The organism is Luteimonas huabeiensis HB2 (assembly GCF_000559025.1).
GTDB lineage: Bacteria > Pseudomonadota > Gammaproteobacteria > Xanthomonadales > Xanthomonadaceae > Luteimonas > Luteimonas huabeiensis.
In genome coordinates this window covers 111,625-169,295 of the sequence record NZ_JAAN01000005.1, presented here as the reverse complement: position 1 = coordinate 169,295, position 57,671 = coordinate 111,625, and the positions used below count along the sequence as shown (strand labels likewise).

General features: G+C 72.6%; 46 protein-coding genes and 1 CRISPR repeat array (2 of these 47 only partly in view). Of the genes, 28 read left to right on the top strand and 18 right to left on the bottom strand.

Annotated elements, in window-relative coordinates:
* The 6 genes from Z164_RS0101400 to ppc form a co-directional block, all read right to left on the bottom strand.
* Nucleotides 1–264: the 5' portion of an FAD binding domain-containing protein gene (locus tag Z164_RS0101400; RefSeq protein ID WP_024888966.1), read on the bottom strand. It extends 564 nt beyond the left edge of the window; 264 of the gene's 828 nt are visible here — the first part of the coding sequence; it begins with the start codon at nt 262–264; the stop codon falls past the left edge of the window.
* On the bottom strand, nt 261–3,260 hold the full coding sequence (locus Z164_RS0101395) for a xanthine dehydrogenase family protein molybdopterin-binding subunit (RefSeq protein ID WP_024888965.1): 3,000 nt from the start codon (nt 3,258–3,260) through the stop codon (nt 261–263). The genes Z164_RS0101400 and Z164_RS0101395 overlap by 4 nt, the downstream gene beginning before the upstream one ends.
* Nucleotides 3,257–4,681: a sodium:solute symporter family protein gene (locus Z164_RS0101390; RefSeq protein ID WP_024888964.1), complete on the bottom strand. Its 1,425-nt coding sequence runs from the start codon at nt 4,679–4,681 to the stop codon at nt 3,257–3,259. The genes Z164_RS0101395 and Z164_RS0101390 overlap by 4 nt, the downstream gene beginning before the upstream one ends.
* A 134-nt stretch (nt 4,682–4,815) precedes the next feature.
* Nucleotides 4,816–6,036 (bottom strand): alpha-hydroxy acid oxidase, encoded by a 1,221-nt coding sequence (locus Z164_RS0101385; RefSeq protein WP_024888963.1) that lies wholly within the window; start codon nt 6,034–6,036, stop codon nt 4,816–4,818.
* Between the two features lie 7 nt (nt 6,037–6,043).
* Complete coding sequence (locus Z164_RS0101380; protein ID WP_024888962.1) at nt 6,044–7,759, bottom strand: thiamine pyrophosphate-requiring protein; 1,716 nt, start codon at nt 7,757–7,759, stop codon at nt 6,044–6,046.
* A gap of 457 nt (nt 7,760–8,216) precedes the next feature.
* Complete coding sequence (ppc, locus tag Z164_RS0101375; RefSeq protein ID WP_024888961.1) at nt 8,217–10,946, bottom strand: phosphoenolpyruvate carboxylase; 2,730 nt, start codon at nt 10,944–10,946, stop codon at nt 8,217–8,219.
* A gap of 165 nt (nt 10,947–11,111) precedes the next feature.
* Between ppc and Z164_RS0101370 the strand changes: the two genes are divergently transcribed.
* Nucleotides 11,112–11,591, top strand: coding sequence for a hypothetical protein (locus Z164_RS0101370; protein WP_024888960.1), 480 nt, complete (start codon nt 11,112–11,114; stop codon nt 11,589–11,591).
* Between the two features lie 48 nt (nt 11,592–11,639).
* Here Z164_RS0101370 and Z164_RS0101365 read toward each other — a convergent pair whose 3' ends face one another.
* A complete protein-coding gene (locus Z164_RS0101365) occupies nt 11,640–13,010 on the bottom strand; it encodes a glutamate--cysteine ligase (RefSeq protein ID WP_024888959.1) in 1,371 nt (456 codons plus the stop codon).
* 625 nt (nt 13,011–13,635) lie between these two features.
* Here Z164_RS0101365 and Z164_RS0101360 point away from each other — a divergent pair.
* The 3 genes from Z164_RS0101360 to Z164_RS0101350 all read left to right on the top strand — a co-directional run bounded on the left by Z164_RS0101360 (nt 13,636) and on the right by Z164_RS0101350 (nt 15,837).
* Nucleotides 13,636–14,628 (top strand): trypsin-like serine peptidase, encoded by a 993-nt coding sequence (locus tag Z164_RS0101360; protein WP_043688943.1) that lies wholly within the window; start codon nt 13,636–13,638, stop codon nt 14,626–14,628.
* Nucleotides 14,629–14,708: 80 nt separating this feature from the next.
* Entirely contained in the window at nt 14,709–14,987 is a 279-nt protein-coding gene (locus tag Z164_RS0101355) for a hypothetical protein (RefSeq protein WP_152540829.1), read from the top strand.
* Nucleotides 14,988–15,135: 148 nt separating this feature from the next.
* The gene (locus tag Z164_RS0101350; RefSeq protein ID WP_024888956.1) at nt 15,136–15,837 is read left to right on the top strand and encodes a VIT1/CCC1 transporter family protein; all 702 of its coding nucleotides are present in this window, start codon (nt 15,136–15,138) and stop codon (nt 15,835–15,837) included.
* Nucleotides 15,838–16,088: 251 nt separating this feature from the next.
* Here the strand turns inward: Z164_RS0101350 and Z164_RS0101345 are convergent, their stop codons facing one another.
* Entirely contained in the window at nt 16,089–16,754 is a 666-nt protein-coding gene (locus Z164_RS0101345) for a COG4648 family protein (protein WP_052338319.1), read from the bottom strand.
* Nucleotides 16,755–16,788: 34 nt separating this feature from the next.
* On the bottom strand, nt 16,789–17,058 hold the full coding sequence (locus tag Z164_RS0101340) for a phosphopantetheine-binding protein (protein WP_024888954.1): 270 nt from the start codon (nt 17,056–17,058) through the stop codon (nt 16,789–16,791).
* 101 nt (nt 17,059–17,159) lie between these two features.
* Between Z164_RS0101340 and Z164_RS0101335 the strand changes: the two genes are divergently transcribed.
* The 9 genes from Z164_RS0101335 (at nt 17,160) to Z164_RS0101290 (ending at nt 25,998) form a co-directional block, all read left to right on the top strand.
* Nucleotides 17,160–18,518: an NAD(P)/FAD-dependent oxidoreductase gene (locus Z164_RS0101335; protein ID WP_043688942.1), complete on the top strand. Its 1,359-nt coding sequence runs from the start codon at nt 17,160–17,162 to the stop codon at nt 18,516–18,518.
* Nucleotides 18,515–19,507 carry a chorismate transformation FkbO/Hyg5 family protein gene (locus tag Z164_RS0101330; protein ID WP_052338318.1) on the top strand — a complete coding sequence of 331 codons (993 nt, stop codon included), beginning with the start codon at nt 18,515–18,517 and terminating at the stop codon, nt 19,505–19,507. The genes Z164_RS0101335 and Z164_RS0101330 overlap by 4 nt, the downstream gene beginning before the upstream one ends.
* A gap of 286 nt (nt 19,508–19,793) precedes the next feature.
* Nucleotides 19,794–20,198 carry an MbcA/ParS/Xre antitoxin family protein gene (locus Z164_RS0101325; protein WP_024888951.1) on the top strand — a complete coding sequence of 135 codons (405 nt, stop codon included), beginning with the start codon at nt 19,794–19,796 and terminating at the stop codon, nt 20,196–20,198.
* Nucleotides 20,189–20,896 carry an RES family NAD+ phosphorylase gene (locus tag Z164_RS0101320; protein ID WP_024888950.1) on the top strand — a complete coding sequence of 236 codons (708 nt, stop codon included), beginning with the start codon at nt 20,189–20,191 and terminating at the stop codon, nt 20,894–20,896. Before Z164_RS0101325 ends, Z164_RS0101320 begins: the two co-directional genes overlap by 10 nt.
* 9 nt (nt 20,897–20,905) lie before the next feature.
* Nucleotides 20,906–21,895, top strand: a complete 990-nt coding sequence (gene hemB, locus Z164_RS0101315; protein ID WP_024888949.1) for a porphobilinogen synthase — start codon at nt 20,906–20,908, stop codon at nt 21,893–21,895.
* Nucleotides 21,896–22,165: 270 nt separating this feature from the next.
* Nucleotides 22,166–23,035, top strand: a complete 870-nt coding sequence (aroE, locus tag Z164_RS0101310) for a shikimate dehydrogenase (RefSeq protein ID WP_052338317.1) — start codon at nt 22,166–22,168, stop codon at nt 23,033–23,035.
* A gap of 5 nt (nt 23,036–23,040) precedes the next feature.
* Nucleotides 23,041–23,382, top strand: a complete 342-nt coding sequence (locus tag Z164_RS19720) for a YkgJ family cysteine cluster protein (protein WP_081770011.1) — start codon at nt 23,041–23,043, stop codon at nt 23,380–23,382.
* Nucleotides 23,379–24,680, top strand: a complete 1,302-nt coding sequence (locus Z164_RS0101295) for a nucleotide sugar dehydrogenase (RefSeq protein ID WP_024888946.1) — start codon at nt 23,379–23,381, stop codon at nt 24,678–24,680. Before Z164_RS19720 ends, Z164_RS0101295 begins: the two co-directional genes overlap by 4 nt.
* 283 nt (nt 24,681–24,963) lie before the next feature.
* The gene (locus Z164_RS0101290) at nt 24,964–25,998 is read left to right on the top strand and encodes an SDR family oxidoreductase (protein ID WP_024888945.1); all 1,035 of its coding nucleotides are present in this window, start codon (nt 24,964–24,966) and stop codon (nt 25,996–25,998) included.
* Nucleotides 25,999–26,017: 19 nt separating this feature from the next.
* Here the strand turns inward: Z164_RS0101290 and Z164_RS0101285 are convergent, their stop codons facing one another.
* Nucleotides 26,018–26,557: a gamma carbonic anhydrase family protein gene (locus tag Z164_RS0101285; protein WP_024888944.1), complete on the bottom strand. Its 540-nt coding sequence runs from the start codon at nt 26,555–26,557 to the stop codon at nt 26,018–26,020.
* Nucleotides 26,558–26,670: 113 nt separating this feature from the next.
* On the opposite strand from Z164_RS0101285, the gene Z164_RS0101280 reads away from it, so the two are divergent.
* The 9 genes from Z164_RS0101280 (at nt 26,671) to xth (ending at nt 40,141) form a co-directional block, all read left to right on the top strand.
* Nucleotides 26,671–28,089 (top strand): aldehyde dehydrogenase family protein, encoded by a 1,419-nt coding sequence (locus Z164_RS0101280; RefSeq protein WP_024888943.1) that lies wholly within the window; start codon nt 26,671–26,673, stop codon nt 28,087–28,089.
* A gap of 277 nt (nt 28,090–28,366) precedes the next feature.
* Nucleotides 28,367–30,604, top strand: a complete 2,238-nt coding sequence (locus Z164_RS0101275) for a CRISPR-associated endonuclease Cas3'' (protein WP_024888942.1) — start codon at nt 28,367–28,369, stop codon at nt 30,602–30,604.
* Between the two features lie 341 nt (nt 30,605–30,945).
* Nucleotides 30,946–31,620, top strand: coding sequence for a type I-C CRISPR-associated protein Cas5c (cas5c, locus tag Z164_RS0101270; RefSeq protein WP_024888941.1), 675 nt, complete (start codon nt 30,946–30,948; stop codon nt 31,618–31,620).
* Nucleotides 31,617–33,434 carry a type I-C CRISPR-associated protein Cas8c/Csd1 gene (gene cas8c / locus Z164_RS0101265; protein ID WP_024888940.1) on the top strand — a complete coding sequence of 606 codons (1,818 nt, stop codon included), beginning with the start codon at nt 31,617–31,619 and terminating at the stop codon, nt 33,432–33,434. Before cas5c ends, cas8c begins: the two co-directional genes overlap by 4 nt.
* Nucleotides 33,431–34,300, top strand: a complete 870-nt coding sequence (cas7c, locus tag Z164_RS0101260; RefSeq protein ID WP_024888939.1) for a type I-C CRISPR-associated protein Cas7/Csd2 — start codon at nt 33,431–33,433, stop codon at nt 34,298–34,300. Before cas8c ends, cas7c begins: the two co-directional genes overlap by 4 nt.
* 15 nt (nt 34,301–34,315) lie before the next feature.
* Nucleotides 34,316–34,939 carry a CRISPR-associated protein Cas4 gene (gene cas4 / locus Z164_RS0101255; protein WP_024888938.1) on the top strand — a complete coding sequence of 208 codons (624 nt, stop codon included), beginning with the start codon at nt 34,316–34,318 and terminating at the stop codon, nt 34,937–34,939.
* Nucleotides 34,939–35,973 (top strand): type I-C CRISPR-associated endonuclease Cas1c, encoded by a 1,035-nt coding sequence (gene cas1c, locus Z164_RS0101250; protein WP_024888937.1) that lies wholly within the window; start codon nt 34,939–34,941, stop codon nt 35,971–35,973. Before cas4 ends, cas1c begins: the two co-directional genes overlap by 1 nt.
* Before the next feature lie 11 nt (nt 35,974–35,984).
* On the top strand, nt 35,985–36,275 hold the full coding sequence (gene cas2 / locus Z164_RS0101245) for a CRISPR-associated endonuclease Cas2 (RefSeq protein WP_024888936.1): 291 nt from the start codon (nt 35,985–35,987) through the stop codon (nt 36,273–36,275).
* A 175-nt stretch (nt 36,276–36,450) separates the two neighbouring features.
* Nucleotides 36,451–39,183: direct repeats of the CRISPR family, unit length 31 nt; unit sequence GTCGCGCCCTCGCGGGCGCGTGGATTGCAAC.
* A 187-nt stretch (nt 39,184–39,370) separates the two neighbouring features.
* Nucleotides 39,371–40,141, top strand: coding sequence for an exodeoxyribonuclease III (xth, locus tag Z164_RS0101240; RefSeq protein WP_024888935.1), 771 nt, complete (start codon nt 39,371–39,373; stop codon nt 40,139–40,141).
* Between the two features lie 22 nt (nt 40,142–40,163).
* Here the strand turns inward: xth and Z164_RS0101235 are convergent, their stop codons facing one another.
* On the bottom strand, nt 40,164–41,549 hold the full coding sequence (locus tag Z164_RS0101235) for an FAD-binding oxidoreductase (RefSeq protein ID WP_024888934.1): 1,386 nt from the start codon (nt 41,547–41,549) through the stop codon (nt 40,164–40,166).
* 122 nt (nt 41,550–41,671) lie between these two features.
* Between Z164_RS0101235 and serA the strand changes: the two genes are divergently transcribed.
* A complete protein-coding gene (gene serA / locus Z164_RS0101230) occupies nt 41,672–42,913 on the top strand; it encodes a phosphoglycerate dehydrogenase (RefSeq protein WP_024888933.1) in 1,242 nt (413 codons plus the stop codon).
* Between the two features lie 269 nt (nt 42,914–43,182).
* Here serA and Z164_RS0101225 read toward each other — a convergent pair whose 3' ends face one another.
* Complete coding sequence (locus Z164_RS0101225) at nt 43,183–43,452, bottom strand: GlsB/YeaQ/YmgE family stress response membrane protein (RefSeq protein WP_024888932.1); 270 nt, start codon at nt 43,450–43,452, stop codon at nt 43,183–43,185.
* An 87-nt stretch (nt 43,453–43,539) separates the two neighbouring features.
* Entirely contained in the window at nt 43,540–44,919 is a 1,380-nt protein-coding gene (locus tag Z164_RS0101220) for an AMP-binding protein (RefSeq protein WP_081770010.1), read from the bottom strand.
* Nucleotides 44,920–45,050: 131 nt separating this feature from the next.
* On the opposite strand from Z164_RS0101220, the gene Z164_RS0101215 reads away from it, so the two are divergent.
* From Z164_RS0101215 to Z164_RS0101195, 5 genes are all read left to right on the top strand, one after another.
* Nucleotides 45,051–45,644, top strand: coding sequence for a 4'-phosphopantetheinyl transferase family protein (locus Z164_RS0101215; RefSeq protein WP_024888930.1), 594 nt, complete (start codon nt 45,051–45,053; stop codon nt 45,642–45,644).
* Nucleotides 45,645–45,673: 29 nt separating this feature from the next.
* A complete protein-coding gene (rsmG, locus tag Z164_RS0101210; RefSeq protein WP_024888929.1) occupies nt 45,674–46,321 on the top strand; it encodes a 16S rRNA (guanine(527)-N(7))-methyltransferase RsmG in 648 nt (215 codons plus the stop codon).
* A gap of 97 nt (nt 46,322–46,418) precedes the next feature.
* Complete coding sequence (locus Z164_RS0101205) at nt 46,419–47,243, top strand: ParA family protein (RefSeq protein ID WP_024888928.1); 825 nt, start codon at nt 46,419–46,421, stop codon at nt 47,241–47,243.
* Nucleotides 47,244–47,346: 103 nt separating this feature from the next.
* Nucleotides 47,347–48,264 carry a ParB/RepB/Spo0J family partition protein gene (locus Z164_RS0101200; protein WP_024888927.1) on the top strand — a complete coding sequence of 306 codons (918 nt, stop codon included), beginning with the start codon at nt 47,347–47,349 and terminating at the stop codon, nt 48,262–48,264.
* 573 nt (nt 48,265–48,837) lie between these two features.
* Nucleotides 48,838–50,619, top strand: a complete 1,782-nt coding sequence (locus tag Z164_RS0101195) for a DUF885 domain-containing protein (protein ID WP_024888926.1) — start codon at nt 48,838–48,840, stop codon at nt 50,617–50,619.
* A gap of 72 nt (nt 50,620–50,691) precedes the next feature.
* Here Z164_RS0101195 and Z164_RS0101190 read toward each other — a convergent pair whose 3' ends face one another.
* The 5 genes from Z164_RS0101190 to Z164_RS19715 form a co-directional block, all read right to left on the bottom strand.
* Nucleotides 50,692–52,839: a prolyl oligopeptidase family serine peptidase gene (locus Z164_RS0101190; RefSeq protein ID WP_024888925.1), complete on the bottom strand. Its 2,148-nt coding sequence runs from the start codon at nt 52,837–52,839 to the stop codon at nt 50,692–50,694.
* Nucleotides 52,840–52,898: 59 nt separating this feature from the next.
* Nucleotides 52,899–55,019 (bottom strand): TonB-dependent receptor, encoded by a 2,121-nt coding sequence (locus Z164_RS0101185; RefSeq protein ID WP_024888924.1) that lies wholly within the window; start codon nt 55,017–55,019, stop codon nt 52,899–52,901.
* Nucleotides 55,020–55,250: 231 nt separating this feature from the next.
* Entirely contained in the window at nt 55,251–57,137 is a 1,887-nt protein-coding gene (locus tag Z164_RS0101180) for a TonB-dependent receptor (RefSeq protein WP_024888923.1), read from the bottom strand.
* Nucleotides 57,122–57,517, bottom strand: a complete 396-nt coding sequence (locus Z164_RS22725; RefSeq protein ID WP_024888922.1) for an STN domain-containing protein — start codon at nt 57,515–57,517, stop codon at nt 57,122–57,124. The genes Z164_RS0101180 and Z164_RS22725 overlap by 16 nt, the downstream gene beginning before the upstream one ends.
* A 6-nt stretch (nt 57,518–57,523) precedes the next feature.
* On the bottom strand, nt 57,524–57,671 hold the end of the coding sequence (locus tag Z164_RS19715; RefSeq protein WP_081770008.1) for a FecR family protein. 911 nt of this gene lie beyond the right edge of the window; only the last 148 of its 1,059 coding nucleotides appear in the window; the start codon falls outside the window, past its right edge; the stop codon is at nt 57,524–57,526.

The window sequence follows — 57,671 nt, the reverse complement described above, 5'->3', positions numbered from 1 at the left end:
ATCGCGCGTGGCCCAGTCGAGCAGTTGCGCCTGGCGCACGCCGGCGCCCACGCGGATGCCGTCGGCGGTCGCCTCGATGCGCGCCAGCGCCTCGACGTGCATCACGTCGATCAGCAGCGCCGGCTTGGCCAGGCGCATGTTGAGCATCGGCACCAGCGACTGGCCGCCGGCGAGGATGCGCGCCTGGTCGCCGGCCTCGTGCAGGTGCTCGAGCACCTCGTCGCGGTCGGTCGCGCGCACGTAGTCGAACGGTGCCGGCTTCATGCGCCCACCCCGAACCGGCGCAGCAGCCGCTTGAACCACGCCCCGAACCCGCCGCCGCCGCCGGCCTTGGCGGCCAGGCCGTCGAACAACTGGCCGATCACCACCTTGGCCGCGCCGTCGAGCAGGCGGCCGCCGATCGAGGCGACCTTGCCGCCGATGGCGACCTGGTAGCGGTAGTGGATCTCGGTGCGGCCCGGCGCCGTCTCCACCAGGGTCACCGCGCCCTCGCCGTTGCCGAAGCCGAGCGCGCCGGTGGTGCTGCCCTTGAGGGTCAGCGACTCGGGCTCGTTCAGATCGTGCAGGCCCACGCGCGCCTTGTAGCGGCCCTTGACCGGGCCGATGCCCAGGGTGACGTCGGCGGCGAACTCGGTCGGCGACGGCTTCTCGATGCCGTGCGCGCCGGGGATCACCGAGGCCAGGGTGTCCGGGTCGAGCAGCATGTCCCACACCTGCTGGCGCGGCGCGGCCACCACCGCCACGCCCTCGCCGGTCAGCAGGCGCTCGCCGGGCCGGGCCGCGGCGGCCTTCTTCTCCGGCGCCTTCAGCGGTGCCGGCTCCTCGCCGTGCAGGTGCCGCGCCAGCCGCGCCGGCACCAGCGGCAGTTCGACCTCGGCCAGGCTCAGCGCATCGGCCACCGCGTTGGCCAGGCACACCGGCGTGGACATGCAGTTGCCCTCGCCCACGCCCTTGGCGCCGAGCGGGGTGAACGGCGACGGGGTCTCGTGGTGCAGGATCAGCGGCGGCACCACTTCCACCGCGGTGGGCACCAGGTAGTCGGCGAAGGTGCCCGACAGGAAGCTGCCGTCGGCGCCGTAGCTGTGTTCCTCGTACAGCGCCGCGCCCACCGCGTGGGCGTAGCCGCCGTTGACCTGGCCCTCGACCATGCCCGGGTGCAGGATCCGGCCGCAGTCGTGCATGGTCACGTACTTGTCGATCCGCACCTCGGCGGTGACCGGGTCGATCTCCACCCCGCAGAAATCGAAGATGAAGCCGTGGCAGAGCGAGCTGTTGACCCCGTCCTCGGCGGTGGGCGCGGTCAGCTGCGGCGGCGACCAGAACGCGGTCTCGCGGATGGCGTGGTCCACGCCGTCGGGCAGGGTGCCCGGCGCCCAGTGGCTGCTGGAGGCGACCCGCGCGAACGGCAGCGGCTTGCCGTCGCGCCCCCGGGCGCGCACGGTGGCGTCGACGAATTCGATCTCGTCCTCGCCGCAGCCCAGTTGCGCGGCGGCGATCCTGGCCAGCTTCGCGCGCAGGCGCATGGCGGCGATGTGCGCGGCGCCGGCCACGGCGGCGGCGAAGCGGCTGGAATAGTTGCCCGAGGCGATCGACCAGGCATCGCGCGCGGTGTCCATCTCGGCGACCACGCGGATGTCGGCGGGCCTCAGCCCGAACGCGTCGGCCACGACCTGGGCGATCACCGTGCGGTGGCCCTGCCCCTGCGGCACCGAGGCGATGTGCACGCTGATCGAACCCACCGCGTCGATCTGGATCGTGGCGGTGGCCTGGGCGCCGTTCTTCGGCCCGGCCTTCGCGCGCTGCTCGGGGGTGAGCACCGCAGTGATGTAGCCCATGTTGGACACGCTGGGCTCGACCGCGGCGGTGAAGCCGATGCCGTAGTGGCGGCCTTCGGCGCGCGCGGCGTCGCGGCGCGCGACCAGCTCGGCCAGGCCGCCCTCGGCGACCGCGCGGTCCACCGCGGTGAGGTAGTCGCCGGAATCGAGCAGCGCGCCGGTGGCGGTGCGGTAGGGAAAGGCCTCGGCCGGCACCAGGTTGCGGCGGATGACGTCCAGCGGATCGAGGCCGAGTTCGACGGCGATGCGCTGCATCAGCCGCTCCAGCGCGAAATAGACCTGCGGGCCGCCGAAACCGCGGTTGAGGCCAGTCGGCATCTTGTTGGTCAGCACGACCCGGTTGCGGATCGACACGTGCTCGATCGCGTAGGCGCCGGTCATGTTGCCGTGCATGCGGTAGAGCGTGGCCGGCTCCGGCGCGCGCAGGTGGGCGCCGCAGTCCTCCAGCTGGTCCCAGGCCAGCGCGCGCACGCGGCCGTCGGCGTCCACCGCGGCCTCCAGGCGGGTGTCGCGGTTGGTCGCGCAGACCGAGGCCGACAGGTGCTCCAGCCGGTCCTCCACCCACTTCACCGGCGCGCCGGCCACCCGCGCGGCCACGGCCACCAGCACGATGTAGGGAAAGATGCCCTGCTTGATCCCGAAGCTGCCGCCCGAATCCGGCGGCGTGCGCAGGCGCAGGCGGTTGCCCGGCACCTTCAGCGCGCGCGAGATCACCGCGTGGATGCTGAAGGGGCCCTGGAAGTTGGCCAGCACGTCGTAGCCGTCCAGCCCCGGGTCGTATTCGGCCAGCACGCCGTAGCACTCGATCGGCGTGCAGCTGTTGCGCGGGTAGCGCACGTCGACCGCGACGCGGTGCGCGGCGCTGGCGAACGCGGCCTCCGGGTCGCCGTAGCGGAAGCTGCGCTCGCTGGCGATGTTGCCGCCCAGGCCCTCGTGCAGCACCGGCGCGCCGTCGGCGGCGGCGGCCTGCGGATCGACCACCGCCGGCAGCGCCTCGTACTCGATCTCGATCAGTTCCAGCGCGTCCTCGGCCAGGTAGCGGTCGCGCGCGACCACCACCGCCACCGGCTCGCCGACGTAGCGCACGCGATCGATGGCGATCGGCCAGCACTCGATCGGCGCCTTCACCCCGACCACCAGGCTGGCGGTCAGCGCGCGCACGTCCTCGCCGGTGAGCACCGCCGCCACCCCGGGCAGCGCGCGCGCGCGGCTCGCGTCGATGCGCACGATCCGCGCGTGGCCGTGCGGCGAGCGCGCGATGGCCGCGTGCAGCGTGCCCGGCGGCGTGCCGATGTCGTCGAAGTAGCGCCCGCGGCCGGACAGCAGCGCGGCGTCCTCCACGCGCGGCAGCGCGCGTCCGGTCCAGGCGCCGCCCTTCGGCGGTGCGTCGGCCTCGGCAGCGGCGTGGGCGAGGATCGGGCTCATCGCGCGCCTTGGGTCCCGGCGGCCGGGCGCGCATCGCCCTGCGCGCCGCGCAGCAGGTGGCTGAGCGTCATCACCACCAGCGGGATGCACAGCGCCACGTAGGCGTTGTCGATGCCCCACGGGTTGCCGGCCAGGAACCAGCCGATGGTCCCCACCAGGGCCAGGGCGATGCTGGCGATCGCGCCGGTGCGGGTGCCGAAGCGCGGCGAGTAGAACGCCATGAACACCAGCACCGCCAGCGCCGCGCGCAGCGCCTTGGCGAGGAAGGTCACCTTCACCACGTCCGCCGCGACCAGCGCCAGCAGCAGCGGGATCAGGCCCACGGCCACCGTCATCACCCGCACGAAGCGCAGCGACCTGGGATCGCTCACCTTGCGGCCGGTGATCGGCATGTAGAAATCCTTGAGCATCAGCGTCGCGGTGCCGATGTTGAGCGCGGCGATGGTGCCGAACGCGGCGGCCGCGAGGCCGGCGACCACCAGCGAGGCCAGCAACGTGTCCATCTCGCCGATCAGGGTCGGAAACGCCTGCAGCGATTCGATCCCCGGATACAGCACGTAGGCGCAGACGCCGATCATCGCCGCGGCGAACCCCAGCGGGATCAGCAGCACCGCCGACCAGATGGTGGCCGTGCGCGCCTTGCGGCCGTCCTCGACGGTGGCGATGGCCTGGATGACGTACTGGGTGGCGAAGGTCGCGCCGGCGCCGGCCACCAGCCAGGCGACGATCTGCGACCAGCCGACGTTGTCGAGCGACCAGAACTCCGGCGGCACCGACGCCTGCAGCTCCGACAGGCCGCCGACGCGGATCAGGCCGAACGCCATCGCCAGGAACACGCCGCCGACGATCACCACGCCGTGGACCACGTTGGTGTAGATCACCGAGCGCATGCCGCCCACGCCCACGTACAGCGAGGCCAGCACGCCGACCACGACGATGGCCAGCTGGCGGTCGACCCCGAGCAACGGCGCGAGCACCGCGCCGGCGCTGGCCATGGTGGAGACCGCCACGATCTGCAGGGCGAAGATCATGATCACCGAGGTGGCGACCTTGACCCGCGGCCCGTACACGCTGGCCAGCACCCCGGAGATGGTGTTCTCGCCCAGTTCCTTGTACTTGCGCGCCAGCAGGAACGAGAACACCAGGAAGCCGATGCCCAGCACCGCGACGTTCCAGCCGGCCGAGATGCCGTACCGGTAGGCGTACTGCGCGGTGCCGACGCTGGCGGTGGTGCCGATGAATTCCGACATCAGCAGCAGGCCGATCAGGAACGCGGGAATCGCCCTGCCGCCGTGGCCGGTGCCGGAGGTGTAGGACGAGGCGTTGCGCGAGAAGCGCAGGGCGTACACGCTGATCAGGCTGAGCCCGACCATGTAGGCCACGGTCGCGGCCAGGACGATGACGTTGTTGGGCTCAGTCACGGCGGCGGCCTCGCGGATGCGGCGGGTCGTGCGGCAGTCCTGGCGCGATCTTGCGATGTTTCATGTTCGACCCCTCCCGAGGGTGGCGGGCTCTGCGGCCCGTTGGCTGTGTGCGGCGACCACCCATGCGGCGGCTAAACCGGAAGCGTGCGGCCGTCGGCGCGCAGCGCGCCGACATCGGCGGCGCCGGCCTGGGCCAGCGCGATGCGGAACTCCTCGGCGAACAGGTCCGCGACGTGGGCGGCGCCCTCGTGGCCGGCGGCACCGTAGCCCCAGAGGAAGGCGCGCCCGGCGAGCGCGGCGTCGGCGCCCGCGCGCAGCGCGCGGACCAGGTCGATGCCGTGGCGGATGCCGCCGTCCATGAGCACGGTGGCGCGAGCACCGACGCGCGCGGCGATGGCCGGCAGCGCCTCGAGGGCGGCCGGCGCCGCGTCGAGCTGGCGGCCGCCGTGGTTGGACACCAGCACGCCGTCGGCGCCGAGCGCGACCGCGCGCTCGGCGTCGTCGGCATGCAGCAGGCCCTTGACCACCAGCGCCCGCGGCCAGGCGTCGCGGATGCGCGCCAGCGCCTCCCAGGTCATCGGCCCGACCATGCGCTGGTAGACGTAGCTGGCCAGCGTGCGGGCATCGCTGCGCCCGTCCACGTAGGGCAGGAAGTTGCCGAACCGCGGCTGCCCGTGGCGGACCAGATCCAGCGCCCAGGCCGGCGCGCGCAGCACGTCCAGGACCGTGCGCGGCCGCGGCCGGAACGGCACCGACAGCCCGTTGCGCACGTCGCCGCTGCGCTTGGCGCGCACCGGCACGTCCAGCGTCACCAGCAGCGCGTGGGCACCGGCGGCCTCGGCGCGGCGCACCAGGTCCAGCGAGACCCGGTGGCCGTCGGCCGGCACCCCATAGAGCTGGAACCAGAACACGTCCGGGGCGATCGCGCCGATGCGCTCGATGGTGCTGTTGCCGACCGAGGAATAGGTGTAGGGGATGCGCGCGGCCTGGGCCGCGGCGGCCAGCGCCTCGTCCGCGCCCGCGCGCAGCAGCCCGGCCAGGCCCATCGGCGCCACCCCGACCGGCAGCGCGTACTCGCGCCCGAACAGGCGCACCCGCGGATCGACCGCGCGCACGTCGCGGCCCCAGCGCGGCACGATCGTCGCCGCGTCCAGCGCGCGGCGGTTGCGGCGCAGGCAGAGGTCGTCGCCGACGCCGCCGGCGACGAAATCGTAGGCGAACCGCGGCGCCCGCCGGCGCGCGGCGCGCTGCAGGTCGTCGACGGTGGGGTAGCGGCGGCGCAGCGCGGCCGCGCGACCGTTCGCGCCTGCCGCGCCCCAGCCGCCGCCGGCCGTGGCCGGGGTGGCCGTCATGGCGCGCTCAGTACTCACAGACCACGTTCACCAGCGCCTGGCGGCCGCCGCGCACGGCCTCGACCGCGCGCGCCAGCGCGGCCGGCAGCTCGCGCGCCGATTCGACCCGGATGCCCAGCCCGCCGCTGGCCTCGACCGCGTGCTCGAAGCGCGGCGACGGCGACAGCTCGGCCAGCATCCGGTGCGCGTCCTGCGCGGCGTGGCCGTCGTGGTACATCGCCCGGGTGGAATTGCGCACCGCGCCGTAGAGCGCGTTGTTGAACACCACCGTGAGCACCGGCAGCCCGTGCGCCTCGGCCACCCAGTGGCAGGCGGTGGGGTTGGCGAACATGTAGGCGCCGTCGCCCAGGGTGGCCACGACCAGGCGCTCGGGCGCGGCCAGCTTGGCGCCCAGCGCCGCGCCCAGGCCCCAGCCGAGGCCGCCGGCGGGACTGAGCCCGAAATAGGTGCCCGGCCGCGTCTGCGGGCACTGCGGCTGGCGCAGCGGATACTCGTTGACGATGATCGCCTCGTCGCCCACCGCCGCGTGCACGCAGGCGCTGATCCATTCCGGGGTGATCGCGCCGTCGGGGCATCGCGCGGCGGCGGCGGCCTCGTCGCGCAGGCGCTGCCCGCGCGCGGCCGCGGCGCCCCGGCGGTACTCGACCCGCCCGTCGTCGATGCCGCCGGCCGCGGCGATGCGCGCGTCCAGGGCGTCGAGCAGGGCGGCGACGGTGCCGCTGAGCGCGAGGTCGGTGCGGAAGCTGCGCATCGGGTAGCGCGCGTACACCGGGTCCTCGCCCAGGTGCACCACCCGGCAATCGGCCGGCGGCGCCTGCACCGCGGGCACCCACGGCACGTCGCATTCCAGGGCGACGATCAGGTCGGCCTCGGCGATCAGCGGCGCCGGGTCGTAGCCGGCGAACATCGGATGCTCGGCGGAGATGTTCTGGAACCGCGGGTGGAACACCGCCACCGGCACCGCGTGCGCCTGCGCGAACCGCGACAGCGCCTCGAAGCCGGCCACGGTGCGGCCGGCGCTGGCGGTGACGATCACCGGCCGCCGCGCCTCTCGCAGCCAGCCGGCCAGGGTGTCGAGATCGGCGGGGTCCGGGCACGGCGCGGCGGGCGCGCGCAGCGGGACCAGTGCGGTGGCGTGCGCGCCTACGGGCTCGGCCAGCACGTCGCGCGGCAGGGTCACGTAGGTCGGGCCGCGCGGCGAGGTCATCGCCACCTGCAGCGCGCGGCGGACGATGTCGCCGGCCTGCTCGGGCAGGTGCAGCTCGTAGTCCCACTTCACCGCCTCGCGCAGCATCCCGGCCTGATCGAACATCTCCTGCGCCCAGTGGATGTAGCGGGTGCGGGTGCCGTGGCGGCCGCGCTCGCTGTAGGGCGAGCGGCCGGCGAACAGCAGCACCGGGGTCTGGTCGCGGCTGGCGTCGAGCACCGCGTTGACCGTGTTGGCGGTGCCGACGTTGACGTGCACCATCACTGCCTGCGGCTGGCCGTCGATCATGTAGCTGCCGTGGGCCATCGCCACGGCGACGTTCTCGTGCGGGATCACCATCGGCCGCGGCGTCGGCGCGCCCTCGATCGCGGCGCGGGCGAAGGCCTCGGCGATCGGCGGGAAGTCGGTGCCGCCGTTTGCGAAGAAATAGCGCACGCCCGCCTCGGCGAGGCTGCGGACGAACAGGTCGGCCGCGCTGGCGTCGGACGGCACCGCCGCAGCGGTCTCGATGTTCATGGCACCCCTCCCGGCGTGAACTGGATCGCCGCGCCGGTCTTCTGCGGACCGTTTCTGCGGCAACGATGTCGAGCCGACTCTAACGAGGGGATTTCGATCAGAACAAGTAATGAATAATTATTCTTTGGATCAACATCAATGATCCAAAAATGCTGCGATGCCGCATCGTGGCGCGGTCTTGCCTGCCCGCGCCCGCGCCGGACGGGGCCCCGGGGGCGGTGCGGGCGCGCCAGCCCGACGGGCGCCGGGAGCCCGCCGCCCTCCTGCCTCGCCCTGCTTCCGCGAGCGGGCGAGAGAGGCGCCCGGCGCGACGCGCAAGGCGATCTCCGGCTGCGGGAGATCGCAAGACGCCCCCCCCCCCGTCGCGGGAGCCCGGGTGGGCACCGGAGCGTGCGCGACCGGGCCGCGCGGCCCCCGGGGAAGCGCGCGCGGACGGGCCGCCTTCGGGCGCCTTCGCTCAGCCGGTGTTCTGGATCCCGGCGCTGATGCCGTTGACGGTGGCGATCAGGGCCCGCAGCTGCGCGCCGTCCGGGCTGCCGTCGGCGCGCCAGCGGCGCAGCAGCTCCACCTGCAGCAGGCTGATCGGATCGACGTAGGGATTGCGCAGGCGGATCGACAGGCGCAGGCGATAGTCGTCGGCCAGGATCGCATCGCGCGCCTTGACCGCCAGGATGGCGTCGCGCGTGCGCGCGAATTCGCCGGCAATGTCGTCGAACAACGGCGCGTGCAGGTCGCCGGCCAGCCGCGAGTAGCGCTCGAAGATGTCGAGGTCGGACTTGGCCAGCAACATCTCCAGGTCGTCAAGGGTGGCGGCGAAGAACGGCCAGTCGCGCGCCATCGCCTGCAGCGCGTCCAGGCCCCAGGTCTCGATGCCACGCGCCAGCGCGCTGCCCACGCCGTACCAGCCGGTGAGGCCGGAGCGGTTCTGCGACCAGGCGAACACCCACGGGATCGCGCGCAGGTTGGCCACGCCGCCGTCGCGCCGGCGCGAGGGGCGCGAGCCGATCCGCAGGCGCTCGATCACGTCGATCGGGGTGGCCAGGCGGAAGTAGGCGACGAAGTCCGGGTGCTCGTGCACCAGCGCGCGGTAGCGCGCGCGCGACCACTGCGCCAGCGCGCCCATGCGCGCGCGCCAGTCGTCCTCGCGCGCGTCCGCCGGGCGCGGGCGCAGCGTGGCGCGCAGCACCGCGCCGGTGGTCTGCTCGAGATTGCGCAGCGCCAGCGCGCGGATGCCGTACTTGCGGTGGATCACCTCGCCCTGCTCGGTGACCCGCAGGCTGCCGTCCACCGAGCCGCGCGGGGCGGCGATGATCGCGCGCTCGGTCTTGCCGCCGCCGCGGCTGACCGAGCCGCCGCGGCCGTGGAAGAACACGATGCGCACGCCCGCGGCCCTGGCCAGCGCGGTCAGCTCCACCTGGGTGCGCTGCAGCGCCCAGCGCGAGGCCAGCACGCCGCCGTCCTTGGTGCTGTCGGAATAGCCCAACATCACCGTCTGCCGGTCGCCGCGCGCGGACAGGTGCGCGCGATAGACCGGGTCGTCGAGCAGCGCGCGCATCACCGCCGGCGCCGCCTGCAGGTCGTCCACGGTCTCGAACAGCGGCGCCACGTCCAGCGGCACCGCGCCGTCCTCCACGCAGCCGGCCGCGCGCGCCAGCGCCAGCACCGCCAGCGCATCGGCCGCGCTGCGGCTCATGCTGACGATGTAGGGACCGAAGGCGCGCTCGCCGTAGCGCGCGCGCGCCTCGCGCACCGCCCGGAACACCGCCAGGCTGCGCTCGGTGTCCTCGTCGGGCGCCGTGCCGGGCAGCGCGCCGCCGAGCCAGCGGTGCAGGTCGGCCAGCCGCGTCTCGGGCGCGCGCTCGGCCCATGCCGGGTCGCCGAGCAGTTGCCCGATCGCGGCGTCGTGCACGGCCGAATCCTGGCGCAGGTCGAGCTTGGCCAGGTGGAAGCCGAAGGTGCGCACCCGGATGCGCACGCGCTCGAGCGCATGCAGGCCGGCATGTTCGCCGCGATGGGCGCGCAGGCTGGCGGCGATCAGGTCGAGGTCGGCCAGCAGCTCGCCGGCCTCGGCATAGCCCGCCGCGTCGCCGTCGGCGGTGGCCTGCAGGCGCGCGCGCATCAGGTCGAGCAGTTGCCGGTAGACCATGTCGGCCTGGCGCGGCTTCAGCCGCGCGGCGGCGCCCGGCAAGCGCTCGCGGTAGTCCTGCAGGCGCACGGACACCGCCGGTTCGATGCCGGCGCGGTCGGCGGTCTGGGTCAGCACGGTCATCAGCGTGCCCAGGTCCCGCCGGTACAGATCCACCACCTGCGCGCGCTGCGCCGCCAGCGTGGCCAGGATCGTCTCCGCGCCGACGTTGGGGTTGCCGTCCATGTCGCCGCCGACCCAGGTGCCGAACTGCAGCAGCACGGACAGTTCGCCGGGCCGCGCGGCCGGGGCGCCGTACACCGCCGCCAGCGCGTCGGCGAACACCCGGTAGTAGGTCGGCAGCACCCGGTAGAGCACGTCGCCCAGGTAGAAGCCGACGTGCTCCATCTCGTCGATCACCGTCGGCCGCGTGGGCGGCGCCTCGGAGGTCTGCCAGGCGGCGGTCAGCGCCTGGCGCATGCGCGCCACGTCCACCGCGCGCTCCTCGGGCGTGCGGCTGCGGTCGATGTCGGCCACCAGCCGGGCGACGATGTCGCGCTCCTTCTCCAGCAGCGCCCGGCGCATGGCCTCGGTGGGATGGGCGGTGAACACCGGCTCGATCCGCAGCCGCGGCAGCAGCGCGACGACCTCGTCGAGGCCGACGCCGTCGGCCTTCAACGCCGCCAGCACCGCATGCACGCCGCCCGGCTGCGGCGCCTGCCCCTCGCGCTGGTAATCGCGGCGGCGGCGGATCCGGTGCACCCGCTCAGCCAGGTTGATCGCGCCGAAATAGGCCGCGAACGCGCGCACCAGCGCCTCGGCGTCGTCGAGCGGGATGCGCGAGAGCTGGTCGGCCAGCTCGTCCACCGGCAGGCCCGCCTCGCGGCGGGCGATGGCGGCGCGGCGGACCGCCTCCACCTCCTCCAGCAGCGCGGGCGAGCCCTGTTCGGCCAGCATCTCGCCGACCAGCGCGCCGAGCCTGCGCACGTCGTCGCGCAGCAGCGCATCGGCTTCGGCGAATTCGAGGCGTTCGCGCAGCGGCGCGTCGGGAGCGTCGTTCATCGTGCCGAGGGTAGCGCAGCGCGGCGCCGCTGCGGCGCAACGCCGCGCGGGCCCGGCTTGCCGCCTCCGGCAGCATGCCTCATCCTTCGCGCCGCCGGCCGCGCGTCGCGCGGAGACCCGACCGGGCCCTCCGGCCCCCCCCCCCCAACACGAGGTCAAGCAGACATGGCGATCCCACAGGACGTCTCACCGATCACGCGCGCGCTGGCGGCCTGCGCCCTGGCGCTGGCCCTGGCGGCCTGCTCGGGCGGCGGCAACGGCGGCGGCGGCAACGAGGCGGGCGCCTCGGCGAGCGGCGGCAGCGAGGCGACGGCCAGCGCCGCGGATTTGGACCCGGTCCTGGCCGAGCCCCAGGTCGGCGACCTCTACGCCGCCGAGCTGACCCATTTCTCCGGCGTGGACTTCGGCGGCGCGGAGAACGGCGAGCCCGCCTACGGGCTGATGAAGGTCGTCGCCGTGACCGACGAACGCGTCACCCTCAACACCGAAATGGGCGCCTGGCCGAAGCCGCGCGGCGCGGTCAACGAACTGCGCGGCGACCTCTCCAACATCCAGTGGGACGAACAGGAAAAGATCGAGATCTATCGCAACGAGCTGCCGAAGCTGGTGGCCGAGGAGAAGATCCTCGAAGCGCGCCGCATGTGACCGGCGCCGCCCGCCGCCGCGGCGCCGCCGCGGCGCGCCGGGCCCTCGTCAATAGGCGAACTCGCGGAACACCCGGTCGATGTCGCCGCCCCACTCGTTCGCGAACAGCGCCAGCTTGCGCTCGGCCGGGGTCTCGCCGGCCTCGGCGAACTCGATCAGCGGTTCCAGGAAGCGGGTCTCGTCCACGCCGTGGGCGTTGCGCACGCCGCGCCGGCGCAGGCCGGCGACGCTGATCTTCAGCGCCTCGATCGCCAGCTCGCGCACGCTCGCCCCGCGGAACGGCAGCTTCAGCGCGTGGCGGGGCACGCCGTCGCGCAGGGCGTGCCGCTCCTCGAGGCTGAAGTCGCGCACCAGGTCCCAGGCGGCGTCGAGCGCGGCGTCGTCGTAGAGCAGGCCGACCCAGAACGCCGGCAGCGCGCAGATCCGGCTCCACGGCCCGCCGTCGGCGCCGCGCATCTCCAGGTACTTCTTCAGCCGCACCTCCGGGAACGCGGTGGTCATGTGGTCGGACCAGTCGCGCAGCGTGGGCCGTTCGCCCGGCAGCGCCGGCAGCGCGCCGCGCAGGAAGTCGCGGAAGCTCTGCCCGCTGGCGTCGACGTAGGTGCCGTCGCGGTAGGCGAAGTACATCGGCACGTCGAGCAGGTAATCGACGTAGCGCTCGTAGCCGAAGCCATCCTCGAACACGAAGTCGAGCATGCCGGTGCGGTCGGGATCGGTGTCGGTCCAGATGTGCGAGCGGTAGCTGAGGTAGCCGTTGGGCCGCCCCTCGGTGAAGGGCGAGTCCGCGAACAGCGCGGTGGCGATCGGCTGCAGCGCCAGCGAGACGCGGAACTTCTTCACCATGTCGGCTTCGCTGGCGTAGTCCAGGTTGACCTGCACCGTGCAGGTGCGCGTCATCATGTCCAGCCCCAGGCCGCCGACCTTGGGCATGTAGTCGCGCATGATCCGGTAGCGGCCCTTGGGCATCCACGGCATCTCGTCGCGCTTCCACTTGGGCTGGAAGCCCATCCCCAGGAAGCCCAGGCGCAGTTCGTCGGCGACGGTCTTGACCTCCAGCAGGTGGGCGCTGACCTCCTCGCAGGTCTGGTGGATGTCCTCCAGCGGCGCGCCCGACAGCTCCAGCTGCCCGGCCGGTTCGAGCGTCACCGAGGCGCCGGCGCGCAGCAGGGCGACCGTGCGCCCGGCCTCGCGCACCTCATCCCAGCCGAAGCGCGCCAGGCCCTGCAGCAGCGCCTCGATGCCGCGCTCGCCGTCGAACGCCGGCGGGCGCAGGTCGTCGAGGCGGAAGCCGAACTTCTCGTGCTCGGTGCCGATGCGCCAGTCCGCGCGCGGCTTCTCGCCGGAGGCGATCGCCGCCACCAGCTCGGCGCGGTCGGAGATCGGGGCGTCGCTGGCGGGGCTGGGACTGGGGCTGGACAAGGCGGTGGGCTCGCGGCCGTGGGTGGGCGATGCGGGCGGCCCCGCGGTCGCAAGCGCGCACTATAGCGGCTGGGCCGCCGGGTCCGCGCCCGCGGCGCGCGCACCGCTCTGTTCCGCGCGCCACCGGGGCCCCCACCCGCGCGCGGTACCGCTGAATGGGTCGATCCGAATGCGGCACGGGACCGAAGGCGCGGCGGCGCGGTCGAATGGGACTGCGATCACGGCGCGGGCGCAGCCGAAGGCGTAGTAGATACCGCCTTGGCCGGGCGCTTCTCGCATCGGCCGCCACACGGATCCGCCGGCCGGCGCCTCGCCGCCCGGCCGAGGCGAGCACGGATGACGCCCATGCACTCCCGGACAGCGAACGCCCGGCACGCGCCGGCCACCGGCCGCCGCACCGCGCGGCCGTGCCCCGGGAACGCCCTCGCCGGGCAGCCCCCTACCCGCCAGGCGCCGGACGCGCGCCTGGCGAGCGCGGCCAGGGAGGGCCGCATCGCCGGGACGGCAGGCGCCGCCGCCGTCCCGGCCACCGGACCGGCGCCGTGCCGGCCGGATGTGCCGGGACGCGCCGGACGCGCGCACCCGGCTTGAGCCGATGGAGTATCCGACCAACAAGGAGTTCGTGATGAAACGTCTGACTGTTCTGGGGCTTGCGGTGCTGATCGCGGCCCCGATCGCGCATGCGGCGGATGCGGGGGATTCGTCCTTCGTGAAATCCGCCCGGAAGGCGCGCTTCATCCACGGCGAGAACCTGGTGACGGGCGTGGTCCCGGACCGGGGCATCGTCACCCACGCCCGCCGACAGACCCCGCAGGAGCGCGCCGCGGGCCTGAGCGCGGTCATGGTGACCCCCGACGGCGACGTGTACGAGTCCGGCATCGACCCGGAGGACGTCGCGCTGCTCGAGGAGGCGATCCGCGCCCTGGAGGTCCTGGGCCGCACGCCGTCCGTCGCCGGCACGCCGCCCCTGCGCCCGACCGTGGACGGCCGCGACGTCCTGACGCCCAAGGCGATCATCGGTACCGACGACCGGGTGCAGGTGACCGACACCACGGTCGCGCCGTACTACAACATCGGCCGCATCGCCTCCGGCTGCACCGGCACGCTGATCGGCCCGAAGCACGTCCTCACCGCCGGGCACTGCATCTCCAACGGCGCGGGCAGCTTCTATTCCGCGCTGAACTTCACCGCGGCCCAGAACGGCAGCTACCAGCCCTGGGGAACCTCCAGCTGGACCAATGCGATCACCACCTCGGGCTGGCACAACAGCGGCGACTTCAACTACGACTACGCGCTGATCGTGCTCGCCGCGCCCCCCCACGGCGGGCACGCGGGCTGGGGCGTCTACTCGGGCGGCACCCACAGCATCACCGGCTATCCGGGCGACAAGCCGTTCGGCACCATGTGGACGCACTCCGGGCCGGTATGGACCAGCGGTTCCTACCGGCTGTGCTACACCATCGACACCGCGGGCGGGCAGAGCGGCAGCGGCATCGCCGATGCGAGCCATTACGTCCGCGGCGTCCATACGACGGGCTCCGCCACGCAGAACTGCGGGACGCGGCTGACCAGCGCGGTGTACAACACGCTGCAGAACTGGATCGCCACCTACCCGTGACCGGCGGGCGACGATCCGCAACCGGCGGGGGCGCGCGCCGTCGCGCTCCCGCCACCTTCCGAAACGCACGAGGCGAACGCATGATGAGGATGGCTTTGATCGCGACGTTGCTGCTGGCAGGCTGCGGACTCGACAACCGACAGCCGACCGCCCAGCACGGGCCGCTGGAACGCGCGACCATCGTCGGCAGCGCCGAGACCCCGGACCCGGTGCTGGCGCGGGTGAGGGAACTGGAGAAGCAGGGCGTGGTGCAGGACGTGGTGGTGCTGGAGTCGTTCCCGGTCCAGATCCGCCTGCTTGCGCCGAAAGCCGTCATCGACGAGCTGAACCGGATGCCGCGCGAAGGCGCGCTGCGCTGACCCCGCCACCGCCGGCCGGCGCGACGGCACCGACCTCGCCCGCCTGACTGCCCCTGCGCGGCCGCACCGATCCGGATCCGCCAACGCGCCCATACCGCGCCCGGGCCGGTGGCGTCACACTGCGCTTTTCGCCCAGCGCAAGCCCGCGATGAACAGCCGCCATCCCGAACGCCACCGCAGCGGCCGCGCCGGCTGGCTGCGCGCCGCGGTGCTGGGCGCCAACGACGGCATCGTCTCCGTCGCCGGGCTGCTGGTGGGGATCGCGGCCACCGGCGCCAGCCACGAGGGCGTGCTGGCCGCGGGCGTGGCCGGCACCGTGGCGGGCGCGATGTCGATGGCCGCCGGCGAGTACGTGTCGGTGCAATCGCAGGCCGACGCCGAGCGCGCCGATCTCGCCCTGGAGCGCCGCGAACTGCGCCAGGCGCCCGAGGACGAACTGGACGAACTGGCGGCGATCTACCGCGCCCGCGGGCTGGACCCCGCCCTGGCGCGTCGCGTGGCCGAACAGCTCAGCCGCCACGACGCGCTCGCCGCGCATGCGCGCGACGAGCTGGGCATCACCGACACCCTGCGCGCGCGCCCGCTGCAGGCCGCGGGCGCCTCGGCGGCAGCGTTCTGCGTGGGCGCCGCGCTGCCGATGGCCGCGGCCCTGCTCGCCCCCGCCGGCCGCGTGGAGGCGGCGACGATCGCCGCCACCCTGACCGGCCTGCTGCTGTCGGGCAGCCTGGCCGCCTGGGCCGGCGGCGCCCCGATCGCGCGCGGCGCGATCCGGGTGGCGTTCTGGGGCGCGCTGGCGATGGCCGCCGCCAGCGCGGTCGGCCGCCTGTTCGGCGTGTCCGTGGGCCTCTAGCCGCATCGACATTCGACCTGCAGCGCCAAAGCCGTCCTCCCGCCGCAAGCGGGTTCATCTCGTCCCATCTCCCGCAAGCGGGACCACATTGTCCCTTCTCCCGCCCCCCGCTTGCGGGGGAAGGTAAAAACAAGATGCCCCCCGCTTGCAGGGGAAGGGAAAAACGGCCTACCCCCGCCTGCCGGGGCAGGCGAAGGGCTGCCTTTTCGGCGCCGGGAATGTCGATCCCCCAAGGGGACCGCAAAGGCCGCTCAGCGCAGCAGGTCGCGCCAGAACGCCGGGCCCAGCCCGCCCATGCGGCGCAGGAAGTCGCCGAAGCCGGCGTAGCGGCCGGGGAAGCGGCGCGCGCGGTAGGCGTACTCGCCGGCGAACATGCCGGCCACCACGCCGTAGTTGAGCAGGTTGGCGCACCACGACCACTGGGTGCGGGTGATCGACACCGGCGGCGCCACGCCCAGCGAGGCCAGCAGGCCGTCCGGGACCGCGATCGCCGCCAGCACCAGGTTGAACAGCGCCAGCAGGCCGAGCAGCCAGGCCCAGGCGGCGGTCAGCGCGCGGGTGTAGGCGGCCAGCTCCGGCGCCAGCGCTTCGCCCGGCCGGCCTTCGAGCGCGCCCACGATACGGGCGATCAGCGGCTGCCGCCCCGCGCGCAGGGTGCGGGCGAAGACCCAGGCGATCAGCCCGATGAACGCCACCGGCACCAGCAACAGCGGGATGCCGGCGTGCCCGACGGCATACAGCCAGTACGCGGCCGCCGCCAGCGGCGCCAGCGACAGCCAGGCCCACGCGCGCCGCGCGGCCAGCGGCGCGGCCAGCAGCAGCGCGGCCAGCGACAGCGCGTCGCTGCGCCAGGCCGCGGCCAGATGGGCCAGCACGCCGTAGGCGAGCGCCAGCAGCAGTTCGGCGATCAGGACCACGGGCGGGGCCGCGCGCGCGCCGCGGCGGGCGGCCTCACGCCGCGCGGTGCTGTTCGACGTGCGCCGACAGCGCCCGCAGCGAGGCGAAGATGCGGCGGTTCTCGTCGCTGTCCGAGCGCAGCTGGAAGCCGTAGCGCTTGCTGATCGCCAGCGCCAGCTCCAGCGCGTCGATCGAGTCCAGGCCGAGGCCGGCGTTGAACAGCGGCGCCTCCGGGTCGATGTCGGCGGCGGCGACGTCCTCGAGGTTCAGGGTCTCGACCAGGAGTTCGGCGAGTTCGCGTTCGGCGGGGGTCTGGCTGGACATGCGGGATTCCGGGATGAACGGGTGCGGGAGCGCGGCGCGTTCCGGGCGCCGCGCTATGATGCGCGCCCGGAATGATGGCACGGGGCGCAGGCCACCGCGAGATGAGCGATTCCAGCGAGACCGACAGCGGGCAGGCCGTGCCCGTCGACACCGACGTGCTCGTGATCGGCGGCGGGCCGGCCGGGACCACCGCGGCCACCCTGCTCGCCCGCCGCGGCTGGCGCGTGACCCTGCTGGAGAAGGACGCGCACCCGCGCTTCCACATCGGCGAGTCGCTGCTGCCGATGAACCTGCCGATCCTGGAGCGGCTCGGCGTGCTGGAGCAGGTGCGCGCGATCGGCGTGCGCAAGGCCGGCGCCGACTTCCCCGTCGGCGGCGAGGGCGATCGCACCAACGTATTCCGCTTCGACCGCGCGCTGGATCCGAAATTCGGCTACGCCTTCCAGGTCCGGCGTTCGGAGTTCGACCAGTTGCTGTTCGAGCATGCGCGCGCCAACGGCGTCGATGCGCGCGAGCGCACGCGCGCCGAGCGCATCGAGGCCGATGCCGACGGGCGCCCGCGCATCGTGCGCGCGCGCGACGGCGACGGCCGCGCGCTGGCCTTCCGCATCCGCTACCTGATCGACGCCAGCGGCCGCGACACCTTCCTGGGCGCCAGGCTGAAGCTCAAGCGCAAGAGCCGCGAACACCAGTCGGCGGCGATCTTCAGCCATTTCCGCGGCGTCGAGCGGCGCCCCGGCGAGGACGCCGGCAACATCACCGTCGATCGCTTCGAGCATGGCTGGTACTGGCTGATCCCGCTGCCGGACGACGTGATGAGCGTGGGCGCGGTGTGCGCGCCCGCCTACCTCAAGCAGCGCCGCGGCGACAACGAGGGCTTCCTGATGCAGACCCTCGCCGCGCGGCCCTCGGTGCGGTCGCGCATGCAGGGCGCCGAGCGCGTGGCGCCCGTGCACGCCACCGGCAACTACTCCTACCGCTGCACGCGCATGGCCGGCCCGGGCTGGGTGATGGCCGGCGACGCCTACGCCTTCATCGACCCGGTGTTCTCCTCCGGCGTGTACCTGGCGATGAACAGCGCCGAGCACGCCGTCGAGGTGGTCGATGGCGCACTGCGCGAGCCGGCGCGCGAGGCCGCGCTGCAGCGGGCGATGACGCGACGGCTGCAACGCGGGCTGAAGCACTTCTCGTGGTTCATCCATCGCTTCACCACCCCGGTGATGCAGCGCCTGTTCGTGTCCCCGCGCAACGACTTCCAGCTCGAGCAGGCGGTGATTTCCATGCTCGCCGGCGACGTGTTCGACAACCGCGCGGTGCTGCGCCGGCTGTACCTGTTCCGGCTGGTGTACCTGTGCAACGCCTTGGCCATCGCGCCGCAGGCGCTGCGCGGCTGGTGGCGCCGCCGGCGCCGGGTCGGCGAATCGTTCAGCGGCGACACCCTGCACGAGGGCAACCCGTGAGCCGGCCGCTGCCCGCGATCGACGACGTCGCGCGGCTGGACGTGGACTACGTCGAGGCCGCGCCGGACGCGGTGCTCGGCGACGCCACGCTGGCGGTGTTCGCGTTCGGCCCCGACGCCCCCGCCCACGACGATCCGCGGGTGCTGCGGGTGCCGCTGGCCCCGTTCGGCGCCGCGCCGCTGGAAGTCTGGCGCGCGACCGGGCCGGTACGCCGGGGCCGCGACGGCGATATCCGCTGGGCCAGCGACGGCCGCCTGAGCTTCGGCGCGATCGAGGTGCCCGAGACCGGCGGCGACATCCGCGAGGCCGCGCGCCGCGCCTACGCCGGGCTGATCCGCCACGTCGGCGCCGGCCCCACCCCGCACCTGCTGCGGATCTGGAACTACCTCGATGCGATCACCCTGGGCGAGGGCGACGCCGAGCGCTACCGGCAGTTCTGCGTCGGCCGCGCCGAGGGCCTGGGCACGGTGGACCTGGGCCGCCTGCCGGCCGCCACCGCGATCGGCCGTTGCGACGGCGAGCGCGTGCTGCAGGTCTACTGGCTGAGCGCCCGCGAGCCCGGCACGCCGGTCGAGAACCCGCGCCAGGTCAGCGCCTACCGCTACCCGCGCCGCTACGGACCGCAGGCGCCGACCTTCGCCCGCGCGATGCTGGCCGCCGACGGCCACGCCATGCCGCTGCTGCTGTCGGGCACCGCCGCGGTGGTCGGCCACGCCTCGCAGCACGCCGGCGAGCTGCTGGCGCAACTGGAGGAGACCTTCGCCAACTTCGACAGCCTGCTCGCCGCCGCCCGCCAGCACCGGCCCGACCTGCCGCCGCAGTTCGGCGCCGGCACCCGGCTCAAGGTCTACGTGCGCGACCGCGCCGACCTGCCGGTGGTGGCCGACGCCTTGCAGGCGCGGTTCGGCGAGCGCATCCCGCGGGTCATCCTGCACGCAGCGGTCTGCCGCCAGGAGCTGGCGGTCGAGATCGACGGCGTCCACGGCTGACCCGAACTGCGCCCTCTGTTTTTCCTTCCCCCGCGAGCGGGAAACATGCTGTTTTTCCCTTCCCCCGCAAGCGGGGAGCATGCTCTCTTTTCCTTCCCCCGCCTGCGGGGGAAGGTGCCGAAGGCGGATGGGGGCACGCGGGAGAAGGGACGACATGGCCGCGCCTGCGGAAGCAGGGACGGCTCGACGTCCTCGCTCCGGCCGCCCGCTGTACGGATCGGGACGATATCTTGCAATAAGTCCCAATCGGGACTAGCTTGGCGATGAGCCCCTCCCGGAGACGGCCATGTCCCCCGCTCTCGCCCATCGCCCCCCGGAGCCCGCGCCGCGCGACCCGGCCGGCGCCGCCCTGCGCACCTTCTTCCGCCTGAGCGCGGCCTGGGGCCTGGACACCCGGCAGGAAATGATCCTGCTCGGCCAGCCCGGTCGCTCGACCTTCTTCCGCTGGAAACGCGGCGACGTCCGCCTGGTGCCCGGCGACGTGCTGGAGCGGATCAGCTACCTGCTGGGCATCTACAAGGCGCTGCACATCCTGTTCCCGGACCCGGCACAGGCCGATGGCTGGATCCGGCGGCCCAACGCCGCACCGCCGTTCGGCGGCGCCAGCGCGCTGGAACGCATGCTGGGCGGGCAGGTCGCGGACCTGTTCGTGGTGCGGCAGTACCTGGACGCGCAGCGCGGATGGGACTGACGCCGCCGGTCCGGCGCATCGCGTGGGACCCGACCTACCGCATCGTGCCCAGCCGCTTCCCGCCGACCGGCCTGTTCGACGCCATCGCCGACCCGGCGGACCTGGACGCAGTGATCGCGCTGGAAGGCATGACCAACCCGCGCCTGCGGCAGGAGGCCGGAAGGATCGACCTGGTACCGCGGCAGCGACGCATCTCCGGCCCCGGCACCACCCCGGTCATGGCCGCCTTCACCCATCTCAATCCCGAGGGCTCGCGCTTTTCCGACGGCCGCTACGGCGTCTACTACGCCGCCCGCGACCGCGATACCGCGATCGCCGAGACCATGCACCACAAGGCCCGCTTCCTGCGCGCCACCGCGGAGCCGGCGTGCGTGCTGGAGATGCGCGCCTACTGCGCGCGCGTGGCCGGCGCCTTCCACGACCTGCGCGGCGGCTGGCCGGAATTGCACGATCCCGACGGCTACGCGCGCAGCCGCGCCGCCGCCCGCGCGCTGCGCGAGGCCGGCAGCGACGGCCTGCTGTTCGACAGCGTGCGCCGGCCCGGCGGCGAATGCGTGGCCGCCTTCCATCCCGACCTCGTCTCGCCGGTACGGCAGCAGGCGCACCTCTACTACCACTGGGACGGCCGCGCCTTCACCCACGCGGTCGTCGCCGGCGAGGTGATCGCCGCACCGATCGGCGCGCGGGAGCGGGCGTAGAATGCGCGCATGAGCCGACTGCCGATCCGCCCGCGACGCATGCGCCGCGACGACTTCTCGCGCCGCCTGATGCGCGAGCACGTACTCACCCCCGACGATCTGATCTGGCCGGTGTTCGTCCACGAGCCGGACGGCCGCGCCGCGGTGCCGTCGATGCCGGGCGTGGAGCGGGTGTCGGTGGACGAGCTGCTGCGCCTGGGCGAGGAAGCCTGCGCCCTGCGCATCCCGGCGCTGGCGCTGTTTCCGGTGACCGCACCGGAGGCGAAGTCGCTCGACGCCGCCGCGGCCTGGGACCCGGACGGCCTGCTGCAGCGCGCGGTTCGGGCGCTGAAGGCGCGTTTCCCCGAGCTGGGCGTGATCACCGACGTCGCCCTCGACCCGTACACCGTGCACGGCCAGGACGGCCTGCTCGACGCCCACGGCTACGTGCTCAACGACGAGACCGTCGCCGCGCTGGTCCGGCAGGCGCTGTCGCATGCCGAGGCCGGCGCCGACGTGGTCGCGCCCAGCGACATGATGGACGGGCGCATCGGCGCGATCCGCGAGGCCTTCGAGGAGGCCGGCCACGTCCACGCCCGCATCCTCGCCTACGCCGCCAAGTACGCCTCGGCGTTCTACGGCCCGTTCCGCGACGCGGTCGGCTCCGCCGCGGCGCTGGGCAAGGCCGACAAGGCCACCTACCAGATGGACCCGGCCAACGGCGACGAGGCGCTGCGCGAGGTCGCGCTCGACCTCGAAGAGGGCGCGGACATGGTGATGGTCAAGCCCGGCCTGCCCTACCTCGACGTGGTGCGGCGGGTGAAGGACGCCTTCGGCGTGCCGACCTTCGCCTACCAGGTCAGCGGCGAGTACGCGATGCTGCAGGCCGCGATCGACCACGGCTGGCTCGACGAGCGCCGCTGCGTGCTCGAAGCGCTGATCGCCTTCAAGCGCGCCGGCGCCGACGGCGTGCTGACCTACTTCGCCCCGCGCGCCGCGCGCTGGCTGCGCGAAGGCTGACGACGACCGGCGATCCGGCCGTCGCCGCGCGGCTGCGCCGGCGCCTCGACGATCCCGGTTACGCGATCCGGGTGGCGGCACCGGCCGGCGACGACATCCCGGTCGGGCCAGCACGTCGATACCCTGGCCCCGCGCCCGCCGCCCGAGGCGCCCCGAGCGCTGCCGGAGCGCATCGAAAACCCGGCCGCGGGAGTAGACTCGGGCGCTCCGCGACCGGCCGCGCCCCGCACCGCAAGCGGTCGCGCACACCCGCAGGCCAGAGGATCCCGAATGAGCCCCGCCGACGCCGACGCCTTCCCCGCACCCCGCTACGCCGTGTTCGGCCAGCCGGTGTCGCATTCGCTCTCCCCCGCCATCCACGCCGCCTTCGCCCGCCAGCAGGCGATCGCACTGCGCTACGAGGCCATCGAGGCCGCGCCCGAAGCGTTCGCCGACGCGCTGGCGCGCTTCGCCGAGGGCGGCGGCCGCGGCGCCAACGTGACCCTGCCGCTGAAGCAGGCCGCGGTGGACCTGTGCGCGACGCTCGGCGACAGCGCGCGCCGCGCCGGCGCGGTCAACACGCTGGTCCGCGACGGCGCGGGCTGGCGCGGCGAGAACACCGACGGACGCGGGCTGGTGCGCGACCTGACCGAGCGCGCCGGACTCGACCTGCGCGCCCGCCGCACCCTGCTGATCGGCGCCGGCGGCGCCGCGCGCGGCGTCGCGCCCGCGCTGCTGGATGCCGGCATCGGCGACCTGTACATCGTCAATCGTACCGGCGCGCGCGCCGATGCGCTGGCCGACGCGCTGGGCGAACCCGGCCGCGTGCATTCGCGCTACCTCGACGACATCGGCGCGCTGGGCGAGTTCGAGCTGATCGTCCACGCCACCTCGGCCGGCCGCGGCGCGCCGCCGCCGGCGCTGCCGCGCGCGCTGCTGGCCCCGCGCGCGGCCGTGGTGGACCTCAACTACGGCGAGGCCGCGGTGCCGTTCCTGGCCTGGGCGCGCGCATCCGGCGCGCACGACGCCATCGACGGCCTGGGCATGCTGGTCGAGCAGGCCGCCGAGAGCTTCGCCCTGTGGCACGGCGTGCGCCCGGAGACCGACACCGTCTACGCCGAGCTGCGCGCGCGCCAGAACCTGCTGGTCACCGCCGACTGAACGACGTGTCCGGCACCCCCACCTGCCGCGACGGCTGCGGCGCCTGCTGCATCGCCCCGTCGATCAGCTCGCCGATCCCGGGCATGCCGCAGGGCAAGCCGGCCGGCGTGTCCTGCGTGCAGCTCGACGAGCGCCTGCGCTGCCGACTGTTCGGCCGCCCGGAACGACCGGCGGTCTGCGCCTCGCTGCGGCCCTCGCCGGCGATGTGCAACACCGACCGCGACCAGGCGCTGCGCGGCCTGGCGGCGCTGGAGCGCGCGACCGCGCCGGCCCGCGCGGCGACCGCGGCCGAAGCGGTCATAATCGCTCCGGCCTGCCCGCGTCCGGGCGCCAGGATCCGCGCATGACCCCACCGCCCCCGCCGGCCCACACCCGGATCGCCGTGATCGGCCTCGGCTACGTCGGCCTGCCGCTCGCGGTGGAGTTCGGCAAGCGCTACGACACGGTGGGCTTCGACATCGCACCCGCCCGCGTGGCCGAGCTGCGCCAAGGCCGCGACAGCACCCGCGAGGTGGAGCCCGCCGAGCTGGCGGCGGCCGGCCTGGCCTTCAGCGACCAGCTGGAGGACATCCGCGCCTGCAACGTCTACGTCGTCACCGTGCCCACGCCGATCGACGACGCGCGCCGCCCCGACCTGGGCCCGCTGATCCGCGCCAGCCGCGAGATCGGCAGCCTGCTCGCGCCCGGCGACACCGTGATCTACGAGTCCACCGTGTATCCCGGCTGCACCGAGGAAGTCTGCGTGCCGATCCTCGAAGCCGCCTCCGGGCTGGTCTGCGACGCGCGCGCCGCCGACGGCGCGGCCAGTTTCCGCTGCGGCTACAGCCCCGAGCGCGTGAACCCCGGCGACCGCCAGCACCGGGTGGCCGACATCCGCAAGGTCACCTCCGGCTCCACGCCCGAGGCGGCCGACTTCATCGATGCGCTGTACGCCGGCATCATCCGCGCCGGCACCCACCGCGCCTCGAGCATCCGCGTGGCCGAGGCCGCCAAGGTCATCGAGAACACCCAGCGCGATCTCAACATCGCCCTGATCAACGACCTCGCCATGCTGTTCAACAAGCTCGGCATCGACACCCAGGAGGTGCTGGAGGCCGCGGGCACCAAGTGGAACTTCCTGCCGTTCCGGCCCGGCCTGGTCGGCGGCCACTGCATCAGCGTGGACCCCTACTACCTGACCCACAAGGCGCAGCAGGTCGGCCACCACCCGGACGTGATCCTGGCCGGGCGCCGCACCAACGACGGCATGGGCGCCTACGTCGCCCACGAGGTGATCCGCCTGATGCTGCGCAAGCGCATCAACCCGGTCGAGGCGCGCATTCTGGTGCTGGGACTGTCGTTCAAGGAGAACTGCCCGGACCTGCGCAACACCCGCGTGGTCGACATCGTCGAATGCCTGCGCGGCTACAACGCGCGCGTGGAGGTGCACGACCCGCTGGCCGACGCGGCCGAGGCGCGGCGCGAATACGGCCTCGACCTGGTCGCTCCGGCGGCCGGCGAGTACGACGCGATCGTGCTGGCCGTGGCCCATGACGCCTACCGCACGCTCGGCGCCGCGGGCATCCGCGCCTACGGCAAGCCCGGCGCGGTGCTCTACGACGTCAAGTCCCTGCTGCCGCGCGACGCGGTGGACGGGCGGCTCTAGGTGGAATCGACATTCAGCGTGCGCAAGACGCCTTCCCCGCAAGCGGGGGGCATCCTGTTTTTCCTTCCCCCGCAAGCGGGGGGGACATCCTGTTTTTCCTTCCCCCGCAAGCGGGGGAAGGTGCCGAAGGCGGATGGGGGGCACGCCGCAGGCGTGCGAAAGCCGCCCTTGCGGGAGAAGGGACGATACGCACCCGCTTGCCGGAGAAGGGACGAGACGCACCCGCTTGCGGGAGAAAGGACAGCCCGGCGCTGCAGGCCGAATGTCGATACGCTCTAGCCCCATGACCGCCTACTCGCAACTGCTCCGGCAACTTCCCTCGACGCCGCGCACCTGGCTGGTCACCGGCGCCGCCGGCTTCATCGGCTCCAACCTGCTCGAGACCCTGCTGCGCCTGGACCAGCGCGTGATCGGCCTGGACAACTTCGCCACCGGTCACCGGCGCAACCTCGACCAGGTGCGCGAACGCGTCGCCCCGGCGCAATGGGCGCGGTTCGCCTTCGTCGAGGGCGACATCCGCGATCCCGCCTGCTGCCGCGACGCCTGCGCCGGCGTGGATCACGTGCTACACCAGGCGGCGCTCGGCAGCGTGCCGCGCAGCCTCGATGACCCGCTCGCCACCCATTCGGTCAACGTCACCGGCTTCCTCAACATGCTCATCGCCGCGCGCGATGCCGGCGTGCGCAGCTTCACCTACGCCGCCAGCAGCAGCACCTACGGCGACCACCCGGCCCTGCCCAAGGTGGAGCACGCGATCGGCCGGCCGCTGAGCCCCTACGCCGTCACCAAGTACGCCAACGAGCTGTACGCCGAGGTCTTCGCGCGCTGCTACGGCTTCGCCTCCATCGGGCTGCGCTACTTCAACGTGTTCGGCCCCCGCCAGGACCCGGACGGCCCGTATGCCGCGGCGATCCCGCGCTGGATCGCGGCGCTGCTCGAAGGCGCGCCGGTGTGGATCAACGGCGACGGCGAAACCAGCCGCGACTTCTGCTACATCGCCAATGCCGTACAGGCCAACCTGCTGGCCGCCACCGCGTCGGACCCGGACGCGCTGAACCAGGTCTACAACGTCGCCGTCGGCGAACGCACCACGCTGAACGCCCTGTTCGCGCAACTGCGCGAAGCGCTCGCGCCGCACGGCGCCGCGCCCGACGCGCAGCCGCACTACCGCGACTTCCGCCCCGGCGACGTCCGCCACAGCCAGGCCGACATCGGCAAGGCGCAACGGCTGCTGGGCTACGCCCCCACCCACCGGCTCGCCGACGGCATCGCCGAAGCCGCGCCCTGGTACGCGGCGGCAACGCGGCTGACCGCATAAGGCACCGCCGGGCGCGCGGTCAGCCCTGCGCGGCCCGGTACTCGTCCTTCAAGCGCACGTAGTGCGCGGCGCTGTAGTACAGGCCCTCGATCTGCGCCTCGGTGAGCATGCGCACCTTGCGCGCCGGATTGCCCACCCACAGCTCGCCCTCGCCCACCACCTTGCCCGGCGGCACCAGCGCGCCGGCGCCGATCATCGCGCGGGCGCCGATGCGCGCGCCGTCGAGCACGATCGCGCCCATGCCGATCAGCGCCGCGTCGCCGACCGTGCACGCGTGCAAGATCGCCTTGTGGCCGATGGTCACGTCCTCGCCGACCACGGTGGCGAAACCGCCCAGCTTCGCGTGCGGGCCGTCGTGGCTGACGTGGATCACGGCGCCGTCCTGCACGCTGGTGCGCGCGCCGATGCGCACGAAGTTGACGTCGCCGCGCACGACCGCGCCCGGCCATACGGAGACGTCGTCGCCGAGCGCTACGTCGCCGATGACGGTGGCGGCGGGATCGAGATAGACGCGCGCGCCCAGTTGGGGCAGGCGGTCGCGGTAGGGGCGCAGGGACATCGCAGCACGCGGAGATGGACGGAGCCGCAGCTTAGCGCGTGCGCGGGCGCGCACAAGCGCACTGCCCGCCCAGGCGGCGGCGCCGGACGCGCAGGCGCGGCTACACTCGCCGCATGGACGCCACGCCCCATCCCGCCGCGCCCGCCGCCACGCCCGTCGATGCGCTGCCGGCCACGCTGGCGCGCCTGCGCGAGGCCTGGCGCGCGCGCAAGCCCGGCCTCGACCAGCGCGAGGACGACCTGGGGCGCCTGCACGAGGCGCTGAAACCGCGCCTGGACGAGATGGCGGCCGCGATCGCCGCGGACTTCGGCCACCGCTGCATGCACGAATCGCTGCTGGCCGATGGCATGACCGCGCTGGGCGAACTCGACCACGCGCGGCGCCGCCTGCGCCGCTGGGCAGCGCCGCAGCGGGTCTTCCCCGGCTGGCGGCTGTGGCCCGCGCGCGCCGAGCTGCGCCGCGAGCCGCTCGGCGTGGTCGGGGTGATCTCGCCGTGGAACTACCCGGTCGTGCTCGCCCTCGGCCCGCTCGCGTCCGCCATCGCCGCCGGCAACCACGTCTTCCTCAAGCCGTCCGAACACACGCCGCGCACCTCGGCCTTCCTCGCCGATCTGCTCGCGCAGGTCTTTCCGCCCGAGCGCGTGGCGGTGGCGCTGGGCGGCCCCGAGATCGGGCGCGCGTTCTCCGCGCTGCCGTTCGACCACCTGGTGTTCACCGGCTCCACCCGCGTCGGCCGCGAGGTCATGCGCGCCGCAGCCGAACACCTCGTTCCGGTGACGCTGGAACTCGGCGGCAAGTCGCCGGCGATCGTCGCACCGGACTACCCGCTCGCGCGCGCCGCCAGGCGGCTGGCCACCGGCAAGTGGTTCAACGCCGGGCAGACCTGCATCGCGCCCGACTACGTGCTCATCGACGCCGCGCGCCGCGACGCGCTGGCCGATGCCCTGCGCGACGAGGTCGAACGCCGCTATCGCCGCGACGCCGATGCCGACTACACCCGTATCGTCAACGAGCGCGAGTCCGCGCGACTGCGCGGCTGGATCGAGGAAGCGCGCCCGCGCAGCGCCGGCGTCATCACCCTCGCCGCGCCGGAGGGCGAACGCATCGTGCCACCGACCCTGGTGCTCGACCCGCACGACGACACCGCGCTCATGCGCGAGGAGATCTTCGGCCCGGTGCTGCCGATCAAGAGCTATCGCACGCTCGAGGAAGCCATCGCCTTCGTCGCCGCGCGCCCGCGCCCGCTGGCGCTGTATCCCTTCAGCGACGACCGCGCGACGGTGGAACAGATGCTCGCCGCGGTGCTGGCCGGCGGCGTCACCGTCAACGACACCCTGCTGCATTTCGCCGCCAGCGCCCTGCCCTTCGGCGGCGTCGGCGCCAGCGGCATGGGCCAGCTCCACGGCCGCGCCGGCTTCGACGCGCTGAGCAAGCCACTGCCGGTGCTGTGGCAACGCCGCTGGGCCGCCACCGACCTGCTGAAGCCGCCGTACCGTCGCCTGGACCGGCTGATCCGGCGGCTGGTTCGGTAGCTGCGGTCCGCATCGGCTCGGCGCGACCGACGCCCGGCGAGATGCCAGATCGAACGGTCGCGGCGGTCCGGCAGCCTGCAAAGCGACGCGGTCCGCCTCGCCTCCTCCCAGCAACGGCACGCCCCGTGTCGGATTTTCCCTACTCGACGACAAGCCGTTTTCCGACCTGCAGGCGAACCGGAAACAGCCGACACTGGAATGAGCGACACATGCCGTCCAGGCAAGCGAACACCACAGGCTCGGCGCCGGTCACGGCACGGATGCAGCAGGGGGCTGCATGGATTTCTTCGCACATTCGACGCAGGACCCCGCCCGCACGGACTGGCAGGCGCTCCGCACGCATCTGCAGGATGTCGCCGATCTGGCCGCGGCCAATGCGGCGCCATTCGGCGGGCAGGCGCTGGCCCGGCCCGCCGGACTGCTGCACGACATCGGCAAGTACACCCGCGAATTCCAGGACCAGCGGCTGCGGGGCCTGGGTCCGCGCATCGATCACGCCACGCACGGGGCCCTGCTGGCGCACGAGCGGTATCCGTGGCTCGGAACGCTCATCGCCTATGCGGTCGCCGGCCACCACGCCGGCCTCGCCAACGGCGGTGTGGGAACGCAGCGCAGCGCGCTGAAGGACCGGCTGTCGAAGGACTACCAGCGCAGCCTGGCCGCCCTGCTCCCACAATGGGAAGACGAGATCCGGTTGCCCGCGGGCGTCGCCCTGCCGGAAGGCTTCCAGCCACGCAGCGAGCGCGGGGCGTTCCAACTGATGCTGCTGACCCGGATGGTCTTCTCCTGCCTGGTCGATGCCGACTTCGTCGACACCGACGATTTCTACCGTCGCATCGAGCACCGCGAGCCGCGCCCGCGCGGCGGACATCCGACGCTGCAGGCGCTGCGCGAAAGGCTGGACACCCACCTGGCCGCGCTCCCCGGCGATGGCGCGGTCAACCGGCTGCGCGGGGACATCCTCCGCCACGTCCGCGCGCAGGCGGGCCAGGCGCCGGGCCTGTTTTCCCTGACCGTCCCCACCGGCGGCGGCAAGACCCTCGCCTCGCTGGCGTTCGCGCTCGACCACGCCATCGCCCACGGCCTGCGCCGGGTGATCTACGTCATCCCCTTCACCAGCATCGTCGAGCAGAACGCCCAGGTGTTCCGCAGGGCGTTCGGCGACCTGGGCGATGCCGTACTGGAACACCACAGCGCCCTGCCCGATGACCCGCACTCGGCGCTCGAGGGCGACGCGAAGCGCCGGCTGGCGATGGAGAACTGGGACGCGCTCGTCGTGGTCACCACCGCCGTCCAGTTCTTCGAGAGCCTGTTCGCCGACCGGCCGTCGCGTTGCCGGAAGCTGCACAACATCGCCGCCAGCGTGGTGATCCTGGACGAGGCGCAGACCATGCCGCTGGACTTCCTGCGGCCCTGCGTGGCCCTGCTGGACGAACTCGCACTCAACTACCGCGTCAGCCCGGTGCTGTGCACGGCGACGCAGCCGGCCCTGCGCGCGGATCAGGGCTTCAAAGGTGGCCTGGCCCATGTCCGCGAACTGGCGCCCGATCCGCCGGCGCTGTACGCGCAACTGCGCCGCACCACGGTCCGCCACCTCGGCGAACTGGACGACGCCGCGCTCGAGGACCGGCTGCGTCGCAGCGAACAGGTGCTGTGCATCCTCAACAACCGCCGGCACGCGCGCCACACCTTCGAGGCCATCGCCCAGGCACCCGGCGCCCGCCACCTGACCACGCTGATGTACGCGCATCATCGCCGCCAGGTGCTCGACGAGGTGCGCCAGCGATTACGCGAAGGCGAGCCATGCAGGCTGATATCGACCTCGCTGATCGAGGCCGGCGTGGACGTGGACTTCCCGACCGTGCTGCGCGCCGAGGCCGGGCTCGACTCGATCGCCCAGGCCGCCGGACGCTGCAACCGGGAAGGGCGCAGGCCGCGCGAGACCAGCGAGGTGCTGGTGTTCCGTCCGCTCAATCCCGACTGGAGGCCGCCTCGCGAACTGAGGCAGTTCGCCGAGGTTTTCCGCCAGATCGAACGCCAGCACCGGCACGACCTGCTGGCGCTCGATGCCCTCTCGGCCTATTTCCGCCACCTGTACTGGCGCCGCGAGCCGGACCTGGACCGCAAGGACCTGCTCGGCCTGCTGCGCAACGCTTCGCCGGACACCCTGCCGTTCGAGACTGTGGCCACCGCATTCCGCATGATCGAAACCGCGATGAAGCCGGTGATCGTGCCGTTCGAGCCGGGCACGGCGCACGTGCTTCCCGACGTGGCTCGCGCCCTGGACGACCTGGCCTACGCCCCGGCCGCCGCGCGTCGATTGCAGCCCTACCTGGTGCAGGTCCCACAAGGCGCCTACGACGCGCTCTGGCGCGCGCATGCGCTGGAGCCCATCGCACCGGATCGCTACGGCCAGCAGTTCGTCCGCCTCGTCAACCCGAGGCTCTACGACGCCCGCTTCGGCCTGCATTGGGACGACCCGAACTTCCTGTCCGCGGAAGGCCTGGTTTGGTGATTCTACTAGTTGCTACTCACGAGAACATCAACTAATCTAGCCGAGCCCGACAGGACCTGCAGGGGCTCAACCGATGACAGCGCCAAAAGATGACGACGACGAGACTAACTACTCGGTGCGGTTACGCCTGGACATCAGAAGCAAGCAGAGACCTCCTGTATGGCTGTGGGCACTTGTCGCCTTTGCCACATTGGCAACGTTGCTTGGCCCGCTATTGAGTTGGCTGATCCGAGTAATTCGCTAGGCGTGGATTGAAACTCGTGGAGTGCTACTAGGAGGAACCCGCCCCCTTCTTCACGGAAGGGGGCCATTCCACAAAATTCGCCCAAAGAGGGGGACTCATGGGATACGGCATCAAGCTCCACGTCTGGGGCGAGCGGGCGCTGTTCACACGTCCGGAAATGAAAGCCGAACGCGTGTCCTACGACACGATCACGCCGTCTGCGGCGCGCGGCATCCTGGAAGCGATCCACTGGAAGCCGGCGATCCGCTGGGTGGTGGACACGCTGCTGGTCCTCAAGCCCATCCGCTTCGAGTCGATCCGCCGCAACGAGGTCGGCAACAAGCTCTCGGCCGACAGCGTCCGCAAGGCGATGCGGTCCGGCCGGCCCGGCGACGTGGCGAGCTTCGTCGAAGACGATCGCCAGCAGCGCGCCACTACGCTGCTGCGCGACGTGGGCTACGTGATCACGGCGCATTTCGAGCTGACCGACAAGGCCGGCCCGGACGACAGCGTCGGCAAACACCTGGACATCTTCAACCGACGTGCCCGCCGAGGGCAGTGCTTCCAGGCGCCCTGCCTGGGCACCCGCGAATTTCCCGCCAGCTTCGCCCTGATCGAACACGACGATCCTCTGCCGGCGCCCGACCCGGCGATGGCCGGCGAACGCGACCTGGGCTGGATGCTGCACGATCTCGATTTCGCCAACGGCGCGGTGCCGCACTTCTTCAGGGCGCGCATGGTCGACGGTCTCATTGAGGTGCCGCCCTTCGGCGGACAGGAGCGCCGCGCATGATCCTGGCCGCGCTCGACGCCTACTACGCCCGGCTGCGCGACGACCCCGAGTCCGGCATCGCCGCCCCCGGCTACAGCCCGCAGAAGATCGGCTATGCGCTCGTCCTCGGCGCCGGCGGCGAACTCATCGACGTGGAGGACCTGCACGAACAGGCCGGCAAGCGGCGCATCCCCAGGCTGCTCAGCGTGCCGCAGCCCGAGAAGCGCACCGTGGCGATCAAACCCAATTTTCTCTGGGACAAGACCAGCTACGCGCTCGGCGTGAGCGCGACCAGCAAGCGCAGCGAGCAGGAGCATGCAGCATTCAAAGCCCTGCATCGCGACGCGCTGGCGGGTGCGGACGATCCCGGCCTGCGCGCGCTGCTGGCGTTTCTCGAGGCGTGGTCGCCCGCGAGATTCCACGATCACCCTCGCATTGCCCCCCACGGCGACAACCTGCTGGACGCCAACCTGGTCTTTCGACTGGACGGCGAAACGCGATACGTCCATGACCGCCCGGCCGCCCGCGACGCCTGGGAACGCCTGCAAGGGCAGTCCGGCGGCGGCCTTCGCGGCACCTGCCTGGTGACCGGCCGGCAAGCGCCCCTGGCGCGCCTGCACCCGGCAATCAAAGGCGTAAACGGAGCGCAAAGCTCGGGCGCTTCCCTCGTCTCCTTCAATCAGCCGGCCTTCGCCTCCTACGGCAAGGAGCAGGGCGAAAACGCACCCGTATCGGAGCAGGCGACGTTCGCCTACACCACCGCGCTCAACTACCTGCTCCGCCGCGACACCCGCAACCGCCAGCGGCTGCAGATCGGCGACACCACGGTCGTGTTCTGGGCGCAGGCCGCGGATGCCGGCCAGGCCGCGCAGGCCGAGGACGTGCTGGCCGCATTCTTCGATCCCGGCAACGCCGACGAGCGCGCGACCGCGCGCCTGCAGGGCGCCCTGGAGCAGGTTCGACAGGCCCGGCCACTGCGCGAACTGGGCGCCGACCTGGACGACGACACCCGCATCTTCGTGCTCGGCCTGGCCCCCAACGCCGCGCGCCTGTCGATCCGCTTCTGGGAAACCAGCTCATTGGGCGCCTTCGCCAGCCGCCTGGCCGACCACTACGCCGACCTGGCCCTGGAGCCGTTGCCCTGGCGCCGGCCGCCCACGCCGCAAGCCCTCGCGCTCGCCACCGCGCCGATCTACGACGGCCGCGCCAAGGCCGAGGACGTGCCGCCGCACCTGGCCGGCGAACTGACCCGCGCGATCCTGACCGGCGCGCGCTATCCGCACAGCGTCCTGGCCGCGATCGTCATGCGCTTCCGCGCCGACGGGGAAATCACGCCGCTGCGCGTGGCGCTGTGCAAAGCCACCCTGGCCCGGGCCGCGCGCCTGGACCGTCAACACCGACACCACACCGACAAGGGGGAGCCGCCCGTGAGTCTCGATCCAGGCAACACCGACCCCGGCTATCTGCTGGGCCGCCTGTTCTCCACGTTGGAGAACGTGCAGCGGGCCGCACTGGGTACCAAGGTCAACGCCACCATCCGCGACCGCTACTACGGCGCGGCTTCCGCCACGCCCGCCATCGTGTTCCCCGTCCTGCTGCGCACCGCCCAGAGCCACCTAGGCAAGCTGCGCAAGGACAAGGGAGGCCTGGCGACCAACCTGGAAAAGGACATCGGCCAGATCGTCGACGCCCTGCCGCCCAGCTTCCCTCCCAGCCTGGACATCCAGGCGCAGGGGCGGTTCGCGATCGGTTACTACCACCAGACCCAGGCCCGCTTCGCCCGCCCCGACGCGCAAGACGCCGACGACACCGCATCCGAAGGAGACGCCGAATGACCGCCCTTGCCCACCGCTACGAATTCGTCTATCTGTTCGACGTCACCAACGGCAACCCGAACGGCGACCCCGATGCCGGCAACCTGCCGCGCCTGGACCCGGAGACCAACCGCGGCCTGGTCACCGACGTGGCGCTCAAGCGCAAGATCCGCAACTACGTCGCACTCGAAAAGGAATCCGAGCCCGGCTATGCGATCTACATGCAGGAGAAGTCCGTCCTCAACAACCAGCACAAGCAGGCCTACGAGGCCGTGGGCATCCAGCACGAGCCCAAGAAGCTGCCCAAGGACGAAGACAAGGCCCGCGAGATCACCGCCTGGATGTGTGCGAACTTCTTCGACGTGCGCACCTTCGGCGCGGTGATGACCACCGACGTCAATGCCGGGCAGGTCCGAGGCCCGGTGCAGATCGCGTTCGCCACCTCGATCGATCCGGTGCTGCCGCTGGAAGTCTCGATCACGCGCATGGCCGTGACCCATGAAAAGGACATCGAGAAAGAGCGCACGATGGGCCGCAAGCACATCCTGCCCTACGGCCTCTATCGCGCGCACGGCTTCGTCTCGGCCAAGCTCGCCGAACGCACCGGCTTTTCCGACGACGACCTGCAACTGCTGTGGCGGGCGCTGACCAATCTGTTCGAGCACGATCGTTCGGCCGCGCGCGGCGAAATGGCCGCCCGCAAGCTCATCGTGTTCAAGCACGAGAGCGCGATGGGCAACGCCCCCGCCCACCTGCTGTTCGACAAGGTCGTGGTGGAGCGCACCGAGGCCGGCACGGCGACGCCCGCGCGCGGCTACGGCGACTATCGCGTCCGCGTCGACCGCGAGGGCATTCCGGCCGGCGTCAGCGTCGAAGAAGTGCTCTGAGCCAGCGCAGCCGTCATGGACGACGACGCCCTGATCCCGATCTCCGCCCTGCAGCACTATCTGTACTGCCCACGCCAATGCGCGCTGATCCATCTGGAGCAGCAGTGGGCGGAGAACCGGCACACCGCGGAGGGCCGCCTGCTCCACCAGAAGGCCGACGCACCGCAGGCCGAGCGCCGCAAGGGCGTGCGCACCGTGACCGCGATGCCCCTGCTCGATCTCGACCTGGGCATCACCGGAAAAGCGGATGTCGTGGAGTTCCACGCCGAGCCCGGCGGCGAGCGCGCGTTCCCGGTGGAGTACAAGCGCGGTCGGCCCAAGGGCCACCGCGCCGACGAAGTCCAGCTCTGCGCCCAAGCCCTGTGCCTGGAGGCGATGCTCGGGCAGCAGGTGAACGCAGGCGCCCTGTTCTACGGCCGGACCCGGCGCCGCAAGGAAGTGATCTTCGACGAGGGCCTGCGCACGCTCACCCGGGACGTCATCGGGCGGACGCGCGCGATGCTCGACAGCCGGATCACACCGCCGGCCACGTATGAACCCCGGCGCTGCGACGCCTGCTCCCTGATCGACCTCTGCCAGCCCAAGCTGCTCTCGCGAACCAGCGTTTCAGGCTGGCTGAAGGCGCAACTGGAGGCTTGATGCGCAAGCAGCTCAACACCCTCTACGCGACCACCGATGGCGCCTGGCTGCGCAAGGACGGCGCCAACGTGGTCATGGAGGTCGAGCGCCAGGAACGCGCCCGGCTCCCGATCCACATGCTGGAGAGCCTGGTCTGCATCGGGCGCATCGCCGTCTCCCCGCAGTTGCTCGGCTTCTGCATGGAACAGGGCATCAGCATCTGCTACCTCACGCCGCAGGGCCGCTTCCTCGCACGGGTAGAGGGGCCGGTTTCCGGGAACGTCCTGCTGCGCCGCGAGCAATATCGGCGCAGCGACGATCCCGAGCGCTGCGCCGCGATCGTCCGCAACCTGCTGGCCGGCAAGATCCACAACCAGCGCGCCGTCCTCGCGCGCGGATGGCGCGATCATGGCGACCGCCTCGACGACGCGCCGGCGTTCCAGCATGCGCTCAAACGGCTCGAACGCATTCCGCATCGGCTGCTGACCGAGCCGAGCGTCGACCGGCTGCGCGGCCTGGAAGGCGAAGCCGCCCAAGCGTACTTCGGCGTGTTCGACCAGCTCATCCGCAACGGCGCCCCCGGCTTCCGCTTCGCGGGACGCAACCGGCGACCACCGCGAGACCCTTTCAACGCCCTGCTGTCATTCCTCTACACCCTGCTGACCCACGACTGTCGCTCCGCGCTCGAAACCGTCGGGCTCGATCCCGCCGTCGGCTTCCTGCATCGCGACCGCCCTGGCCGTCCGAGCCTGGCGCTCGACCTGGCCGAGGAATTCAGGCCCCTGCTCGGCGACCGCCTCGCGCTGTCGCTGATCAACCGCAAGCAACTCTCCGAGCGCGACTTCCGTCCCTTCGACAACGGCGCCGTCCAACTGAAGGAGGACTCACGCAAGGCCGTGCTGATCGCCTACCAGGAACGCAAGCGCGAACAGTTGCGGCACCCGTTCCTAGGCGAAAAGGTCGACATTGGGCTGTTGCCGCTCGTCCAATCGCAACTGCTGGCCCGCCACCTGCGCGGCGACCTCGACGGCTACCCCCCATTCCTCTGGAAATAGGGGGCACCGGCATGATGATCCTGGTCAGCTACGACGTCAGCACCGTATCCCCCGGCGGAAGCGCCCGGCTGCGCAAGGTCGCCAAGGCCTGCCGGGACCTCGGACAGCGCGTGCAATACTCCGTCTTCGAGATCGAAGTCGATCCCGCCCAATGGGCGGTGCTTCGCCAGCGCCTGTGCGACCTCATCGACCCCAGCGTCGACAGCCTGCGCTTCTATCATCTCGGCTCGAGCTGGCACGGCCGGATCGAGCACGTCGGCAGCAAGCCAGCCGTAGACTTCCACGGCCCGTTGATCTACTGACGCGAACCCCAAGCGGCCGGCAAACCCCCAGCAGGTTCGCGCTTTTGCAAGCCGTTGTTTTTCATACCTCTCCGCACCTTCGCCCGCTCTCGGCCCGCCGATTGCCGGGGAACAAGTTCGTTTCGCGCAAGCTGCTTCCGCGCGCCTTCCCATTCAGTGATTTACGATTGGGGCGGTCGCGCCCTCGCGGGCGCGTGGATTGCAACCCCAGAATAGGTTCTGGCGGCTCAGCCAGGGCAGTCGCGCCCTCGCGGGCGCGTGGATTGCAACCGCCGGTCAACCGATCAAGGCTCGGGTGAAGCTCGTCGCGCCCTCGCGGGCGCGTGGATTGCAACAGTCAGTGGGATCGCGCCATGCGCGAGATCCCGCTCGGTCGCGCCCTCGCGGGCGCGTGGATTGCAACGTACTCTTCCATCACGACCGCGCGCAGCTGGCCGGTCGCGCCCTCGCGGGCGCGTGGATTGCAACATGTTGCATGCGCCGTCCACCGTCGCGGCCGGAAAGTCGCGCCCTCGCGGGCGCGTGGATTGCAACACCACCTTCCACGGCGGGATCACCTTGCGTAGATGTCGCGCCCTCGCGGGCGCGTGGATTGCAACGCGACCCGCATCGGCTGCTCGACGTACTCGACGGGTCGCGCCCTCGCGGGCGCGTGGATTGCAACATTACCTACCCGGCCGCGCTCTTGGCCATCGTGGCAGTCGCGCCCTCGCGGGCGCGTGGATTGCAACACCGAGACGTTGGTGAGCGGGAGGTCGAACACCTGTCGCGCCCTCGCGGGCGCGTGGATTGCAACCACGCGTTGAGCGCGGACTCGCGCGTCCTCGACGGTCGCGCCCTCGCGGGCGCGTGGATTGCAACAGGATGTCGCCGAGCTTGTCCTGCTCGACCCCAAGTCGCGCCCTCGCGGGCGCGTGGATTGCAACAGCGCTACGCCGGTCAACAACCACCCCTGGAAGCACGTCGCGCCCTCGCGGGCGCGTGGATTGCAACGACCTGGACCCGTGCGCGGCGCCGGAGCCGAGGCCGGTCGCGCCCTCGCGGGCGCGTGGATTGCAACATATTTGATTCTTAAAGACTTGGGGGGGCGCGCTAAGGTCGCGCCCTCGCGGGCGCGTGGATTGCAACGGAGGAAGTACGCCAAGGCCCTGCACGCACTGGGAGTCGCGCCCTCGCGGGCGCGTGGATTGCAACCTCCGCTGCGTGCCATCAGGCGCGATGTACGTGGGTCGCGCCCTCGCGGGCGCGTGGATTGCAACAGGTGCTGCTTGGCGACCCTCCCATGACGAGTCGTCGCGCCCTCGCGGGCGCGTGGATTGCAACGATGCTGGTCGTACTGGTGCCGCGGCTTCCATTCCGTCGCGCCCTCGCGGGCGCGTGGATTGCAACGGATTCATTCGCGCGACCTGAAGCTGTCGCAGCATGGTCGCGCCCTCGCGGGCGCGTGGATTGCAACATCCGCTCGCCGCGCCAGGACTCGCTCTGGGCAAGGTCGCGCCCTCGCGGGCGCGTGGATTGCAACTACGACGAGTGGGCGGCGACCGATCAGCGCGAGTAGTCGCGCCGTCGCGGGCGCGTGGATTGCAACATCGTCCAGATTCCCGGAATCCGCGAGCCCTACAGCGTCGCGCCCTCGCGGGCGCGTGGATTGCAACAAACTGGAACAGTGCCCTGAGTGTGGCTGGCACGTCGCGCCCTCGCGGGCGCGTGAATTGCAACGCGGCGGCGAAGCGCCAGGCGAGGTGCTGGCGCTGTCGCGCCCTCGCGGGCGCGTGGATTGCAACTGCTCGGCGGAGAAGCGGAATCCCTGTCGCGTCAGCGTCGCGCCCTCGCGGGCGCGTGGATTGCAACTTGTAGGCGCACGCCAGGGCGATCACCTGGTCTGGTCGCGCCCTCGCGGGCGCGTGGATTGCAACTCTGCGGAGCGCGATCCGGGAAGCGCCCGCCCCCAGGTCGCGCCCTCGCGGGCGCGTGGATTGCAACGACCGCACCAAGGCCCTCGACCCGCTGTTCGGCGGGTCGCGCCCTCGCGGGCGCGTGGATTGCAACGGCAGGGCGATGTTCTGGACTACGACGCAGGGAGGCTGTCGCGCCCTCGCGGGCGCGTGGATTGCAACCGGGGACGACGATAGCGCTCCCAATTCGGAGGAGTCGCGCCCTCGCGGGCACGTGGATTGCAACCTGCTGTCCTGGTGGAACGCCAACGAATGCGGCGGGGTCGCGCCCTCGCGGGCGCGTGGATTGCAACCTCTTGGGCCTCTCGCTGTGCGCGGTCGTTGCTGGTCGCGCCCTCGCGGGCGCATGGATTGCAACGCATCCACGGCGCGCACGCCGCCGTCGGGCATCACGTCGCGCCCTCGCGGGCGCGTGGATTGCAACGCGTTCGTCGACGAGTATGTCGACCGGAAAAGTCGGGTCGCGCCCTCGCGGGCGCGTGGATTGCAACTTGAGGTATGCCGTCCATCCGGACTTGTCGTACTGTCGCGCCCTCGCGGGCGCGTGGATTGCAACTCTAGCTCGCCGCCCGCGATGCTGTCCGCGTTGCTCGTCGCGCCCTCGCGGGCGCGTGGATTGCAACTGGTAACTATCCCTGCGCGCTCCGAGTTGCGAGAGTCGCGCCCTCGCGGGCGCGTGGATTGCAACAAGCCGATCAACGCGAAGGCCAGCACCCAGGACGGGTCGCGTCCTCGCGGGCGCGGGGATTGCAACTCGTCGGTCTCCTCGGTGAATACCGGGGCGACTTGTCGCGCCCTCGCGGGCGCGTGGATTGCAACCCGACGACAGTATTTTAGGGTCGTGGGATTGGGCACGTCGCGCCCTCGCGGGCGCGTGGATTGCAACAAGCAGACGCCGGGCCTGCGCTGCCGCGTCGTGCAAGTCGCGCCCTGGCGGGTACGTGGATTGCAACGACTTCTGCGGCGTAATGTGGCGGGCCTCGACATATGTCGCGCCTTCACGGGCGCATGAGCTTCCGACACGGTTCCTGGGACTGCCCCACGCAAGCACCTGCGGAGCCTGGATTCAAGGAAGGTGCGGATACCCATAGCGACGCAGCCTTCTACAATGCGCATCCACCCCGCACCGGACCGGACGCCTTGAAGATCGCCAGCTGGAACGTCAACTCGCTCAACGTGCGCCTACCGCACCTGCTGCAATGGCTGGGCGAGGCGCAGCCGGACGTGGTGGGGCTGCAGGAGACCAAGCTGGAAGACCCGCGCTTCCCGCTGGCCGCGCTGGAGGCGCTGGGCTACGGCTGCGCGTTCCACGGGCAGAAGACCTACAACGGGGTCGCGATCCTGGCCCGCGGGCGGGCGATCGAGGCGGTGCAGCTGGGCATCCCGGGGTTCGAGGACGACCAGCGGCGGGCGATCGCGGCCACCATCGGCGACGTGCGGGTGATCAACCTGTACGTGGTCAACGGCCAGGACCTGGGCACCGAAAAGTACGCCTACAAGCTGCGCTGGCTGGAGGCGGTGCACGAGTGGATCGCCGATGAGCTGCGCGCGCATCCACGGCTGGTGGTGCTGGGCGATTTCAACATCGCGCCGGACGCGCGCGACGTACACGACCCGGAAGTCTGGAACGAGGGCCACATCCTCACTTCCGCCGCGGAGCGTGCGGCGCTGCAGCGGCTGCTGGCGCTGGGCCTGCACGATGCGTTCCGGCTGCATCACGAGGCGGGCGGCGTCTTCAGCTGGTGGGATTACCGACAGGCGGCGTTCCGCCGCAACCTGGGCCTGCGCATCGATCTGACGCTCGTCTCCGACGCGCTGCGGCCGGCGGCGCTGGAAGCCGGGATCGACCGCGAACCGCGCACCTGGGAGCGGCCCAGCGACCACGCGCCGGCCTGGGTACGGCTGGGCTGAGCGCCCGGGCGGCGCCGGACGGTCAGTCGAACAGCTTGCCCGGGTTGAGCACGCCGTTGGGATCGAATACGCGGCGCAGGCCGCGCATCAGCGCGATCTCCGCGGCGCTGCGGGTGCTGTCGAGGTAGGGCTTCTTGACCAGGCCGATGCCGTGCTCGGCGGAGATGCTGCCGCCGTGGCGCCGCAGCAGGCCGGCCAGCAGCTCGGTGACGTGCGCGCACTGGCGCATGAAGTCCGCGTCGGCCACGTCGTCTGGCTGCAGCACGTTGATGTGCAGGTTGCCGTCGCCGATGTGGCCGAACCACACCACCTCGAATGCCGGGTACGCCTCGCCCAGCAGCGCCTGCGCCTCGGCCAGGAAGGCCGGCATCGCCGCCACCCGCACCGAGACGTCGTTCTTGTACGGCCGGTAGCGCGCCACCGCTTCCGTGATGCCCTCGCGCAGGCGCCACAGCTGCTGCGCCTGCGCCTGGCTCTGCGCGATCGCGCCGTCGACGATCCAGCCGGCCGCAGCGCACGCCTCGAACGCGGCCAGGCCGGCGGCCTCCTGCGCGGCATCGGCGGCGTCGTATTCGGCGACCACGTAGTAGGGATGCCGGGCGTCGAACGGGTCGGTGCCGCCGTGCGCGATCACGTGGGCCAGGCCGCGGTCGGTCAGGAACTCGAACGCCTGCAGGCGCAGGCGCGCGCGGAACTCGGCGAACACCCGCATCAGCACCTCGAACGAGGGCAGCGCCAGCAGCATGGTCTGCGACGGCGGCGCCGGATCGGTCAGCTTCAGCGTCGCCTCGACCACGATCCCCAGCGTGCCCTCGGCGCCGATCGCCAGGTGGCGCAGGTCGTAGCCGCTGGAGTTCTTGACCAGCGCGCGGTTGAGGTCGAGCAGTTCGCCGGCGCCGGTCACCAGCTTCAGCCCGGCGATCCACTCGCGGGTGTTGCCGTAGCGGATCACGCGGATGCCGCCCGCGTTGGTGGCGATGTTGCCACCGATCGAGCACGAACCGCGCGCGCCGAAATCCACCGGGTACTGCAGCCCCTGCGCGGCGGCCGCCTCCTGCACCGCCTGCAGGGCGATGCCGGGCTGCACGGTCAGCGTGCGGTCCACCGCGTCGAAGCCCTGCACGCGGTTCATCCGTTCCAGGCTCAGCACCAGCTCGCCGTTGGCGGCCACCGCACCGCCCGACAGCCCGGTGCGCCCGCCCGAGGGCACCAGCGCCACGCCCCGATCGTTGGCCCAGCGCACCACGCCCTGCACTTCCTCCACCGAGGCCGGCCAGGCCACCGCCAGCGGCGCCGGGGTCCAGCGCCGGGTCCAGTCGCGGCCGTAGTGTTCGAGGTCGGCCGGCTCGCGCGACAGGCGCAGCGCCGGCAGCGACTGGTGCAGGGCTTCGAGGCGCGGATCGGTCATGGCGGCGGTCGGCGGGGCGGGCCGGTCAGGCTGCCAGCGCGCGCGGCCGGCGTCCACCGCGTTGTTGCGGCGCAGCGGGACGGCGCGTAACGTTCAGGGCCCACCCCCGCCGTGGCGCTGCGATGCCGGACCGCAAGACCTCGTTTCCCCGCCAGGACATCCGCGTACTGTTGCTGGAAGGCGTCAGCCGCACCGCCGTGGAGGCGTTCGAGGCCGCGGGCTACACCAACATCGACTACCACGAGAAGTCGCTGCCCGAGGACGCGCTGAAGGCGGCGATCGCCGACGCCCATCTGGTCGGCATCCGCTCGCGCACCCACCTGAGCGCCGAGGTGCTGGCGCACGCACGCAAGCTGATCTCGGTGGGCTGTTTCTGCATCGGCACCAACCAGGTCGATCTGGAGGCGGCGGAACTGGCCGGGATCCCGGTGTTCAACGCGCCCTACTCCAACACCCGCAGCGTGGCCGAGCTGGTGATCGCCGAGACGATCCTGCTGATGCGCGGCATTCCCGGCAAGAGCGCGCAGTGCCACCGCGGCGGCTGGTCCAAGAGCGCGGCCGGCAGCCACGAGGTGCGCGGCAAGACGCTGGGCATCGTCGGCTACGGCCACATCGGCACCCAGGTCGGGGTGATGGCCGAGGCGCTGGGCATGCAGGTGCTGTTCCACGACATCGAGGCGAAGCTGGCGCTGGGCAACGCGCGCGCCGCCGCCGGGCTGGGCGACCTGCTCGCGCGCAGCGACGTGGTGACCCTGCACGTGCCGGAGACCGCCGCCACCCAGGGCATGATCGGCGCGGCGGAGATCGCGGCGATGAAGCCCGGCGCCCATCTCATCAACGCCTCGCGCGGCACCGTGGTCGACATCGACGCGCTGGCCGCGGCGCTGCGCGATGGCCATCTCGGCGGCGCGGCGGTGGACGTATTCCCGGTCGAGCCCAAGGGCGCGGACGAGCCGTTCGAGTCGCCGCTGCGGGGGCTGGACAACGTGCTGCTGACCCCGCACGTGGGCGGCAGCACGCTGGAAGCGCAGGACAACATCGGTCTGGAGGTCGCCTCCAAGCTGATCCGCTACAGCGACAACGGCTCCACCCTGTCGGCGGTCAACTTCCCCGAGGTCGCGCTGCCCGGCCACGAGGGTTCGCGGCGCCTGCTGCACATCCACCGCAACGTGCCCGGCGTGCTGTCGCAGGCCAACGACATCTTCCGCGACCGCGGCATCAACATCGACGGCCAGTTCCTGCGCACCGACAACCTGGTGGGCTACGTGGTCATCGACGTCGCCGCCAGCGAGGAGCAGGCCGCGGAGCTCCGCGGCGCGCTGGCCGCGATCCCGGGCACGCTGCGCACGCGGGTGCTGTACTAGGCGAATCGCCAGTCGACCTGCAACGCCGAAACTGTTCCTTCGGCTGTTCCTTCTCCCGCAAGCGGGTTCATGTCGTCCCTTCTCCCGCAAGACAGGGTGCTCCCCGCTTGCGGGGGAAGGGAAAAACAGAGTGCCCCGCTCGCAGGGTAAGGAGAACAGCCAGGAGCCTGGCCGGCTCGGCAGCGCCTGGTGGTCGACGAGCGCGGCTACCGGAAAAGCGAAGGCCCGGCGGATGCCGGGCCTTCGCGACCGCCGGGCCTTGGGTGCGGCTAGCGCACGCGGCCGCGGCGGAACAGGTTGACGATCGCCAGCAGGATCACCGCGCCGATCAGCGACACGATGAAGCTCATGATGGTGATGTCGCCGCTGTTGATCGAGGGCGCGCCGAGCAGCGGGCCGATCGCCAGGCCGCCGATGAAGGCGCCGACGATGCCGACCACCACGTTCAGGACGATGCCCTGCTGCGCGTCGGTGCGCATGATGAGGCTGGCCAGCCAACCGACGATGCCGCCAACGATCAACCAGATGATGATGCCCATAGCCGTGATCCTCCTCGTCAGGTCCGCGGCCCCGGCTGGGGCGTCGCGTGCGGCGAGGAGTCTGCGCAGCGCGTCGTGACGGCTGCGTCAGCGCAGCAGCGCCATCAGCTCGGCGCGCGGCAGCTTGCCGGTCTCGTTGCGCGGCAGCGCCGTCACCAGCCGCAGGCGCCGCGGCATGAACACCGGGTCCACGGACCGGCGCAGCGCGCCGAGGATCGCCGCCTCGTCGAGATCCGGGGCCACCGCCACCGCGGCGATCCGGCGCACGCCGCTGGCGTCGCAGGCGTCGAGCTGCACCACCGCGCCGTCCTGCACGCCGGGGATCGCCAGCAAGCGGCGGGTGAGGTCGCCCAGCGAGGCGCGCTTGCCGGCGATCTCCAGCAGGTCGGCTTGGCGGCCGCGCAGCAGGAAGCGGCCGTCGGGCAGCAGCTGCATCAGGTCGGCCAGCACCACCGGCGCGGCGAGGTGGTCGGCCTCGACGCCGGTGCCGTCGGGCTGGGGATGCAGGCGCACGCCGGGCAGCAGCGTCCACGCGTCCTCGTGCGCGGTGCGGCGGCGGGCGATGATGCAGGTCTCGGTGGAGCCGAACAGTTCGCGCACCTCGCAGCCCAGGCGCGCTTCCGCGGCGCGGGCCAGTTCCGCCGGCAACGGCGCGGTGGCGCTGACCACCGCGGCCAGCGGCGGCAGCGCGACGCCGGACTCGACCAGGACCCGCAGGTGGACCGGCGTGGTCACCAGCAGCCGCGGCGCCGGGCATTCGCGCAGCGCGGCGGCGATGTCGTCGGGGAAGAACGGCCGCGCGCGGTGCACCGCGGCGCCGGCCAGTAGCGGGAACAGCACCGACATCTCCACGCCGTACATGTGCTGCGCGGGCACGGTGGCGACCACGCCGGGCGCGGCGCCGCCGAACAGGTCGGCCAGCGCGGCGGCGTTCTGCGCGGCGCCGGCGCGGAAGTCGCGCCAGCGCTTGGGGTTGGCCTTCGGCGCGCCGGTGCTGCCGGAGGTGTAGCCGACCGCCGCCACATGCGCGTCCTCGACCTTGGGCATGGCGCCCGGCGCCTGCGGCAACGGATCGGGCACGCGCACGAAGTGCGGCAGCGGCGCCAGGCCCGCGTCGCAGGCGCAGGGCTCGCTGTCGCCCAGGCAGTAGCTGTCGGGATGATGCGCGCGCACCTCCTCGATCGCCGCGCGCGTGCGCGAGGGCGGCAGCAGCGTGGTCTGCCCGCGCGCGGCCACCGCGCAGAACGCCACCAGGAACCGATAGCGGTCCTCGCACAGGTTCACCGCGTAGGGCCGGTCGGGCAACATCGCGGCCAGGCCGCGCACTTCGGCGAGGAAGCGCGCCAGCGGCACGCCGCCGCCTGCGTCGAGGACGATCGCGCGCTCCGCCGCGCCGACCGCCAGCGCGGCGGCCCCGGCTTCGGCCGGCGCGGGCGGGCGCTGCGTGCTGTCGATGATGGCGGACATGGGCAGGCCGCTTCCTCCTGGCTTCGGGCCGACGCGCCGGGCGAGCGGTCGCGTGCGCGGATAGCTTACGCTGCGTCCGCCATGGACACACGAACCGGACGCCAGCGCGCGTCGAGCTTGCGCAGGCGCCGATGAACGATCCCCTGCCACCCGGCGCCCTCAGAATCGGCCCGCTGCACTGCGCCTGGGGCCCCTATGCGCGCGGCCGTCCGGCCGAGCCGCAGGTGCGGGCCTGGATGGGCGCGCTGCTGTCGCGCGCCCTCGACGGCCCGCTGCCGCGCGATGCGTACGGGCGGCCGCGGTTGCCTGCGGAGGTCGGTGCCGACGCCAGTTGGAGCCACAGCGGCGGCGGCCTGCTGATGGCCCTGGGCCGCGGCGTGCGGGTGGGTTGCGACCTGGAATGGGAACGCCCGCGGCTGCGCGCGCTGGAACTGGCGCAGCGCTTCTTCCACCCCAACGAGGCCGCGTGGCTGGCCGCGCTGCCCGATGACGCGCTGCGCGAGCGCGTGTTCGTGCGCCTGTGGTGCGCCAAGGAAGCGGTGCTGAAGGCGCACGGGCGCGGCCTCGCCTTCGGCCTGCACCGGCTGGAGTTCGCCGAGCGCGGCGATGCGCTGGCGCTGGTGGACTGCGACCCCGAGCTGGGCCGCGCCGGGGACTGGCGCCTGCACGCCTTCGCCCCGGCGCCGGCCTACCTGGCGACGCTGGCGTGGTCGCCCGCGCCGTAGCGTCCGCGCGCCTTGCCTACAATGCGCGGATGCCCGATCCCGCGCCCGCCCCCGACCCCGCGCTGCACGAGCGCCTCGCCGCCGGCCTCGACGCGCTCGCGCTCGACCGCGCGCTGGCCGCCCCGCTGCTGGCCTATCTCGACCTGCTGCAGCGCTGGAACCGCGCCTACAACCTCACCGCGGTCCGCGACCCGGCGGAGATGGTGACCCGGCACCTGCTCGATTCGCTGGCGATGGCGCCGCACGTGGCCGGGCGGCGCACCCTGGCCGACCTGGGCACCGGGCCGGGCCTGCCCGGCATCCCGCTGGCGATCGCGCACCCGGAGCTGTCGGTGGCGCTGGTGGAATCCAACGGCAAGAAGGCGCGCTTCCTGCGCGAGGCGGTGCGCGGGCTGGGCCTGGGCAACGCGCGGGTGCTGGCCGAACGCGCGGAGGCGGTGGACGCGCCCGGCGCCTTCGAGGCGATCACCGCCCGCGCCCTGGCCACCCTGCCCGAGATCCTGGCCGTGGGCGGCCACCTGCTCGCCCCCGGCGGCGTCCTGCTGGCGATGAAGGGCACGCGGCCCGACGACGAGATCGCCGCGCTGCCCGCCGGCTGGCGCGCCGAGGCGGTGCTGCCGCTGGCGGTGCCCGGCCTGGCCGCCGAACGCCACCTGGTCCGCGTGGTACGGGCCTGAACGCCGCCCCGGCCTGCCCCCGGCGGCCCGGTCCGGCATAATCCCCGGTCCGGCCCGCGTTCCCGCGCGCCGTCCCCACGCTTCGAGGCCCCCGCCCATGGCCGCCCGCATCATCGCCATCGCCAACCAGAAAGGCGGCGTCGGAAAGACGACGACCTCGGTCAATCTGGCCGCGGCGCTGGCCGCCACGCCCAAGCGCGTGCTGTTGGTGGACCTGGACGCGCAGGGCAACGCGACCATGGGCAGCGGCATCGACAAGCGCGACCTGCTCGCCTCCACCTGCGACGTGCTGCTGGAGGAGCTGCTGGCCGAGGATGCGCTGGTGGAGACCGCGGAAGGCTACGACCTGCTGCCTTCCAACACCGACCTCACCGCCGCCGAGGTCGAGCTGATGGACGTGGACGGGCGCGAGCAGCGGCTCAAGCGGGTGCTGGAACCGCTGCTCAACCGCTACGACTTCATCCTGATCGACTGCCCGCCCTCGCTGTCGCTGCTGACCCTCAACGCGCTGACCGCCGCCGATTCGGTGCTGGTGCCGATGCAGTGCGAGTACTACGCGCTGGAGGGGATCACCTCGCTGCTGGAGACGATCGACGCGGTCAAGGCCCGGCTCAACCCGGGGCTGGAGCTCGAGGGCGTGCTGCGCACCATGTACGACGTGCGCAACAACCTGACCAACGCGGTCTCCAACGAGCTCGAGCAGCACTTCGGCGAGCGCATGTTCCGCACCATCGTGCCGCGCAACGTGCGCCTGGCCGAGGCGCCCAGCCACGGCCAGAGCATCCTCGCCTACGACCGCGGCTCGCGCGGCGCGATCGCCTACCTGGGCCTGGCCGGCGAGATCCTGCGCCGCCAGCACGAGCGCGGGCAGCCGGTGGCGCCGCCCCTGGTCGCGCCCGCCGCCCTGGTGCAGGAAGGCTGAGCGTGCGCAGGATCCCGACCGACGCCGCGCCCGTGCCCGGCGCCCCCCACACCGCCGGGCGAGGGGCCGCGCGCCTCCGCCCCGCCCGCCCGGAGAGCGCGGCATGAGCGCTGCGAAGCCCCCCAAATCCGCCGCCAGGAAGGGCACCCTGGGCCGCGGCCTCAACGCCCTGCTCGGCCCGCAGGGCGCGGCCGCCGCGCCGGCCCTGGAGGCCGTGCCGGGCGACACCCTGCAGAAGCTTCCGATCGACGCGCTCTCGCCCGGCAAGTACCAGCCGCGCCGCCACATGAGCGAGGACAAGCTCGACGAGCTGGCCGAATCGATCAAGGCGCAGGGCGTGATCCAGCCGATCGTCGTGCGCGACCTCGGCGGGCGCCGCTTCGAGATCATCGCCGGCGAACGCCGCTGGCGCGCCTCGCAGCGCGCCGGCCTGACCGAGGTGCCGGTGGTGGTGCGCGAGGTCGACGACCGCACCGTGGTCGCGATGGCGCTGATCGAGAACATCCAGCGCGAGGATCTCAATCCGCTGGAGGAAGCGCAGGCGCTGCAGCGGCTGATCGACGAGTTCATGCTGACCCACGCCCAGGCCGCGGCCGCGGTGGGCCGCTCGCGCGCGGCGGTCTCCAACCTGCTGCGGCTGCTGGAACTGCCCACCGCGATCCGCAAGCTGGTGGAATCGCGCCAGCTCGAAATGGGCCACGCCCGCGCGCTGCTGACGCTGTCGCCGGAACTGGCCAGCAAGCTGGCCGCCGAAGCGGTGGAGCACGGCTGGTCGGTGCGCGAGGTCGAGCACCGCGCGCAGCAGTTCGCCGAGGGGCGGATTCCCGCGCGCAAGCCCAAGCCCGGCGCCAAGGCGCGTCCGCAGCAGGCCGACATCGCCGCGCTGGAGAACGAACTGTCCGCATCGCTGGGCGCCAAGGTCAGCATCGCCCACGGCCGCGGCAACAAGGGCCGGGTGGTGATCCACTACACCGATCTGGACACCCTCGACGGCCTGCTCGAACGCCTGCGCTCCCGATAAACCAATCCACACGAAGCGCCCGCACCGGAAGCTCCACCGCCGTCCCCGAAACGGCGCCCGCCCGGCACGATCCGCGGCAGCGGATCGGAAAGCCCCCTCATCCGCCCCTCCGGGACACCTTCTCCCGCAAGCGGGAGAAGGATCGACACGACCGAAGCCCCCGCACCAGACGCTCAGCGGCTCCCGCCCGGCACGATCGCCCCTCTGCCGCCTGCGGGAGAGGGGGACGGGGTGAGGGCCCGCGACGCGGCCACGGACCGGAAAGACCCCTCATCCGCCCCTCCGGGGCACCTTCTCCCGCAAGCGGGAGAAGGAACGGCGCCCGAAGTCCCCCGCACCAGATGCTTCAGCGGCGCCCGCCCGGCACGATCGCCCCTCTCCCGCCTGCGGGAGAGGGGGACGGGGTGAGGGCCCACGACGCGGCAGCGGATCGGAAAGCTCCCTTATCCGCCCCTCCGGGGCACCTTCTCCCGCAAGCGGGAGAAGGAACCAGGCGGCCCGGGACTTCCGGCCCCTGCGCGCCGCGCCCCCGGATGCGACGATCCGCGGTCGTTCCCGCTACCGGATGTCGCCATGAAGCCCCTGCTGCTGCCCGTCCTGCTCGCCGCCTGCCTCGCGGGTCCCGCCGCCTCCGCCCAGGAGCCGGCGACGCCCGCCGCCACGGCGCCGCGCAGCGAGGCCGACGCCCGCTTCCAGGCGATCTACGAGGCCGAATGGGCCTGGCGGCAGGCGCAGTTCGGCCGCGGCGACGAGGACGCGGCGGCCGAGTCCGGCGACGCCGGCCCGCGCGGCCTGCCCGATGTCGGGCCCGAGGCACAGGCCGCGCGCCTGGCGCGCTGGGAGCAGGTGCTGGCGGAACTGGACGCCATCGACCCGCAGGCGCTCTCGCCGGAGCACCGCGTCGACCTGGCGGTCTACCGGCCGCAGATCGAACACCTTGCCGACAACGTGCGCCTGCGCACCTACGAGATGCCGTTCAATTCCGACAGCTCGTTCTGGGCGGGACTGTCGTTCATGACGCGCGGCAACTTCGCGAGCGCCGAGGACTACACCCGCTACATCGCCCGGCTGGCGGACGTGCCGCGCTACTTCGGGCAGCAGATCGACAACATGCGCGCGGGGCTGGCGCGCGGCTTCAGCGTGCCGCGCGCGGTGCTGGATGGGCGCGACGTCTCCATCGCCGCGGTCGCCGACCTGGACGATCCGGAGGCAGCGATGTTCTGGACGCCGTTCGAGCGCATGCCGGCGACGATCCCGGCGGCCGAGCAGGCGCGCCTGCGCGAGCAGGGCCGCGCCGCCATCGCCGAAGCGGTGATCCCGGCCTTCCGCGAACTGCTGGCCTTCTTCCGCGAGGAATACGTGCCGCAGGCGCGGACCACGCTCGCCGCCGAGGCGATGCCCGGCGGCGAGGCGTTCTACCGCCAGCAGATCCGCGAATACACGACACTGGACCTGTCGCCGCAGCAGATCCACGAGATCGGCCTGGACGAGGTCGCGCGCATCCGCACGCAGATGGACGCGATCATCGAGGAGGTCGGCTTCGACCGCGATTTCGACGCCTTCCTGACCTTCCTGCGCACCGACCCGCGGTTCTACGCGAAGACGCCGGAGGAACTGCTGCACCGTGCGGCCTGGATCGCCAAGCGCGTGGACGGGGTGATCGGGCGGTATTTCGACCCGCTGCCGCGCGGGCGCTTCACCATCGTGCCGGTGCCCGACGACATCGCGCCGTTCTGGACCGCCGGCCGCGGCGGCCTGGGCACCTACTGGGTCAACACCTACGACCTGCCCTCGCGGCCGCTGTACAACCTGCCGGCGCTGACCCTGCACGAGTCGGATCCCGGCCATGCCTTCCAGGCCGCGCTGGCGCGCGAGCAGGGCGAGCAGCCCGAATTCCGCCGCAACAGCTACATCTCCGCCTACGGCGAGGGCTGGGGGCTGTACGTGGAAAAGCTGGGCGAGGAAATGGGCATCTACGAGACGCCCTACGAACGCTTCGGCCGCCTGACCTACGAGATGTGGCGCGCCGCGCGCCTGGTCATCGACACCGGCGTGCACCACAAGGGCTGGAGCCGCGAGCAGGCACTGGCCTATCTGCGCGACAACACCGCGCTGTCCGAGCACGAAGTGGCCACCGAGGTCGACCGCTACATCTCCTGGCCGGCGCAGGCGCTGTCCTACAAGCTGGGCGAGATCGCGATCGTGCGCCTGCGCGCCGAAGCCGAGGCCGCGCTGGGCCCGCGCTTCGACATCAAGGCGTTCCACAACGCGGTGCTGAAGGAGGGCTCGGTGCCGCTGCCGGTGCTGGAGCGGCAGATCCGCGCCTTCATCGCCGAGGCCGCGCGCGCGCCCTGAGCGCCGAAAAAGGGCCCCGCGCGACGCGTGCGCGGGGCCAAGGGGATGCCGCGTCGGAGAGAGTGACGAGGCCTACCTGGACGATTCGGGCTGCATCAGCGCATCGATGAAGAAGGTCATGCGCAGGGCCATCAGGCCCGGGTTGCGCAGCGGGTCGCTGACGCCGTGCCCGCCCTCCTCGTCCTCGTAGAAGTACACCGGCGCGCCCGCGGCCTGCAGGCGCGAGGCCAGCTTGCGCGCGTGGCCGGGGCCGACCCGGTTGTCCTCGGTCGAGATCGTCACCAGGAACGGCGGATAGCGGGTGCCGGCGCGCACGTTGTGCACCGGCGAATAGCCCAGCAGCACCGCGCGCTGGGCGGGCACGTCGGGGTCGCCGTACTCGTTGAGCCAGGCCGCGCCCATGCCCATGTGCTTCATCCGCAGCATGTCGGCCAGCGGCACGTCGCTGACCACCGCGCCGAACAGGTCCGGGCGCTGGGTGCCGAGCGTGGCGGCCAGAAGCCCGCCGTTGGACATGCCGAACACCCCCACGCGCGCGGGCACGGTGTAGCCGGTGGCGACCAGGTGCGCGACGACGGCGATGAAGTCGTCGTAGGAGGCCTGCCGGCGCTCGCGGATCGCGGCATGGTGCCAGGCGTTGCCGCGCTCGCCGCCGCCGCGGATGGCCGGGATCACCAGCGAGCCGCCGCGGTCGAGCCAGAGCTTGAACGAGCGCCCGCCGACCACGTAGTCGAAGTGCCCGGGGCGGGTGGAGATGCCGAACGCGCCGTAGCCGGTGGCCAGGGTCGGCTGCGCACCCGTCCACGGCGATTCGCGCGGCCGCAACAGGTAGTAGTCCACTTCGGTGCCGTCGGGCGACGTGGCCTGGCCGATCTCGGTGACGTAGCGCTCGGCATCGACCAGCGCCGGATCCTGCGCCAGCAGCACCGGTGCGTCCGCGCCGGGGCGGTACAGATCCTGCCGCTTCGGCACCACGAACCCGGTGGTCGCCACCACCAGCTCGCCGCCCTGCCCGCCGCGCACCGCCGCGGTCTGGCCGGCCGGCACTTCCAGCAGGTCCACCGCGGTCCAGTCGTCGCCGTCGCGCCGGGCCACGCGCACGCGCTGGCGCAGATGGGCGTTGACCACGATCGCGACGCGGTCGCCGGAGGCCGCCACGTCGTCGCGGCCGCCGACGAACTCGCCCTCGCCCGGCAGGTATACCGCGCTCACCCGGCGGCCCTGCGCATCGGGCGCGACGGCGTAGGCGAGCACCGCTTCCTCGGGATAGGCGCGGCCTTCCAGGGTGGCGGCCTGCGCCAGTTGCACGATCAGCGCGTCGTCGGTGGTGGCCAGTACGCCCATCGGCTTCAGGGCTTGCGGCAGTTCGATGCGTTCCACAGCGCCCGCGCGATCGACCAGGTGCACCTCGAAGGTCGAATAGTCGATCGAGCGCACGATCACGCCGCGCCGCGCGTCGCCGGCGCCGACCGCGCCGAGCTGGACGATGGCATCGCTGGGCTGGGCGGTGTAGACCGGCCGGGCGGCGTCGAGCGCCTCGCCGCGCGACCACAGCCGGACCTGCGCCGGCCAGCCGGCGGCGGTCCTGGGCGCGTCGCCCACGGTGTGCTCGACCAGGACCCGGTCGCGGTCGATCCACTCGGCGAAGGCGCGCGCGCGCGGCACCCGGAAGCCGTCGGCGACGAACTCGCCCGCCTCGAGGTCGAATTCGCGGATCTCAACCTCGTCGCCGCCGCCGGGCGACAGCCGCAGCAGGCAGCGCGCGTAGTCGGGCGCGGCGCAGGCGCCGGAGAAATCGTAGGCCTGCAATTCGTACGGCACGCCCTCGCGCTCGCGCAGCGCGCCGACGTCGAGCACGGTACGCCAGGCGCCGGGCGCGCCGCGCGCGTCGCGGGCGGCGACCTGCAGCAGGCCGTAGGGATGGGCGGCGTCGCGCAGGAAGCGCAGCGCGCGCGCGCCCAGCGGCACCATGTCGGGCTCGGCCGGCGGGGCATCGAGCGCGGCGCGCAGTTCGCGCACGACCTCCGCGTGGACCGGGCGCGCGGACAACCGCTGCTCGGTGTCGGCGGTGGCCGCGCGCGCCCAGGCCAGCGCGGCGGGGTCGTGGGGCGCTTCCAGCCACTGGTCGTCGTCGGCCCAGGCCGGCGCCAGGACCAGCAACCCGGCGAACAGCGCCGCGGCGCGCAGCCGCCGGGCGGGCGATGCGGGAATGGATGTCATCTCGATCTCCGGAAAGCGGCGGCGCGCGGGGCGCCGCCGCGTTGGCGAGGCGCGGGGCCTCAGTAGGTGTAGCGGAACAGCACGCCGTAGCTGCGCGGGCGCGGATGGTTGGCCGCGCCGAGCGCGCTGCGCGCGTTGATGGCGCCGTCCTCGTCGGTGAGGTTGTCGCCGTACAGGAAGGCCGACCAGCCGGCCGGGGATTCCAGGCCGATGCGCGCGTCCACCAGGGTGATGTCGTCGCCGGGCGTGCCCTGGGTCAGCGCCGTCTCGCGCTTGGAGTCGTGCACGAAGCCGCCGCGCACCACGCCGCGCAGCCCGCCGACCGGCCACTGGTAGGACACCGAACCGTTGAGGCTGGTCTTGGGCACGTTGTAGACCGGCGTGCCGCGGTTGAGCGGCGTGCCCGGCACGTCCTCGGCGTAGGTGGCGTCGATCAGGCTGCCGCCGATCTGCAGGGTCAGCGAGCGGTTGGGGGTGTAGACGATGTTGGCCTCCACGCCCTTGTTCTCGGTGCCGTCGGAGTTGGCCAGGCCGTTGATGGTGTCGGTGATCGGCACCCGCACGGCGACGTCCTTCCAGTCGCTGTAGAAGATCGCGCCTTCCAGCATCACCTTGCCGTCGAGCAGCAGCGACTTGGCGCCGAACTCGTAGGTCATGATCGAATCGGGATCGATCGTGGACGGCAGCTCGATGCCGGCCTGTTCGGCCAGCAGGATCGAGGTCATCGGCTGCAGCTGGCCGGAGCGGAAGCCGCGCGCGGCGCTGACGTACAGCGTGGTGTCGTCCTGCGGCTTGTAGGACAGGCTCAGGCGCGGGTTCCAGCTGTCGAAGGTGGCGTTGAGGGTGGAGACGCGGTCGGTGGAGACCGAGATGGCGTCCACGTCGTCGTTGAAGTAGCGCAGGCCGGCGGTGATCGCCCAGGCCGGGTTGGGCAGCTTGTAGGTCACTTCGCCGAACAGCGCGTAGGCATCGTTGGTCTGGCTGGAGGCGCTGGGCGGCACGCCGCCGACGCTGGAGCTGTCGTTGCGCTCGGCCTCGCGCAGGTAGTAGCCCACGGTCCAGTCGAGCGTGCGCTGGCCGGTGGAGGACCAGCGCAGCTCCTGCGTGCGCACGCCGATCTCGATCAGGCTCAGGTAGGTCGTGGTGGGGTTGAGCATGCCGTCGTTGCCGTAGTCGAGGTTGGCGTCGGCGAACGAATAGAACAGCTGCGAGCCGTCGAAGTCGTAGGTGGTCACGAAGCTCGCGACATCCCACTCGTCGGTGTTGGCGTAGTAGGCGTTGGTGGTCAGGTCGTCGAGCGACGAGTTGCCGCCGCCGGGCGCGTCGGAGTCGTACTTCCAGTACGCCAGGTCCATGTTCCAGCGCTCGGTCGGGGCGAAGCGCAGCTTGAAGCGGCCGGTCTTGACCCGCTGCTCGTTGATGTCGCGATCGCCGGTGGCGTTGTCGTCGATCCAGCCGCCCAGCTTCTCGTCGCTGACCGCCACGCGCAGCGCCAGGGTGTCCTCGACCAGCGGCACGTTGACGTAGGCCTTGCCGCCCCAGCTGTCGCCGCCGCTTTCGGTGGTGCCGGCCGACAGCTCGACGCCGGCGTTGAAGTAGTTGAAGTCCGGCTTGCGGGTGATGATGCGAACGGTGCCGCCCATGGAACCTTCTCCGAACAGGGTGCCCTGAGGGCCCTTCAGCACCTCGACGCGATCGATGTCGAACGAGCGCGCGTCCGGGTACCACGGCACGGAGACGCCGGTGAACGGGATCTCGTCGAGGTAGTAGCCGTTGTCGTTGCCGCCCAGCGAACTGGACACGCCGCGGATCTGCACCTGGGTGAAGCCGCCGCCGGTGTCGATCGACGAGGCGCCGGCGGTGCTGTTGAGCACGTCGACCACGTTGAGCAGGCCCATGGCGTCGATCTGTTCGCCGGTGACCGCGCTGAGCGCGATCGGCACGTCGATCTGGCGCTCGTCGCGCTTGCGCGCGGTGACGACGACCGAGGACAGCTCGACCGCGTCGCGCTGGCCGGCGCGCGCGGCGGGCTGCGGCGCATCCGCGGCCTCGGCCTCGACGCTCTGGGCGTGCAGGGGGCCGGCGGCGATCAGGCCGGCGAGGATGGCGGCGGCCAGCGGGGTGCGGGCGAAGGCGGGACGGGCCCGCGAACGGGACGAGGGAGAAGCGGGACGATGCATGGCGACGGCTCCGGGTCGGATGGGAGGCGGCCGGGCGCGGTGTGCCCCGCGCGCCGGCTTCGGGCGCCGCCGCGAATCGGCGGCGCTTCCCGTTCCAACGAAGCAGTGAAGGAAAAGTGAAACGCGCCCGACGCATCCCCGACACGCGCGCGGCGCAGACTGGCGCCCGATCGATCGACGGCGGCGGCTTCGCACCGGACGGGCGGCCCGCCCCGCCACCGGCAGACCGGCTCAATACCGCAGGTCGAGCTCGACGCCCCAGGTCCGCGGATGCAGCCGCGTCGCCGCGCCGCGCAGGTTGCGCGCGTCCACCGCGCCGTCCTCGCCGGTGAGGTTGTCGACGAACAGCGCCACGCCCCAGCCGCGCGGCGACTGCACGCCGATGCGCGCGTTGGCGAGCAGGATGTCGTCGCCCGGGGTGCCCTGGGTCAGCGAGACCGCCCGCGCGCTGTCGTAGCGGACGTCGGCATGCGCCAGCATCTGCAGGCCCTGCGGCAAGGGCCGCGCGTAGCCCAGCGCGCCGGCGATGCTGGTGCGCGGCACGTTGTAGACGGGCGTGCCGCGATCGATCGCGGTTCCCGGCACCGCGGCCACGTAGGCCGCATCGACCAGGCTGGCCGACAGCTGCAACGACCAGGCGGGCGCCGGCGAGAAGGCCAGCGCCGCCTCCACCCCGCGCGAGGCCACCCCGGCCGAGTTGGCCAGCCCGTTGAGGGTGTCGGTCAGCGGCACCCGCACCGCCACGTCCTTCCAGTCGCTGCGGAACAGCGCGCCCTCCAGCAGCAGGCGACCGGCGGCGAAGCTGCGGCGCGCGCCGAGTTCGATGCTCACGATCGCGTCGGGCGAGATCGCGCCGGGCAGCTCGATCCCGGCCTGTTCGGCGGCCAGCAGCGAGCTGACCGGCTGCAATTGGCCGGAACGGAAGCCGCGGGCGAGATTGGCGTAGACCAGGGCATCGGCATCCGGCGCGTAGGACAGGCCCAGGCGCGGGTTCCAGCTGGAGAAGCGCGCATCGAGCGTGCTGCGCCAGTCCCCGGACCGCGAGACCGCATCGACGTCGTCGGAGAAGTAGCGCAGGCCGGCGAGCATCGACCAGCCCGGGCGCGGCAGCCGGACGCTCGCTTCGCCGAACAGCGCCACCGCGGCGTTGCGCTGGCGCAGCGCGGTTTCCGCCGCGGGGGCGAGCGTGGTCCGGTCGCTGCGTTCGGCCTCGCGCAGGTAGGCGCCGAGCGTCCAGTCCAGCGCGCGCTCGCCCTCGGAGGACCAGCGCAGCTCGTGGGTGGTCACGTCGATGCGGATGTCGCTGTCGTAGGCGACCGCGGGCGCCAGCTCGCCGTCGGCGGTGTAGCGCAGGCCCGCATCGGCCGCCGCGTAGACCAGGGTGGAGCCCGGCAGGCGGCGGGTGGCGACCAGGCTGCGCGTGGTCCAGTCGGAGGTGCGGGCGTACACCGCGTCGGCGCGCATGTCGTCGAACGCGGCGTAGCCGCCGCCGGGCGCGCGCGAGTCGTAGCGCCAGTAGCCCAGGTCGATGTCGGTGGCCTCGTCGGGCGAGACCCGCAGCCGCGCGCGCCCGGTGCGCACGCGCTGCGGGTTGATGTCGCGCGCATCACCGTCGTCCACCCAGCCGGCCAGCCGCTCGTCGGTGCCGACCACGCGCAGCGCGGCCATGCCGCCGGCCAGCGGCAGGTTGAGCATCGCGCGCGCGGCATGGCCGTCGCCGCCGCCGTCGGTGGTCGAGCCGGCGAGCTGTACGCGGGCGTCGAACGCGGCCGGATCCGGCTTGCGGGTCAGGATGCGCACCGTGCCGCCCATCGAACCTTCGCCGAACAGGGTGCCCTGCGGCCCGCGCAGGATCTCCACCCGGTCCAGGTCGAAGCCGCGCGCATCCGGGTACCACGGCACGGTCACCCCGGTGAACGGGATCTCGTCGAGGTAGTAGCCGTTGTCGTTGCCGCCCAGCGAGCTGGAGACGCCGCGGATCTGCACCTGGGTGAAACCGCCGCCGATGTCCACCGAGGAGGTCGCCGGTACGGTCCCCAGCGCGCTCGACACGCCTTCGCGGCCGAAGGCGAAGTCGTCGAACGGCGCGGTGCCCAGCGCGGTCACCGAGACCGGCACGTCGACCCGGCGCTCGTCGCGCTTGCGCGGCGCCGGGCGACCAGGACCACGCCGTCGCCGCGCACGCGGTAGCCGAGCCCGGTGCCGGCGAGCAGCCGCGCCAGCGCATCGCCGCTGGCCATCTCGCCGCGGACCGCTGGCGTGGTGTACGGCCCGCCGAGATCGCCCACCGCCACCAGGTCGAGCCCGGCCTGCTCGGAGAACGCCAGCAGGGCCTGCTCCAGCGCCTGCGGCGCGATGTCGAAGCGACGCAACGCGCGCTCCTGCGCCCAGGCCGGCGCCAGGCACAGCAGCCACGCCAGCGCCGGTCCGCACCACCGCGCGAACCGACGCGCGCGCGGGGCGCGGGGCGGTCGGGACGCGGCGGGCGGCGGCGGCATCGGCGGCTATCCGGAACCGGAGGGGCGCCGGCGCGGCGCGGGGACCTCGCTGGCGGCCGCCGGCACCAGCAGGATGCGCCCGTCGGTACGCACCACCGACAGCGAGGCCGCGCTCGCCAGGCCGTCGAGCCAGGCGTCGAGATCGCCGGTATGC

Excerpts from the sequence above, each read along its gene's own strand:
- Z164_RS0101325 (WP_024888951.1), top strand. The coding sequence starts at position 19,794 with ATGTCCCCCGCTCTCGCCCATCGCCCCCCGGAGCCCGCGCCGCGCGAC.
- Z164_RS0101360 (WP_043688943.1), top strand. The coding sequence starts at position 13,636 with ATGAAACGTCTGACTGTTCTGGGGCTTGCGGTGCTGATCGCGGCCCCG.
- Z164_RS0101215 (WP_024888930.1), top strand. The coding sequence starts at position 45,051 with ATGAACGATCCCCTGCCACCCGGCGCCCTCAGAATCGGCCCGCTGCAC.
- Z164_RS0101200 (WP_024888927.1), top strand. The coding sequence starts at position 47,347 with ATGAGCGCTGCGAAGCCCCCCAAATCCGCCGCCAGGAAGGGCACCCTG.
- cas5c (WP_024888941.1), top strand. The coding sequence starts at position 30,946 with ATGGGATACGGCATCAAGCTCCACGTCTGGGGCGAGCGGGCGCTGTTC.
- Z164_RS0101190 (WP_024888925.1), bottom strand. The coding sequence starts at position 52,839 with ATGACATCCATTCCCGCATCGCCCGCCCGGCGGCTGCGCGCCGCGGCG.
- Z164_RS0101280 (WP_024888943.1), top strand. The coding sequence starts at position 26,671 with ATGGACGCCACGCCCCATCCCGCCGCGCCCGCCGCCACGCCCGTCGAT.
- Z164_RS0101380 (WP_024888962.1), bottom strand. The coding sequence starts at position 7,759 with ATGAACATCGAGACCGCTGCGGCGGTGCCGTCCGACGCCAGCGCGGCC.
- Z164_RS0101385 (WP_024888963.1), bottom strand. The coding sequence starts at position 6,036 with ATGACGGCCACCCCGGCCACGGCCGGCGGCGGCTGGGGCGCGGCAGGC.
- Z164_RS0101195 (WP_024888926.1), top strand. The coding sequence starts at position 48,838 with ATGAAGCCCCTGCTGCTGCCCGTCCTGCTCGCCGCCTGCCTCGCGGGT.
- rsmG (WP_024888929.1), top strand. The coding sequence starts at position 45,674 with ATGCCCGATCCCGCGCCCGCCCCCGACCCCGCGCTGCACGAGCGCCTC.
- Z164_RS0101320 (WP_024888950.1), top strand. The coding sequence starts at position 20,189 with ATGGGACTGACGCCGCCGGTCCGGCGCATCGCGTGGGACCCGACCTAC.
- hemB (WP_024888949.1), top strand. The coding sequence starts at position 20,906 with ATGAGCCGACTGCCGATCCGCCCGCGACGCATGCGCCGCGACGACTTC.
- cas2 (WP_024888936.1), top strand. The coding sequence starts at position 35,985 with ATGATGATCCTGGTCAGCTACGACGTCAGCACCGTATCCCCCGGCGGA.
- Z164_RS0101185 (WP_024888924.1), bottom strand. The coding sequence starts at position 55,019 with ATGCATCGTCCCGCTTCTCCCTCGTCCCGTTCGCGGGCCCGTCCCGCC.
- Z164_RS0101285 (WP_024888944.1), bottom strand. The coding sequence starts at position 26,557 with ATGTCCCTGCGCCCCTACCGCGACCGCCTGCCCCAACTGGGCGCGCGC.
- cas8c (WP_024888940.1), top strand. The coding sequence starts at position 31,617 with ATGATCCTGGCCGCGCTCGACGCCTACTACGCCCGGCTGCGCGACGAC.
- Z164_RS0101235 (WP_024888934.1), bottom strand. The coding sequence starts at position 41,549 with ATGACCGATCCGCGCCTCGAAGCCCTGCACCAGTCGCTGCCGGCGCTG.
- Z164_RS0101225 (WP_024888932.1), bottom strand. The coding sequence starts at position 43,452 with ATGGGCATCATCATCTGGTTGATCGTTGGCGGCATCGTCGGTTGGCTG.
- serA (WP_024888933.1), top strand. The coding sequence starts at position 41,672 with ATGCCGGACCGCAAGACCTCGTTTCCCCGCCAGGACATCCGCGTACTG.
- Z164_RS0101340 (WP_024888954.1), bottom strand. The coding sequence starts at position 17,058 with ATGTCCAGCCAGACCCCCGCCGAACGCGAACTCGCCGAACTCCTGGTC.
- cas1c (WP_024888937.1), top strand. The coding sequence starts at position 34,939 with ATGCGCAAGCAGCTCAACACCCTCTACGCGACCACCGATGGCGCCTGG.
- Z164_RS0101350 (WP_024888956.1), top strand. The coding sequence starts at position 15,136 with ATGAACAGCCGCCATCCCGAACGCCACCGCAGCGGCCGCGCCGGCTGG.
- Z164_RS0101205 (WP_024888928.1), top strand. The coding sequence starts at position 46,419 with ATGGCCGCCCGCATCATCGCCATCGCCAACCAGAAAGGCGGCGTCGGA.
- ppc (WP_024888961.1), bottom strand. The coding sequence starts at position 10,946 with ATGAACGACGCTCCCGACGCGCCGCTGCGCGAACGCCTCGAATTCGCC.
- Z164_RS0101220 (WP_081770010.1), bottom strand. The coding sequence starts at position 44,919 with ATGTCCGCCATCATCGACAGCACGCAGCGCCCGCCCGCGCCGGCCGAA.
- Z164_RS0101290 (WP_024888945.1), top strand. The coding sequence starts at position 24,964 with ATGACCGCCTACTCGCAACTGCTCCGGCAACTTCCCTCGACGCCGCGC.
- Z164_RS0101335 (WP_043688942.1), top strand. The coding sequence starts at position 17,160 with ATGAGCGATTCCAGCGAGACCGACAGCGGGCAGGCCGTGCCCGTCGAC.
- Z164_RS22725 (WP_024888922.1), bottom strand. The coding sequence starts at position 57,517 with ATGCCGCCGCCGCCCGCCGCGTCCCGACCGCCCCGCGCCCCGCGCGCG.
- Z164_RS0101275 (WP_024888942.1), top strand. The coding sequence starts at position 28,367 with ATGGATTTCTTCGCACATTCGACGCAGGACCCCGCCCGCACGGACTGG.
- Z164_RS0101355 (WP_152540829.1), top strand. The coding sequence starts at position 14,709 with ATGATGAGGATGGCTTTGATCGCGACGTTGCTGCTGGCAGGCTGCGGA.
- Z164_RS0101295 (WP_024888946.1), top strand. The coding sequence starts at position 23,379 with ATGACCCCACCGCCCCCGCCGGCCCACACCCGGATCGCCGTGATCGGC.
- Z164_RS0101395 (WP_024888965.1), bottom strand. The coding sequence starts at position 3,260 with ATGAGCCCGATCCTCGCCCACGCCGCTGCCGAGGCCGACGCACCGCCG.
- cas7c (WP_024888939.1), top strand. The coding sequence starts at position 33,431 with ATGACCGCCCTTGCCCACCGCTACGAATTCGTCTATCTGTTCGACGTC.
- aroE (WP_052338317.1), top strand. The coding sequence starts at position 22,166 with ATGAGCCCCGCCGACGCCGACGCCTTCCCCGCACCCCGCTACGCCGTG.
- cas4 (WP_024888938.1), top strand. The coding sequence starts at position 34,316 with ATGGACGACGACGCCCTGATCCCGATCTCCGCCCTGCAGCACTATCTG.
- Z164_RS0101370 (WP_024888960.1), top strand. The coding sequence starts at position 11,112 with ATGGCGATCCCACAGGACGTCTCACCGATCACGCGCGCGCTGGCGGCC.